Source organism: uncultured Desulfovibrio sp. (assembly GCF_910584445.1).
Lineage (GTDB): Bacteria > Desulfobacterota > Desulfovibrionia > Desulfovibrionales > Desulfovibrionaceae > Desulfovibrio.
In genome coordinates this window covers 19,043-74,627 of record NZ_CAJUBO010000007.1, presented here as the reverse complement: position 1 = coordinate 74,627, position 55,585 = coordinate 19,043, and the positions used below count along the sequence as shown (strand labels likewise).

General features: G+C 63.4%; 55 protein-coding genes, 1 tRNA gene and 2 pseudogenes (1 of these 58 only partly in view). 21 read left to right on the top strand and 37 right to left on the bottom strand.

Translation table 11 applies throughout. The annotated features are described in order from the left end of the window. From QZ294_RS04855 to QZ294_RS04825, 7 genes are all read left to right on the top strand, one after another. Positions 1-595, top strand: the 3' portion of a protein-coding gene (locus tag QZ294_RS04855) for a PP-loop family protein (RefSeq protein ID WP_297047447.1). Its footprint begins 254 nt before the window's first position; the window shows 595 of its 849 coding nt (coding positions 255-849); its start codon lies off the left edge, out of view; the stop codon is at positions 593-595. A gap of 861 nt (positions 596-1,456) precedes the next feature. After that, entirely contained in the window at positions 1,457-1,861 is a 405-nt protein-coding gene (locus tag QZ294_RS04850) for an FmdB family zinc ribbon protein (RefSeq protein WP_297047442.1), read from the top strand. Positions 1,862-1,879: 18 nt separating this feature from the next. After that, positions 1,880-3,184 carry an adenylosuccinate lyase gene (purB, locus tag QZ294_RS04845; RefSeq protein WP_297047440.1) on the top strand — a complete coding sequence of 435 codons (1,305 nt, stop codon included), beginning with the start codon at positions 1,880-1,882 and terminating at the stop codon, positions 3,182-3,184. 10 nt (positions 3,185-3,194) lie between these two features. Beyond that, on the top strand, positions 3,195-3,752 hold the full coding sequence (gene pyrE, locus QZ294_RS04840; RefSeq protein WP_297047438.1) for an orotate phosphoribosyltransferase: 558 nt from the start codon (positions 3,195-3,197) through the stop codon (positions 3,750-3,752). Then, the gene (locus QZ294_RS04835; protein ID WP_297047436.1) at positions 3,742-5,955 is read left to right on the top strand and encodes a L,D-transpeptidase family protein; all 2,214 of its coding nucleotides are present in this window, start codon (positions 3,742-3,744) and stop codon (positions 5,953-5,955) included. The genes pyrE and QZ294_RS04835 overlap by 11 nt, the downstream gene beginning before the upstream one ends. A 3-nt stretch (positions 5,956-5,958) precedes the next feature. Further along, positions 5,959-6,723: a hypothetical protein gene (locus QZ294_RS04830; RefSeq protein WP_297047433.1), complete on the top strand. Its 765-nt coding sequence runs from the start codon at positions 5,959-5,961 to the stop codon at positions 6,721-6,723. A gap of 179 nt (positions 6,724-6,902) precedes the next feature. Beyond that, positions 6,903-7,982 carry a DNA cytosine methyltransferase gene (locus QZ294_RS04825; protein WP_297047431.1) on the top strand — a complete coding sequence of 360 codons (1,080 nt, stop codon included), beginning with the start codon at positions 6,903-6,905 and terminating at the stop codon, positions 7,980-7,982. On the opposite strand, the gene QZ294_RS04820 is transcribed toward QZ294_RS04825, so the two are convergent. Continuing rightward, entirely contained in the window at positions 7,974-8,801 is an 828-nt protein-coding gene (locus QZ294_RS04820; protein WP_297047427.1) for a hypothetical protein, read from the bottom strand. The two genes, QZ294_RS04825 and QZ294_RS04820, sit on opposite strands and share 9 nt — an antisense overlap. Positions 8,802-8,872: 71 nt before the next feature. Here QZ294_RS04820 and QZ294_RS04815 point away from each other — a divergent pair. The 8 genes and pseudogenes from QZ294_RS04815 to trpA form a co-directional block, all read left to right on the top strand. Next, positions 8,873-9,279, top strand: a pseudogene (locus QZ294_RS04815) (transposase); the annotation flags it as partial. 658 nt (positions 9,280-9,937) lie between these two features. Next, positions 9,938-10,096: a hypothetical protein gene (locus QZ294_RS04810; protein WP_297047424.1), complete on the top strand. Its 159-nt coding sequence runs from the start codon at positions 9,938-9,940 to the stop codon at positions 10,094-10,096. A 101-nt stretch (positions 10,097-10,197) separates the two neighbouring features. Continuing rightward, on the top strand, positions 10,198-11,727 hold the full coding sequence (locus QZ294_RS04805) for an anthranilate synthase component I family protein (protein WP_297047422.1): 1,530 nt from the start codon (positions 10,198-10,200) through the stop codon (positions 11,725-11,727). Continuing rightward, complete coding sequence (gene trpD, locus QZ294_RS04800) at positions 11,708-13,309, top strand: anthranilate phosphoribosyltransferase (protein WP_297047419.1); 1,602 nt, start codon at positions 11,708-11,710, stop codon at positions 13,307-13,309. The genes QZ294_RS04805 and trpD overlap by 20 nt, the downstream gene beginning before the upstream one ends. After that, complete coding sequence (locus tag QZ294_RS04795) at positions 13,299-14,144, top strand: indole-3-glycerol-phosphate synthase (RefSeq protein WP_297047417.1); 846 nt, start codon at positions 13,299-13,301, stop codon at positions 14,142-14,144. Before trpD ends, QZ294_RS04795 begins: the two co-directional genes overlap by 11 nt. Continuing rightward, positions 14,134-14,763, top strand: a complete 630-nt coding sequence (locus tag QZ294_RS04790; RefSeq protein WP_297047415.1) for a phosphoribosylanthranilate isomerase — start codon at positions 14,134-14,136, stop codon at positions 14,761-14,763. Before QZ294_RS04795 ends, QZ294_RS04790 begins: the two co-directional genes overlap by 11 nt. Then, positions 14,760-15,953 (top strand): tryptophan synthase subunit beta, encoded by a 1,194-nt coding sequence (trpB, locus tag QZ294_RS04785; RefSeq protein ID WP_297047411.1) that lies wholly within the window; start codon positions 14,760-14,762, stop codon positions 15,951-15,953. Before QZ294_RS04790 ends, trpB begins: the two co-directional genes overlap by 4 nt. Continuing rightward, positions 15,940-16,710: a tryptophan synthase subunit alpha gene (gene trpA, locus QZ294_RS04780; protein ID WP_297047407.1), complete on the top strand. Its 771-nt coding sequence runs from the start codon at positions 15,940-15,942 to the stop codon at positions 16,708-16,710. The genes trpB and trpA overlap by 14 nt, the downstream gene beginning before the upstream one ends. A gap of 442 nt (positions 16,711-17,152) precedes the next feature. On the opposite strand, the gene QZ294_RS04775 is transcribed toward trpA, so the two are convergent. Both QZ294_RS04775 and QZ294_RS04770 read right to left on the bottom strand, forming a co-directional pair. Beyond that, positions 17,153-18,025 (bottom strand): AMIN domain-containing protein, encoded by an 873-nt coding sequence (locus tag QZ294_RS04775; RefSeq protein ID WP_297047405.1) that lies wholly within the window; start codon positions 18,023-18,025, stop codon positions 17,153-17,155. A gap of 69 nt (positions 18,026-18,094) precedes the next feature. Next, the gene (locus QZ294_RS04770) at positions 18,095-18,808 is read right to left on the bottom strand and encodes a tetratricopeptide repeat protein (RefSeq protein WP_297047401.1); all 714 of its coding nucleotides are present in this window, start codon (positions 18,806-18,808) and stop codon (positions 18,095-18,097) included. A 174-nt stretch (positions 18,809-18,982) separates the two neighbouring features. Between QZ294_RS04770 and QZ294_RS04765 the strand changes: the two genes are divergently transcribed. Together QZ294_RS04765 and hypB are read left to right on the top strand one after the other, a co-directional pair. Next, positions 18,983-19,336: a hydrogenase maturation nickel metallochaperone HypA gene (locus QZ294_RS04765; protein WP_297047398.1), complete on the top strand. Its 354-nt coding sequence runs from the start codon at positions 18,983-18,985 to the stop codon at positions 19,334-19,336. A 135-nt stretch (positions 19,337-19,471) separates the two neighbouring features. Then, positions 19,472-20,143, top strand: a complete 672-nt coding sequence (gene hypB, locus QZ294_RS04760; RefSeq protein WP_297047396.1) for a hydrogenase nickel incorporation protein HypB — start codon at positions 19,472-19,474, stop codon at positions 20,141-20,143. A gap of 4 nt (positions 20,144-20,147) precedes the next feature. On the opposite strand, the gene QZ294_RS04755 is transcribed toward hypB, so the two are convergent. After that, a complete protein-coding gene (locus QZ294_RS04755) occupies positions 20,148-21,116 on the bottom strand; it encodes a peptidoglycan glycosyltransferase (RefSeq protein ID WP_297047392.1) in 969 nt (322 codons plus the stop codon). A gap of 232 nt (positions 21,117-21,348) precedes the next feature. On the opposite strand from QZ294_RS04755, the gene QZ294_RS04750 reads away from it, so the two are divergent. Together QZ294_RS04750 and QZ294_RS04745 are read left to right on the top strand one after the other, a co-directional pair. Further along, positions 21,349-22,107, top strand: coding sequence for an SPOR domain-containing protein (locus tag QZ294_RS04750; RefSeq protein WP_297047389.1), 759 nt, complete (start codon positions 21,349-21,351; stop codon positions 22,105-22,107). Positions 22,108-22,187: 80 nt separating this feature from the next. Continuing rightward, positions 22,188-22,263: transfer RNA gene (locus QZ294_RS04745), tRNA-Thr, on the top strand. 471 nt (positions 22,264-22,734) lie between these two features. On the opposite strand, the gene QZ294_RS04740 is transcribed toward QZ294_RS04745, so the two are convergent. From QZ294_RS04740 to QZ294_RS04670, 15 genes are all read right to left on the bottom strand, one after another. Then, on the bottom strand, positions 22,735-24,270 hold the full coding sequence (locus tag QZ294_RS04740; RefSeq protein WP_297047386.1) for an outer membrane homotrimeric porin: 1,536 nt from the start codon (positions 24,268-24,270) through the stop codon (positions 22,735-22,737). A 56-nt stretch (positions 24,271-24,326) separates the two neighbouring features. Then, positions 24,327-25,481 (bottom strand): iron-containing alcohol dehydrogenase, encoded by a 1,155-nt coding sequence (locus QZ294_RS04735; protein WP_297047384.1) that lies wholly within the window; start codon positions 25,479-25,481, stop codon positions 24,327-24,329. A gap of 243 nt (positions 25,482-25,724) precedes the next feature. Further along, a complete protein-coding gene (locus QZ294_RS04730; RefSeq protein ID WP_297047382.1) occupies positions 25,725-26,801 on the bottom strand; it encodes a TRAP transporter large permease in 1,077 nt (358 codons plus the stop codon). A 106-nt stretch (positions 26,802-26,907) separates the two neighbouring features. Beyond that, positions 26,908-27,693: a DNA adenine methylase gene (locus tag QZ294_RS04725; protein ID WP_297047378.1), complete on the bottom strand. Its 786-nt coding sequence runs from the start codon at positions 27,691-27,693 to the stop codon at positions 26,908-26,910. 322 nt (positions 27,694-28,015) lie between these two features. Beyond that, on the bottom strand, positions 28,016-28,213 hold the full coding sequence (locus QZ294_RS04720; RefSeq protein ID WP_297047375.1) for a hypothetical protein: 198 nt from the start codon (positions 28,211-28,213) through the stop codon (positions 28,016-28,018). Between the two features lie 72 nt (positions 28,214-28,285). Next, a complete protein-coding gene (locus QZ294_RS04715) occupies positions 28,286-28,534 on the bottom strand; it encodes a pseudouridine synthase (RefSeq protein ID WP_297047372.1) in 249 nt (82 codons plus the stop codon). Then, positions 28,531-28,902 carry a hypothetical protein gene (locus QZ294_RS04710; RefSeq protein WP_297047370.1) on the bottom strand — a complete coding sequence of 124 codons (372 nt, stop codon included), beginning with the start codon at positions 28,900-28,902 and terminating at the stop codon, positions 28,531-28,533. The genes QZ294_RS04715 and QZ294_RS04710 overlap by 4 nt, the downstream gene beginning before the upstream one ends. Beyond that, positions 28,889-29,152, bottom strand: a complete 264-nt coding sequence (locus tag QZ294_RS04705; RefSeq protein ID WP_297047367.1) for a hypothetical protein — start codon at positions 29,150-29,152, stop codon at positions 28,889-28,891. The genes QZ294_RS04710 and QZ294_RS04705 overlap by 14 nt, the downstream gene beginning before the upstream one ends. 75 nt (positions 29,153-29,227) lie before the next feature. Beyond that, positions 29,228-30,748 (bottom strand): hypothetical protein, encoded by a 1,521-nt coding sequence (locus QZ294_RS04700; protein ID WP_297047364.1) that lies wholly within the window; start codon positions 30,746-30,748, stop codon positions 29,228-29,230. A gap of 12 nt (positions 30,749-30,760) precedes the next feature. Continuing rightward, positions 30,761-31,972 carry a hypothetical protein gene (locus tag QZ294_RS04695; protein ID WP_297047359.1) on the bottom strand — a complete coding sequence of 404 codons (1,212 nt, stop codon included), beginning with the start codon at positions 31,970-31,972 and terminating at the stop codon, positions 30,761-30,763. 10 nt (positions 31,973-31,982) lie between these two features. After that, complete coding sequence (locus QZ294_RS04690; RefSeq protein WP_297047355.1) at positions 31,983-33,935, bottom strand: DUF4815 domain-containing protein; 1,953 nt, start codon at positions 33,933-33,935, stop codon at positions 31,983-31,985. A gap of 9 nt (positions 33,936-33,944) precedes the next feature. Next, a complete protein-coding gene (locus QZ294_RS04685) occupies positions 33,945-34,475 on the bottom strand; it encodes a hypothetical protein (RefSeq protein WP_297047350.1) in 531 nt (176 codons plus the stop codon). Between the two features lie 3 nt (positions 34,476-34,478). Further along, on the bottom strand, positions 34,479-35,981 hold the full coding sequence (locus QZ294_RS04680) for a phage tail protein (RefSeq protein ID WP_297047348.1): 1,503 nt from the start codon (positions 35,979-35,981) through the stop codon (positions 34,479-34,481). A 2-nt stretch (positions 35,982-35,983) separates the two neighbouring features. Next, positions 35,984-37,147, bottom strand: coding sequence for a baseplate J/gp47 family protein (locus QZ294_RS04675; RefSeq protein ID WP_366140555.1), 1,164 nt, complete (start codon positions 37,145-37,147; stop codon positions 35,984-35,986). Next, positions 37,119-37,595, bottom strand: a complete 477-nt coding sequence (locus QZ294_RS04670; RefSeq protein ID WP_297047341.1) for a baseplate assembly protein — start codon at positions 37,593-37,595, stop codon at positions 37,119-37,121. The genes QZ294_RS04675 and QZ294_RS04670 overlap by 29 nt, the downstream gene beginning before the upstream one ends. A gap of 75 nt (positions 37,596-37,670) precedes the next feature. Here QZ294_RS04670 and QZ294_RS04665 point away from each other — a divergent pair, with 75 nt between their 5' ends. Beyond that, on the top strand, positions 37,671-38,036 hold the full coding sequence (locus QZ294_RS04665) for a hypothetical protein (RefSeq protein WP_297047339.1): 366 nt from the start codon (positions 37,671-37,673) through the stop codon (positions 38,034-38,036). Here the strand turns inward: QZ294_RS04665 and QZ294_RS04660 are convergent. The 17 genes from QZ294_RS04660 to QZ294_RS04580 all read right to left on the bottom strand — a co-directional run bounded on the left by QZ294_RS04660 (position 37,935) and on the right by QZ294_RS04580 (position 54,674). Continuing rightward, positions 37,935-38,702 (bottom strand): baseplate assembly protein, encoded by a 768-nt coding sequence (locus tag QZ294_RS04660; RefSeq protein ID WP_297047338.1) that lies wholly within the window; start codon positions 38,700-38,702, stop codon positions 37,935-37,937. The two genes, QZ294_RS04665 and QZ294_RS04660, sit on opposite strands and share 102 nt — an antisense overlap. A gap of 40 nt (positions 38,703-38,742) precedes the next feature. Continuing rightward, positions 38,743-39,561, bottom strand: a complete 819-nt coding sequence (locus QZ294_RS04655; protein WP_297047336.1) for a hypothetical protein — start codon at positions 39,559-39,561, stop codon at positions 38,743-38,745. Further along, a complete protein-coding gene (locus QZ294_RS04650) occupies positions 39,554-40,099 on the bottom strand; it encodes a hypothetical protein (RefSeq protein WP_297047334.1) in 546 nt (181 codons plus the stop codon). Before QZ294_RS04650 ends, QZ294_RS04655 begins: the two co-directional genes overlap by 8 nt. Next, the gene (locus tag QZ294_RS04645; protein WP_297047538.1) at positions 40,096-42,570 is read right to left on the bottom strand and encodes a phage tail tape measure protein; all 2,475 of its coding nucleotides are present in this window, start codon (positions 42,568-42,570) and stop codon (positions 40,096-40,098) included. The genes QZ294_RS04650 and QZ294_RS04645 overlap by 4 nt, the downstream gene beginning before the upstream one ends. A gap of 318 nt (positions 42,571-42,888) precedes the next feature. After that, complete coding sequence (locus QZ294_RS04640) at positions 42,889-43,233, bottom strand: hypothetical protein (protein WP_297047331.1); 345 nt, start codon at positions 43,231-43,233, stop codon at positions 42,889-42,891. Between the two features lie 109 nt (positions 43,234-43,342). After that, positions 43,343-43,807: a hypothetical protein gene (locus QZ294_RS04635; protein ID WP_297047329.1), complete on the bottom strand. Its 465-nt coding sequence runs from the start codon at positions 43,805-43,807 to the stop codon at positions 43,343-43,345. Positions 43,808-43,815: 8 nt separating this feature from the next. Next, positions 43,816-45,513, bottom strand: a complete 1,698-nt coding sequence (locus QZ294_RS04630) for a DUF2586 domain-containing protein (RefSeq protein ID WP_297047325.1) — start codon at positions 45,511-45,513, stop codon at positions 43,816-43,818. A gap of 12 nt (positions 45,514-45,525) precedes the next feature. Next, the gene (locus tag QZ294_RS04625; protein ID WP_297047324.1) at positions 45,526-45,960 is read right to left on the bottom strand and encodes a hypothetical protein; all 435 of its coding nucleotides are present in this window, start codon (positions 45,958-45,960) and stop codon (positions 45,526-45,528) included. Then, the gene (locus QZ294_RS04620) at positions 45,944-46,480 is read right to left on the bottom strand and encodes a translation initiation factor 2 (protein ID WP_297047322.1); all 537 of its coding nucleotides are present in this window, start codon (positions 46,478-46,480) and stop codon (positions 45,944-45,946) included. Before QZ294_RS04620 ends, QZ294_RS04625 begins: the two co-directional genes overlap by 17 nt. 2 nt (positions 46,481-46,482) lie before the next feature. Beyond that, positions 46,483-46,932, bottom strand: coding sequence for a phage virion morphogenesis protein (locus QZ294_RS04615; RefSeq protein ID WP_297047320.1), 450 nt, complete (start codon positions 46,930-46,932; stop codon positions 46,483-46,485). Positions 46,933-47,034: 102 nt separating this feature from the next. Continuing rightward, positions 47,035-47,460: a phage protein Gp36 family protein gene (locus QZ294_RS04610; protein WP_297047318.1), complete on the bottom strand. Its 426-nt coding sequence runs from the start codon at positions 47,458-47,460 to the stop codon at positions 47,035-47,037. 108 nt (positions 47,461-47,568) lie between these two features. Further along, positions 47,569-48,561: a major capsid protein gene (locus tag QZ294_RS04605; RefSeq protein ID WP_297047317.1), complete on the bottom strand. Its 993-nt coding sequence runs from the start codon at positions 48,559-48,561 to the stop codon at positions 47,569-47,571. Between the two features lie 30 nt (positions 48,562-48,591). Then, positions 48,592-49,011: a hypothetical protein gene (locus QZ294_RS04600; RefSeq protein ID WP_297047315.1), complete on the bottom strand. Its 420-nt coding sequence runs from the start codon at positions 49,009-49,011 to the stop codon at positions 48,592-48,594. A gap of 9 nt (positions 49,012-49,020) precedes the next feature. Next, entirely contained in the window at positions 49,021-49,944 is a 924-nt protein-coding gene (locus tag QZ294_RS04595; RefSeq protein ID WP_297047313.1) for a phage protease, read from the bottom strand. Positions 49,945-50,023: 79 nt separating this feature from the next. Continuing rightward, the gene (locus tag QZ294_RS04590) at positions 50,024-51,169 is read right to left on the bottom strand and encodes an ADP-ribosylglycohydrolase family protein (RefSeq protein ID WP_297047311.1); all 1,146 of its coding nucleotides are present in this window, start codon (positions 51,167-51,169) and stop codon (positions 50,024-50,026) included. A 3-nt stretch (positions 51,170-51,172) separates the two neighbouring features. Next, positions 51,173-53,119: a phage minor head protein gene (locus QZ294_RS04585; RefSeq protein ID WP_297047309.1), complete on the bottom strand. Its 1,947-nt coding sequence runs from the start codon at positions 53,117-53,119 to the stop codon at positions 51,173-51,175. Next, a complete protein-coding gene (locus QZ294_RS04580) occupies positions 53,100-54,674 on the bottom strand; it encodes a DUF935 family protein (protein WP_297047307.1) in 1,575 nt (524 codons plus the stop codon). The genes QZ294_RS04585 and QZ294_RS04580 overlap by 20 nt, the downstream gene beginning before the upstream one ends. A 91-nt stretch (positions 54,675-54,765) precedes the next feature. On the opposite strand from QZ294_RS04580, the gene QZ294_RS04575 reads away from it, so the two are divergent. After that, entirely contained in the window at positions 54,766-55,359 is a 594-nt protein-coding gene (locus QZ294_RS04575; protein WP_297047305.1) for a hypothetical protein, read from the top strand. Positions 55,360-55,364: 5 nt separating this feature from the next. On the opposite strand, the pseudogene QZ294_RS04570 reads toward QZ294_RS04575, so the two are convergent. Next, positions 55,365-55,585 (bottom strand): annotated as a pseudogene (locus QZ294_RS04570) (hypothetical protein); the annotation flags it as partial.

Here is a 55,585-nt window from a genome sequence, read left to right as displayed (position 1 = left end):
GGTGGCGGCCAACAGCCGCGAACGCTGCTATGCCTGCAAGTGCGCCCTGCTGGCCGCCCTGCGCCGGACCCTGGACGCCGCCGGAGAGGCGGACCGCGTCCTCTGCGACGGCGGCAATGCCGACGACCTGCATGCCTTCCGTCCGGGCCTGAGGGCCGTGGCCGAGGCCGGGGTGCGTTCCCCGCTGGCCCTTGCCGGGCTGGGCAAGGACGCCATCCGCGCGTTGGCGCGGGCAACCGGTCTGGAGCATCCCGACCAGGCGGCGCGGCCCTGCCTGCTGACGCGTCTGGCCTACGGCATGCGGCCGCGGGCGCGGCTTTTGGCGCGGCTGGCGCGGGCCGAGGCGGCCCTGGCCGCGCTGGACGAGACCGACAGGGACGCCCATGGGCCGGAGGGCGGCTTCGGGGAATTCCGGCTGCGGCTCACGCCGGAACCCCTGTTTCAGGCCATGCGCCTGCCCGCGCGTCTGGAAGGCGCGGTGGAGGAACTGCTTGCGGCGCAGGGCTTTGCCCCGGCCGTCCTGCGCGCCACCGGCACCGTGAGCGGCTTTTTTGACGGCGCTGCCGCCGCTCCCGCCCGGAACGGGCGCGGTTGAAAAGGGGCCGAGAGACTGGTCGCGCATGTCGGGCGTACTGTTCCGCATGATGCCACCGTTATCCGTCAAAAACCGCCTTTTCAGCGCTGGCGGCGTCACTGGGCGATTTTTGTCGGTCATGTACTTAAGTACACTCCCTCCAAAAATCGCCCACTTCCTTGCCAGCGCCGAAAAATTCGTATTTTTTAGGATTTCGGCGGCGACAGCCCCCGCCCTGCGCTCCGCTCCGGGCGGACTTGCGGAAAGGGTGCGCTGCCTTCCGGTTTCGGGAAGAGGAGAAAATACACAGGGCATTCACATTGGCATCCGTTTCTCTCACTGCAACGCAGTGAGAGAAACGCAAACGGGGGTTTGGGGGCCAGTGGCCCCCAACGGGGTGCGGGGCGGCGCCCCGCAAGAGGCGATCGCCCTTTTCCCGCCGTGCCGCGGTTTTTCGCCGCCGCAGGCTGGACTTTCCCGCGCGGATGTCCTATTTAGGAGCACTTCGGCTGTGGTCTTGCCGCGAGGCGAGGCCCGGAATTTCATCTGGAGGACGAAAGACCTATGGCTCACAAAAAAATCGAGCGCAAGAAAGAGCTGGATCGCCGCCGCAAACGTCGCGCCGAGCGCATGAAGCTCCGCGCCCGCGAAGCGCGCAGCGGACTCAAGGCCTGAGGCCCGGTTTTTTCCCGGCGGTGGGCGCGCCGCCGGTTCTGACGGTTTCGCGTCAGTGGTCGAGATCAGGACGGCCGGCGCGCGCTTTTGCGTGCCCGGCGTTCTGTGCGTTTTTTTCAGGCCGCATCCCGGCGCCATGCGCGGCGGGACGGCGTCACCTCAACCGGAGGCGGCTTCCGGCCGCTGGTCGGGCCGATTTTCTTCGCCATGCCGATTTATGAATATCAATGTCCCAAGTGCGGGCGCGTCTTTGAGGAATGGGTCAAGGCGTCCGAAGCGCACCGGGAGGAACCCTGCCCCGACTGCGGCACGCCCTCGCCGCGGATCATCTCGCGGACATCCTTTGTGCTCAAGGGCGAGGGCTGGTATGTGAGCGATTACGGCTACCGCAAGGGCATCACCGAGGACGGCGGCTCCGGCGCTTCCGTGCCGGCCGCGAGCACGCCCACCACGCCCGCGACCCAGGGCGAAAAGGCCCTGGTGGCAAAGGAGCCGGCGGCCCCGGCCCCAACAACGGCGAAACCGGCCAGCTCCGGCGCCACCGCCGAGGCCCCGGCGGCGAAACCCGCGGCAGCGGGCGCGGCTTCCGCCAGTGCCGGCTCAACGGCCTGATCCACCCACGAGGAAGGCATGATAGAACGCTATACCCGGCCGGAAATGGGCCGTATCTGGACTCTGGAAAACCGCTACCGGGCATGGCTGGCCGTGGAGCTTGCCGTCTGCGACGCCTGGGCGGAGCTTGGCCGCGTCCCGGCTGAAGCCGTGGCCGTCATCCGCCGGAAGGCGGACATCGACGTGGAGCGCATCCTCGCCATCGAGGAAGTCACGCGCCACGATGTCATCGCCTTTCTCACCTCCCTTGAGGAAAAGGTGGGTCCCGAGGCGCGGTTCATCCATCTGGGCTGCACCTCGTCCGACATCGTTGACACGGCCAATGCCCTGCTGCTGGGGCAGGCCGGGGCGCTCATCCTGGCGGATCTGGACGCCCTGCTCGACACGCTGGGGGATCTGGCCCGGCGGCACAAGGGCGTGCTCTGCATGGGGCGCACCCATGGCATCCACGCCGAGCCGACGAGTTTCGGCCTCAAGATGGCCGGTTTTTACGCCGAGTTTTCCCGGCACCGCCGCCGCGTCCGCGAAGCGCTGGAGAATGTGCGCGTGGGCAAGCTCTCCGGCGCGGTGGGGACCTATGCCTTTGTCACGCCGGAACTGGAAAAGCTGGCCCTGGACCGTCTGGGGCTGCGGGTGGACCCGCATTCCACCCAGATCGTCCAGCGCGACCGTTATGCCCAGTTCTTCACGGCCCTTGCCGTCATGGGCGGGGGCATCGAGCGCCTTTCGGTGGAGCTGCGCCACCTCCAGCGCACGGAAGTGCTGGAGGCGGAAGAGGGCTTCGGCAAGGGCCAGAAAGGCTCCTCGGCCATGCCGCACAAGAAGAACCCCATTTCCGCCGAGAATCTGTGCGGCCTCGCGCGCCTGTTGCGCGGCAACGCCCTGGCGTCCCTGGAGGATCAGGCCCTGTGGCACGAGCGCGACATCAGCCATTCCTCGGTGGAGCGCGTCATCATGCCCGATTCGACCATCATCGCGGACTACGCGCTGGCGCGGCTCACTCGCCTGCTCGGCGGCCTCGTGACGCATCCCGAGCGGATGCGGGAAAATATGGACCGTTCGTGCGGCCTGTATTTTTCGCAGCGGGTGCTCACGGCGCTGGTGTCCTCGGGCATGCCCCGGCAGGAGGCCTACGAGTCCGTCCAGCGCCTGGCTATGGAGAGCTGGCGCAGCCGCCGCCCCTTCCCGGAGCTGGTGGCCGCCGACCCGGTCATCTCGGCGCGGCTGGGCGCGGAACTGGCGGAGCTGTTCGACCCTACCTTCTACCTGCGCCACGAGGACGCCATTTTCGCGCGCGTCTTCGGCCCGGACGCGGAAAACTAGCGGAGGCCCCATGCTGGAGCGCAAGCGTCGCCTGGCCCGCATCCTGGTGGAAAAATCCTACCGCGAGGGCGACTTCGTCCTCGCCTCGGGCCGCAGGAGCGACTACTATTTCGACTGCCGCGTCACCGCGCTTTCGGCCGAGGGTTCGTGGCTCATCGGCTCGCTGTTCAACGACCTTCTGGCGGACCTTGCCATCCGGGGCGTGGGCGGCATGACCCTTGGCGCCGATCCGCTCGTTTCGGCCACCACGGTCATTTCCTGGGAGCGCGGGCGCCCGCTGCACGGGCTTCTGGTCCGCAAGGAGGCCAAGGGCCACGGCACGGGCCAGTTTGTGGAAGGGCTTGGCAATTTCGCCCCGGGCGACTCCGTAGCCATGCTTGAGGATGTGGTCACCACCGGCGGTTCGCTGCTCAAGGCCTGTGAACGTGTGCGCGACGCCGGATTGAACATCGCGGCTGTCTGCGCCATCCTCGACCGGGAGGAGGGGGGCCGCGAGGCCATAGCGGAAGCGGGCTACGACCTGCTGGCGCTCTTCACCCGCAAGGAGCTGGTGGAACTTGCCCGCTGAACGCGCCATAGGGCCGCTCGCGCGCATCCTGCTGGCATGCGCCCTGCTGGCGCTGCCGCTGCTTGCGCCGCCGTTGGCGCGGGCGGACAACTGGCAGGCGAGCCTGCGTAACGAGGGACTGCCCTCGCGGCTTGTGGGCGTGGACAAGAAACGCAAGGAATTTCATTACTTTGAGAAGAAAAGCCCGTTCAAGCTGCGCTATACCTACCCGTGCGTGACGGGCCAGCTGGCAGGCGACAAGCAGCAGACCAACGACCTGCGGACGCCCGAAGGCGTGTATTTTGTGGAATACAAGATCGCCGGCGGTCTGGACTTCCGGGAATATGGCGGCATCGCCTATACCCTGAACTATCCGAACCCTGTGGACCGGCTGCGCGGCAAGACCGGGCACGGCATCTGGATCCACAGCAAGGGCTTTGACCTTGTGCCCACGCGCGGGTGCGTCGCCATCGGACTCAAGGACATCGCGGAAGTCGGCCCCCTGCTCACGCCGGGCACGCCCGTGGTGCTTGCCGAAGAGTTTGACGCCGCGCGCCCGCCCGCCCCGGACGATGGCACGGCGGCGCGTCTGCGGGGACTCATGCGTGACTGGAGCCGGGCCTGGGCCTCGCGCTCGGCCGCCATGTTCGATTTTTACGATGCCCCGGCCTATTCCCGCGCCACCGAGGATTTTGGCGCCTTCCGCCGCAACAAGGAGCGGCTCTTCAAGATCCTTGGCTTCATCAAAATCTACAATCGCGAGATCCATGCCCTGGAGGGGCCGGGCTACTGGGTCACCTGGTCGGAACAGTATTATACGGCCTCCAACCTGTCCACGGAGGGCATCCGCCGCCTTTACTGGCAGCGCGGCGGCGACGGCAGGTTCCGCATCGTGGGTATGGAATGGACCCCCCGCGATGTGGGCATGCGCGCGGACTTTCAGCAGGGACGCCTGGTGGCCGAGGCGCCGCGCGGCGTGACCTCGGACGCCGGCGGCGCGGACCCGGAAATGCCGGTGCCGCCCCGGCTGGACATGCCGGAAGCCCCGGACCGGGCGGCCGTGGCCGCGACGGCTGTGGCGCGCCCGGAAGCCGCGGGCGCCGAACAGGCGCCCAAGGCGGGACCGGCCATTGCCGCTGTGGCGGCGGTGGCGGAGCGGCTGCTTGCCATCAGCGACCCGCTGGTGCCCCGCAGAACGCCCGCGGCGCCCCCGGCGGAGATCACCTGGGGGAGCGGCAGGAGCATGGACGCGCGTCGGAACGCGCCCGCTGCGGAGGACCCCGCGCCCGCTGCTCCCGCTCCCGAGGTTCCCGCGGAAGGGTCCGGGTCCGCCGGGGCAGCTGCCCCCGAAAGGCCAGCCATGCCGGCCACGCCGGCGAACACCGCCCCCGAGGCCACCCCGGCGGCGGAAGTCCCGGCTGCGGCGCCAGTCCCCGCCGCTGTGGCGGAAACAGCGGCTGACTTCAGCGCCGGGGACAGGGCCGCCCTTGCCCGCGATGTGCGCGCCTGGAACGCGGCCTTTGCCGCTCGCTCGCAGGATATTGCCGATTTTTATGACCGCAGGGAATACAATCGCCTGCCGCTTTCGCTCGGTGTGCCGCGCGGCCGTTCCTACGACAGCGCCATGCGCGCTCTGGAGCGCGAGTTCCGGCAGCCCTGGCTGCGGGTGGTGCAGCGGGCGCCGGTGCTGGAGTTCCACTGGCCGGTGGCCGTGAGCCGCTGCGAGCAGATGGTCGTGGGTCCCGAGGGCGCGGTGCAGGGGCTGCGTACCCTCTGGTGGCGCAAGGACACCGATGGCGAGTTCCGCATCGTTGGCTCCGAGTTCAGGCCCGGCGAGTTCGGGCTGGCCGCCGACTACCTTGAAACGGTCAGCGGCGAGGTGAGCCGCGCCGTGGAAGCATGGCGCAGGGCCTGGGAAGGCGCCCGCCTGGACGACTACATGGCCTGCTACACGCGGGACGCCATCCAGAGCGGGCGCGCGGGCAACAATGCCATCCGCCGCCAGAAGGAAGACCTCTGGCAGCGAGTGCGTCCCACGCTGGTCAATCTTTCGGGCCTGCGGCTTGCCATGGACAGGCGGGGCATCCGCGCGGACATGACCCAGGCGTATGCGGACAGCGCGGGCCGGAGCGACCGTGGCGTCAAGACCCTTCTGCTGCGCTATGACGGCACGGGCTGGCGCATCCAGCGCGAGGACTGGGTGCCCGAGGCTCCGGCGAGGTAGCGCGTGCGATATCGGGAACAACTGAGCATCATCCTCATGCGCGACAATGGCCCGCGCCGCAGTTTTCGTCTGCGGCGGAGCCGTTTTTTCGCCCTCGTCGTCTTTTTTGCGAGCATGCCGGCGCTCTGCGCCCTGCTTGCCTGGCAGTGCTGGCTGCTGTGGGACGAAAACGTCACCCTGCGCGTCAACATGCAGCGCTTCGAGACCGATTGCCAGACAGCGCAGGCCACGGCCGAGCGGCTGGAAAATTTCGAGGAGCTGCTGCGCGAGGAGGGCGTTCCGGGGCGGGAACTTCTGCTGCGCCGTCTGGCGCGCGCCGGCGGCGACGCCCCGGCCGCGGAGGGGGGGCCGGCCGGGGCGGCCGGGGCGGAGACCTCCCCTGGCGCGCCCAATGCGGGCACGCCCTTGGCCGAGGGGCCGGGGCATGAGGAGTTTCCCGCCGTGGACACGGGCCGCGTCAAGGTGACCAACGTCCAGGCGCGCGCTCTCAGGGGCAATGCGCTGCGCATCGGCCTGGACCTGCGGAATCCCGAGAGCCAGAAACTGCTCGCGGGCACGGTTTCCGCCACGCTGGTCACGGCATCCGGCCAGAAACACCAGTTGATCTTTGACCCGGAAGATGTGGGCAATTTCCGCATCAGCCGCTTCAAGCGCGCGGTCATGATCTCCCGCGTGCCTGAGCAGTACAGCCTCGTCAATGCCCAGGTCATCCTGGAAGTCCGGGACACTGGCCTTCTGTACCGCAATATTTTCGCCGTGGAACGCTAGCTGCAATGTTTCAATAGGTTGTTCACCCCTCTTCTCTCCCGGGTCATTGTTGTTTGGCGCTTCCCGCTTTGACGGATAGGAGGAGGGTGCACAACCTATTGGAACATTGCAGTCTTCCTGTTGGATATCGATAGACATTGACCATGTACAACAGAATAAAATATTGGTATGTTGTATAAATGAATACAAAATTGCGAGCAATATCTCTTTTTTCTGGCTGCGGTGGAATGGACTTTGGGGCTGAAAAAGCTGGCATTGATATTATATGGGCAAATGAAATTGATCACGATGCAGCAGAAACGTTAAGGAAAAATTTTAAAAATACAGAAATTGTTGAGGATAATATAAAAAATATTAAATCATTTCCTGAAGCTGATATAGTAATCGGTGGATATCCCTGCCAGTCCTTTTCAATGGGAGGCAATCGCAATCCAAAAAATGATAATCGGACATATCTTTATCTAGAGTTTTTGCGGTGTTTAAACAATACCTCACCAAAATTTTTTGTTGCTGAAAACGTTTCTGGACTGAAGAACATCAATAAGGGTTCATTTTTGCATGAGCAAATACGCGTCTTCAATGATGCTGGAAGGTTTGGATATGATATTTATTATAAAGTTATTGATGCGAAAGACTATGGTGTCCCTCAATCAAGAAAGAGACTATTTATCGTTGGAATAAGAAAAGATTTAAAATTGCAGTTTGCCTTTCCAGCGCCAACCCATGGAAAAGCAGGATCTGGGTTACCAGCATATGAATCGCATGGATTCGCAATTAAAGGGTTGCCTTCATGGCCTAAAGGCGAATTCTATGAACGACCATATGATCCAGAGGGACACATGTCATGGTACTACATGTCTCGAAACCGTAAAGCGCCATGGGGGTCCCCTTCATTTACGATAGTTGCGAACTGGCGGCATGTTACTTTACATCCGGCTTCTCCTATAATGAAGCTTACTTGGTCAAATTTAAGTGATGGATGGAAACAACGTTGGGATTTCACAGATGAATATGATGTTGCATTGGCACAGAATCAAGTTATACCTCTTGATACACCGCGTAGACTTTCATGGAGAGAATGTGCCCTCATCCAAACTTTTCCCACGAATTTTGAGCCTGTTGGGAAGATTGAATCCAAATTCACCCAGATTGGGAATGCTGTTCCTCCGCTACTCGCTGAAAAAATTCTCAAACATCTTGTAAACGGTACTGGGCTACAAGAGCAAAAAGTCCAGCCCCAGCAACTTGCATTAATCTGAACTCCACTTGTCAGGCCAATATTCTTTGGCTCTATCAGAAAGAGTGTGAATGGGAGGCTGCTCTAAATGAAAAATTGGTGATTTATAAATCGCCTCTGATGCTTTTGGATAGTATTTTAGTTGCCCCCCAGAAAGCCCATACCAATCAAAGACGATTTCTTCTGGGGAGCTACTATCATAACCACGTAAACATTTTTCCGAAGAAAATTTCCATACCAAATCAGTTGGTAAGCTTAAGGAAAATGAATGCACTTGGTATGAACGCACGCTATTTTTAATGTTACTACTAACTGTAATATACTTACTCTTCTCAAGATCTAAATTTTCCCCAGGATTATTAACTTCATATTTCCTTTTTGTATCTCTGTGCCAATTTTTTATAGTTGCAATAATACAGTCACCTACTGTTTTAGCCACATCTTGTCTTTTTTCACGAAAAATTTCCTCAGTAAGCTGCAATTCTTTAAGTGGTCCCCATAGTTTTGCAGGCGAATTGCATAGCTCCATGTACACACGCCCATTGTTTTCCAAATCTTCGAGGGCACTAGCACGAGACAACTCTTTTGATTTTAGAGAAATTCCATATGCCTTATTTCTTTGATCTGTTGAACTAACGATAACATCAAAAATTTCCTTATTTTCATTTGCATGACCTGCGAGAAAATCTGCAAAAACTCTCTCAAGATCTCGCCATCCAGGTCTTGATGTATTATCACGTTCTCGCTCTTGGCCGCTTCCATCGCGGAACACACTCATTAACAAACGTAACCGTTCAATTTCGCATACACTAGGCTCACGTGTCAAAAAAGGAATAGACATTAAACTTCCTCCATTAGTTGTGAGCGAGCACAATAGGCTAGCCCAGCTTGGAGGATAAGGCAAGATGACCTTCCTCCGGAGCTGTGGGAGGCAATCAGGACATGAGCCGCACAAAAGGGGACTCACCACAAAGATACATTTGGCTGTGGATGTGCATGGTATGCCACTCAGAGCTATGAGTACAGAAGGTACCAGAGATGATTGCAACGAAGCTTGCGCTGTGATTGACGGATTTGTTGCGGAAGATCTTTTGGCAGATCGAGCTTTCGAGACAGACACTGTGGTTGAAGAAGCTGCACAACGAGGAATGAAAGTTGTAATTACCCCGAAAAAAATTCGTAAAAAGTAATGAGAATACGACAGATATCTGTATAAAGCACACTATATTGTGGAGAATGTCTTTTTCCATCTCAAAAGGTGGCGTGGAACTGCAACTTGTTATGCAAAAAGAAGCGATTCTTTTCTTGCTAAGGGTTGAATCTGCGGTCGGTGCCCTCCTCAAAACCGTCTATGTGGAGTATGCCGCCGGGGGTCTTGATGGCGTCCACGATCCTTCCCCGGGGGTGGTCCAGACCTCGGTGCCGTTGAGGCTGATGCTCGCAACATCGCCAGGGGCACCGATGTGCAGCGTTCCTTCCAGCGAGGTGAGGTCCGGCTCGGGAGTTTCGGGCGTGGAGGTGCCCGGCGTCGGGGTGGTGGCGGGAGCCGCCGCAGCGGCAAGCGCGGCATGCGCGCGCGGGCGGGACGGCCAGAGGGAGAGGAAGCGGCGGGGAACGCGCGGAAAGCGCCCGAAGCGCGGGAATCAGCGCGGCGGCCAAGGGCGGAATTGTCGGGAAAGGGCCGCGCGGACGCGCGGAAACAAAAAATCGTCATGTTCCGTTCCGGGCTTGACTCGACGGGCGGCCGCCAGCGGCGATCATGCCGCCGGACGCTGCCGGATGCCTGCCCCGCAGGCTTCCTGTGCCAGACGAGTTCCGATGCTCGGTGGGAACTCTGCCGGAATTCCTGATATCGGTTGGGAGAACGATACCCGTACGGCAAAAAATGTCAGGCGCGGGGGGGATTCCCTTCCCGCGCTTGACAGGATGCGCGTCCCGCGATTACCGTACACCCGGAACAAACCCTGCGAGGTCGTCATGTCCGTTGCCGTCACCACATCCCTCCGCTTCCGCAGCCTGCGCCCCTTGGCCCCGGCGCGCGGCGGCGTGGTCGCTGACGGTTCCTTCGGCATGGCTTCCTCCTCCCGCGCCTGGTGGCGCCGCGTTCTCCGTGTGAAGGGAGTGGCGCGGGCATAGGCGTTCGCGGATCCTGGCGTTGACGGCGCCGTCTCCCTTCGGGGAGGCGGCGCTTTTTTTCTTCCCTTTTGCGGGCGCGGCACGCGCGCCGGAGATGAAACATGGACACGGACAACGGCATGGTGACGATCCGCCAGCGGGCGCGCTGGCTCCCGGCTGACATGGACACCCCCATCAGCCTCTGGCTGGGCATGGTGGGCGACGGCGAGGGCGTGCTGCTCGAAAGCGCCGAGGTGGACGGCCGCTGGGGCCGGTACAGCGTTCTCGGTTGCGACATGGCCCTGCTCGTCGCCTGCCGCGAGGGGCGCCTGGCGCTGGAGACGCGCGACGCCCGCTTCGCCCCGCTGCGCGACCTGGACGGCGCGCCCTTTGTGGAGGGGCTGCGCGCCCTGCTGGGCCGCGTGCGCCTGCTCCCGCCGGAAGGCGCGAACGACCTGCCGCCCATCACGCGCGCCCTGTACGGCTATTTCGGTTTCGGCATGGCCGGGATTTTCCAGCCGGGGCTGGCCCGGAGCCTGCCCCCGGAGGAGGCGGAATGCGCTCTGGCCCTGCCGGGCACGGTCCTGCTCTTCGACCATCTCTACCATCGGCTGTGCCAGGTCAGCCTGGGCGCATACCGCGAGCCGCGCTCCGCGCGGGAAGCGCCCGGCGCGGCGGCTTCCGCGCCGAAGGACGGCCCCGCGGGCGGCACGGCCGACACCGGCGGAGCCGGCGAATACACGGCCATGGTGACGCGCATCAGGGAACTCTTGCGCCAGGGCGAGGCCATCCAGGTGGTGCCCTCGCACCGCTTTTCCACGCCTTTCGCCGGAGACGCCTTTGCCTGCTACCGGCGGCTGCGCGGACTCAACGCTTCGCCCTACATGTTCTGCATGCGCTTTCCGGGACTGATGCTGTTCGGCTCCTCGCCGGAGGTCATGGTGCGTTGCGAGGGGGGACGGCTCACGCTGTCGCCCATTGCGGGCACGCGGCGGCGCGGCCGCACGGACGCCGAGGACGAGGCGCTGGCCGCCGAACTGCTCGCCGACCCCAAGGAACGCGCCGAGCATGTCATGCTCGTGGACCTGGGCCGCAATGACCTCGGCCGCGTGGCGTTGCCCGGAAGCGTGCGCCTGGAGCGATTCATGGAGGTGGAGCGCTTCTCCCACGTCATGCATCTCACGAGCCGCATCAGCGCCACCCTTGGCGGGCGCCCCGGGCACGGCCGGGGCGCGGATGCCCCGGATGCTCCAGATGCCGTGGACGTGCTCGCCGCCGCCTTTCCGGCGGGCACGGTCTCGGGCGCGCCCAAGCGCCGCGCCATGGAGATCATCCGCGAGCTGGAGGGCGCGCCGCGCGGGCCGTATGCGGGCTGCGTCGGCTGGATCGGCCTTGCCGGGGCGCACCGCGCCGGGGTGGACGCCGCCGCTTCGGAAACGGGGGCACAGGCGGCGCCCGCGGTCGACCTCGACATGGGCATCGCCATCCGCTGCATGTGGCAGCGGGACGGACGCCTGTTCTGGCAGGCCGGGGGCGGCATCGTCCACGATTCCGACCCGGACCTCGAATGGAAGGAAGTGCTCAACAAGTCCGCCGTCATGCGCGCCGCGCTTACGCCCGGGGAGGAAGACCATGTTCCTGCTCATCGATAACCACGATTCCTTTACCTACAACCTCGTGCAGGCGTTTTACGGACTCGGGCGCGAACCGGTGGTGCTCGCCAATGACGATCCCGCCCTGCCGGGCATGGCGGAAGACCCCGCCCTTGCCATGGTCTGCATTTCGCCGGGTCCGGGCCGCCCGGAACGCGCCGGGCTTTGCCCGGAGTTCCTCCGGCGGCTGGAGGCCCGCGCGCCGTCCGTGCCGGTGCTCGGCGTCTGCCTCGGGCACCAGCTGCTCGGCCTGCACGCCGGGGCTGACATCGCGCTTGCGCCCGATGTCATGCACGGCAAGCAGTCGGACATTGTCCATGACGGCAAGGGCCTGTTCGAGGGGCTGCCCAATCCCCTCACCGTCGGGCGCTACCATTCGCTGGTGGTGCGCCTCACCGAAGCGGCGGACCGGCGCGTGGAAGTGACGGCGCGCGGACCGGAGGGCGAGGTCATGGCCCTGCGCTACCGCGACCGGCCGTGGGCCGGGGTGCAGTTCCATCCTGAATCCGTGCTCACGCCCGACGGCATCCGCCTGCTGGCGAATTTTCCGGCGGCGCTGGGGACGGCCGCCGCCGCGCCGCCGGACATGGCCGCCATTCTCGAACGGCTGGCCGCGCGCGAGGACCTGACGGCGGACATGGCCGCCCAGGCCTTCGCCGCCCTCATGGACGGCCGCCTCACCCCGGCCCAGGCCGGGGGCCTGCTCATGGGCCTGCGGATGAAGGGCGAAAGCGCGCTGGAGCTGGCCCACGCCGCGCGCGCGGCCCTGGCCCGCGCCGTGGCCGTGGAGGGCGTGGGCGGGACCTGCATCGACGTGGTGGGCACCGGCGGCGACGGCCGCCATTCCTTCAACTGCTCCACCGCCGCCTCGCTGACGCTGGCGGGCATGGGCTACCGGGTGGTCAAGCACGGCAACCGGGCCGTTTCCTCCACCTGCGGCAGCGCCGATGCCCTGGAGGCTCTGGGCGTGGATCTGGAGGCCGACCCCGCCGCCGTGGCCGAGTCGGTGGCGCGGCGCAATTTCGCCTTTCTCTTCGCGCCCCGCTTCCATCCGGCGTTCAGGAATATCGGTCCCCTTCGCAGGGAACTGGGCGTGCGGACGCTCTTCAATATCCTGGGTCCTCTGATCAACCCCGCGCGGCCCAGCCATCTGCTCATGGGTGTGGCGCGGCCGGAACTGGTGGATCTGGCGGCGGAGACCCTGCGCCAGACGCCGCTTCGGCGCGGGGCCGTGGTCTGCGGCGCGGGCGGCTATGACGAGGTGACGCCCATGGGACCGGCGCGCGTGGCTCTGCTGCGCGACGGCGAGGTCCGCCCCCTGCTCCTGGAGCCGGCGGACTTCGGCCTGGCCCACGCCTGCCGCGCCGCCGATCTTGCCGTGGAGAGCCGCGAGGAGGCCGTGGCCGTTTTGCGCGAGCTGCTCGCCGGACGCGGGCCGGAAGCCATGCTCGACATGGTGGCCCTCAACGTGGGCCTGGCCGTGTATCTGCTGGAGGATGAGCTTGGCCTCGGCGCGGCCATGGGCCGCGCGCGGGAGGCGGTGCGCGCCGGCGCCGGCAGGGAGGTGCTCCGTGCGGCTTGAGCGTTTTCGCGCCGCCAAGGCGGAGGAAGTGGCCGCCCTGCGCCGCGCGGCGGAGCGGGGCGCGCTGCCGCCGCCGTGGGAGGGTTCGCGTCCGGACTTTGCCGCCGCCCTGCTGCGGAGGGCGCCGGGCGCGCCGCTGGCCGTGATCGCGGAATACAAGCGGGCCTCGCCCTCGGCCGGGAGCATCTGCGAAAGTCTGGAGGTGGAGGACGTGGCGCGGCAGTACGCCGGGTCCGGAGCCGCCGCCCTGTCCATCCTCACGGAAGAAACATGGTTTCGCGGGCATATGGACTTTCTGGCGCGCGCGGCGCGGGCGCTGGCAGGCGTTCCCGGAGGGGGCGCGCCCCTGCTGCGCAAGGATTTTCTTCTGGACGCGCTCCAGGTGGAGGCCACGGCGGCCACCCCGGCCTCGGCCCTCCTGCTCATCGTGCGGCTCACGCCGGACGCGCGCGCCCTGCGGGACCTGCGCGAGGCGGCCGAGGCCCGCGGCATGGCGGCCGTGGTGGAGGTGTTCGACAGGGCGGACCTGGCCCTGGCCCGGGAGAGCGGCGCGCGTATCATCCAGGTCAACGCGCGGGATCTCAATACCTTCAGGGTGGACCGCAAGGCGGCGCTGGCCCTGATCCGCGCCTGTCCGCCGGAGCCGGCCGAACTCTGGATCGCCGCCAGCGGCATGGACAGCTTCGCCCACCTCTCCGGGTCCGCGCGGGCGGGCTACCACGCGGCGCTGGTGGGCACGGCGCTCATGGCCGGGGGGCGGCCGGGCGCGGCGCTGGCCCGCATGCTCTCCGGCCGGGAGGGACCGGGCCACGGGGAGGCGGAAGATGCGGATTAAGGTCTGCGGACTCACCCGTCAGGCGGATGTGGACGTGGCGGCGCGGTTGGGCGCGGCCTTCTGCGGCTTTGTCTTCCATCCGGCAAGCCCGCGCTTCGTGACGCCGGAGGCGGCGGCCGCGCTGGACTCCGGCCGCATGGCGCGGGTGGGCGTCTTTGTGGAGCAGGAGGCGGAGGAGATCCTTGCCGTCATGGCCGCGGCGCGGCTGGACTATGCCCAGCTCCACGGCGCCCAGGGGCGGGCCTGCGCGGAGCGCATCGGACCAGGGCGCGTCATCCGCGTCGTCTGGCCGGAGCGCTGTTCCGGCCGTGGGGAACTGGAGGCGCTGCTGGCGGAGCACGCCGGGAGCTGCGCCTGGTTCCTGCTGGAAGCCGGACGCGGTGGCGGCGGCAGCGGGCGCCCGCAGGACTGGGGGCGTCTCGCGGGCTTGCGGGCGCCGCGTCCCTGGCTGCTGGCGGGCGGCCTTGGCCCGCAAAACGCGGCCGCCGCGGTGGCGGCCGTGCGGCCGGACGGCCTGGACTTCAATTCCGGCGTGGAGGACGCGCCGGGCAAAAAAGCTCCGGAACTGCTGGCGGCCGCCGTTGCCGCCGCGTCCGGCATGCTTCGGGAGAAAAAATGAACGACGGATACTTTGGCGAATTCGGGGGCCGTTTCGTGCCGGAGCTGCTCATGCCGCCGCTGCTGGAAGTGGAGGCGGCCATGCGCGACATCCTGCCCGCGCCGGACTTTCAGGAGGAACTGGGCGGCCTGCTCCATGACTACGCGGGCCGGGAAACGCCGCTGACGCACTGCCCCGCGCTCTCCGGGGAGCTGGGCTTCGATCTCTGGCTCAAGCGCGAGGATCTGCTCCATACCGGCGCGCACAAGATCAACAATACGCTGGGGCAGGCCCTGCTGGCCCGGCGCATGGGCAAGCGCGCCCTGATCGCCGAGACCGGCGCCGGGCAGCACGGCGTGGCTACGGCGGCGGCCGCCGCGCGCCTGGGCCTTGACTGCGCGGTCTATATGGGCGCCGAGGATGTGGAGCGGCAATCGGCCAATGTGCGGCGCATGCGCCTGCTCGGCGCCGAGGTGCACGCCGTGGAGAGCGGCAGCCGCACCCTCAAGGACGCCATCAATGCCGCGCTGCGGGAGTGGATCGCCCGCCAGGAGGACACGCATTACTGCTTCGGCACGGCCGCCGGCCCGCACCCCTTCCCCCTGCTCGTGCGCGAGTTCCAGAGCGTCATCGGCCGGGAGACGCGCGCGCAGATGCTCGGACACGCCGGGCGCCTGCCCTCCGCCGTGGTGGCCTGCGTGGGCGGCGGTTCCAACGCCATCGGCATGTTCCATCCCTTTGTGGCGGATGCCGGGGTGCGGCTGGTGGGCGTGGAGGCCGGGGGCAGCGGCGAGCCGGGCTGCCTCAACTGCGCGTCGATCAACCGCGGGCGTCCGGGCGTCCTCCACGGGAGCCGCTCGCTCCTGCTCCAGACAGAGGACGGCCAGATCGAGCCTTCAGGTTCCATTTCCGCCGGTCTGGACTATCCCGGCGTGGGTCCCGAGCATGCCTTTTTGCGGCAGACCGGCCGCGCCCGCTATGACATCATCACCGATGCCGAAGCCCTGGACGCCCTGGGCCGGCTCTGCCGCGCCGAGGGCATCCTGCCCGCGCTGGAATCCTCGCACGCTCTGGCCTGGGTGTTCGCCCACGCCGGGGAATTCGCGCCCGGCGATCAGGTGGTGGTCAATCTTTCCGGCCGCGGCGACAAGGACATGGACATCATCGAGGCGGCGCTCGCCGCCGGGGAGGCGCAGCATGCACACGCTTGAAGCAAAGATCCGGGCCGCCAACGCGGCGGGGCGTCCGGCGCTCATTCCGTTCCTCACGGCCCATTTTCCGGACAGGGCGGCCTTCTGGACCGCTTTTGACGAACTGGACGGCGGCGCGGACATCATCGAGATCGGCGTGCCCTTTTCCGATCCCGTGGCGGATGGCCCGGTGGTGGAGGACGCGTCGCGGCGGGTCCTGGCGGCGGGTTTCCATCTGGGCGATCTGCTGGCGGAACTGGCGGCGCGCCGGGAGCGGCGCGCGGGTTCCGCCGGGCTGGTGCTCATGGGCTATCTCAATCCCTTCCTGAGCCACGGGCTGGAGCGCCTTGCGGAAGAGGCGGCCGCGGCGGGCGTTTCCGGCTGCATCATTCCCGACCTGCCCCATGAGGAGGCGGACCCCGCGCGCGCGGCCCTCGGCGCCCGCGGGATCGCGCTCATCCCGCTGGTGGGTCCGAATACCGGGGAGGAGCGCATGACGCTCTGCGCCGACGGCGCCCAGGGCTATGTCTATGTGGTCTCGGTCATGGGCGTCACAGGCGAACGCGCGGCCCTGGCCCCGCGTGTGGCCGAAACCATGGCCCGCGCGCGCCGCGCCGTGCGCCTGCCGCTGGCCCTGGGCTTCGGACTCGGCCGCCCGGAGCAGCTTGCGGAACTGCCGCCCGAGGCCCGGCCGGACGCGGTGGTGTTCGGCAGCGCCCTGCTGCGCCATCTGGACGCCGGGGGGAGCGCGGCGGACTTTCTGCGCCGCTGGCGGTAGATGTCGCGGCACGCGGCGCGCAGGATCTCCCGCGTGCGTAGGTTTAGTATACTTTTGGGTTGGTGATGTGTCTGTGCTGTGGGGGGGACTGCCGAAATTCTCCGTCAAAAACAGCTGCGCGTTGCGGTCCATTTGCGTAAGCCGCGCTTTGCGCGGCAACGCAAACGCGCCTGCGGCGCGCCCTTCGGATGGCTTCAGCGCTGGCTGCGTCAGAGAAAAATTTTCTTGGTCGAGTACCTGAGTACACTCCCCGCGAAAATTTTTCTCTTCCTTGCCAGCGCTGAAATAGCTTATTTTTTAGGATTCTTTCGGCACCAGCATCCGTCTGTCGCTCCGCTCCAGACGGAATCTGGAATATCCATCACCTTCCCTGATGGGATAAGAAGTTTCCGCAGCTCCATGCCTTTTGAACGGCAAGATCCGCCGGAGTGGCCCGCGCGGCTCACTGGTCCACGCGGACGTCCACCCCGTCGCCGTTTTTGGCCGGGATGACGCGGGCGCTGCGCGGCTTGGCCTTGAGGTCGATGACCACCCGGGTGCGGCCGTCCATGTCGCCCACGCGCACGGCGGTGACCAGCGGATTCTTCGGCACCGCAGGCGCCTTGACCTCCCAGTCGCCTTCAAGGTCGAGCACCACCCGGGCGGGATCGTCCAGGTTCATGCTCTTGTAGCGCAGGGGAGCGTTGCCCGCGAGGCGCACCGTGGCGCCCGTTTCACGGGCGAAGATCACAAAGCGGGTGATGACGCGCCGCCCTGTGGCGGCCTTTTCCCGCTCGGCGGGCTTTTTCGCCGGGGAGGCGGCGCGGGCTGGCGCGGGCTGGCGCTGCGCCTCGCTGGCGGCCTGCTGCGGGGCGTTTCCCGCGGTCGCGCCCGCGGGGGACGCCTTGGGCGGCACGGGGGGCGTCGCGGGCGCCGGGGGAGTGCCGCGCAGGGCCGCCTCGGCCTCTTTCCGCTCCAGGGCCAGGGCATCGGCCGCCGCGCCCGTCGCCTCGCGGTCACGCGCCGGCCGGGAGGTCTCCGGGTCCTGAAGGGCGGCTGCGTTCCGCTGCCCGTCATCCTCAAGGGACGGCGCGGGAGGCACGGCCGGAGCGCTGGCCGCGCCGGCTGCCCCGGCATCCGGCCCTGCATCCGGCCCGCCGGCGTCCTCGCGGAGGACCGGCGCGGGATCGGTCCCGGGGGCTTCGGCCACGATGCTTTGCCCGGCGCGGGCGGCGGGCCGGGGTTCCGGGTCGCGTCCCAGGCGCTGGTTGAGCAGGATGAGCGCCATGCCCAGGATGCAGACCGCGAGAATAAGGAAAAAAATGGTCTTGTTCATGCCGTGAGGCTCCTCGTTCGCCGGCGGCGCGGACGCCGCGAAGCGTTTGCTGTCAATCAGCGGAGGCGGTCACGCCGCCCCCGGTTTTTTCAGCGCGGCCGCCGGACGGCCCGGCTGTCGGCATTCCCGGCGGATATGGGCGAGCATGCGCGGATAGACCGGCTCCCCGCCGTCAAGGCGCATGGCCGTTTCCACATGGGCGACGGCCCTGGCATAGTCGCCGAGCGCGCAGAAGATGCGCGCGAGATTGAAATGCCCATGGTCGTCATCCGGCGCCAGCTCCAGCACGCGCAGCCCGCACCGCAGGGCAAGCTCCGGCAGGTCCTTCTTGCGCAGCGTGACGCCGAAATCGCGGAACATATGCTTGTGGACGGGCACGATGCCGTCAGTGACCGCGGCGATCTGCTCCAGGGCCACCAGGGCCGCCTCGCGTTCGTGCGGGCGCCCCAGGCCCCGCAGGGCCTTGCGAAAACTGCCGCGCAGGTCGTTTTCCACCTGTTTGGCCCTGCGGGCGTTCTCCAGCTCGCGCAGGGTATCGTCATTAAGCTCCGCCGCCGCGCGCGGCGCGGCATCGCCGTTTTCGCGTTCGGCATGCGCGAAATCCGGCAGGGTGATCGGCGCCACGAGGATGGACGGCTCCAGCTGGAAGCCGCTCTGGAGGCGCCCGGCGCTGATGAGCCGCACATGCGCGCGAGGCTCGAGCGCGCCGTCCAGCTCCTGGACGGCATAGTCCCCCCCCGGGGAGAGTTCCCAGACAAAGAAGCGCGGACCGCGGCCGGGCATGCCGCCGGCGCGCGCCCCTCCGTTTTCGGAGCGTTCGGTATACACGCCAAGATATCTGGGCTGTCGCATGGCTGAAATGTACATTATTCGCCCCAAATAGCAAGATTGCCGGGCATGGGCGGCTTTTGGCGGCGGTGGTCTTTACGCGGCGCCGGGAATGGGCTAGCCTCCCGCATGCACGAAATGTCCGTGGCCCTGAGCCTGCTTGAACTGGCCGAGGACGCGGCGCGCGGCCGGGGCTGTTCGCGGCTGGAGCGCGTGCGCGTGGAATACGGCGCCCTGGCGGGCATCATGCCCGAAGCGCTCCGGTTCTGTTTTGAGGCCCTCACGCGCGGCACCGCGCACGAAGGCGCCCGCCTGGAACTCGTCTGCCTGCCGCTGCGGCTGCGCTGCCCGTTTTGCGGCACGGTCTTCGGCGGCGAAGGGCAGGAGGCCCGCTGGGAACCGTGCCCCGGCTGCGGCGAAGTGGCCGGGCATGTGGTGGAGCAGGGCAAGGAGCTTCTCCTGCGCCAGGTGGAAGCCTCCTGAGCCTGCCGCCCGCGTGTCCCGCGCGGGGGGAACGCCGCGCGTCCTTCCGCGCCGGGATCGTTCCGGGACCGCCGCCGCGCCGGGCGCCGCGCGGACACTTTCTTTTCCAACCCCTGCGCGTCCATGGAGGCCGTGATGCAGATCCCCGTTGTCCGCAATGTTCTGGAAGCCAACGACAAGATCGCTGCCGAGGTGCGCCGTGAGTTGTCCTCCAGGGGCATTCTCGCGCTCAATCTCATCAGCTCGCCCGGGGCGGGGAAGACGTCCCTGCTGGAGCGCACCCTGCGCGACCTGGGCGGGGAGTTCCGCATGGCGGTCATCGAGGGCGACCTGCAGACCGACAACGACGCCCGGCGCGTGGCCGCCACCGGCGCCCAGGCTGTCCAGATCAATACCGAGGGCGGCTGCCACCTCAACAGCAATCTGGTGCTCTCGGCCATGGAGCGGCTTGACCTCGCCGGCCTGGACATCCTGTTCATCGAGAATGTGGGCAACCTGGTCTGCCCGGTGGAGTTCGACTGCGGCGAGGACGCCAAGATCGCCATCCTCAGCGTGGCCGAGGGCGATGACAAGCCGGAGAAGTATCCCCTGCTCTTCAATCTCGCCCGGGCCATGCTGCTCAACAAGGTGGATCTGCTGCCCCATGTGGAGTTTGACGTGGCGCGCGCTCGCGCCCATGCCACGCGCCTGAACCGGGACCTGGCCGTGTTTGAGGTCTCGGCCCGCGACGGCAGCGGCCTTTCCGCCTGGTATGACTGGCTGCGCCGGATGCGCGCGGCCAAGAAGGCGGGGGAACCGCTGGACTGAGGGGTCAGTTGCCGGAGCTGCCCTTGTAGGCCGCCACATCCACGAGCAGGGTGCCCGAGTCCGGCCGCAGGGTGAGGGTGAAAAGCTGCACGTCCGCGCGCGGGCCGTCCGCGTCCGCCAGGGCGGGCAGCTCCGCCATGGGCGCAAGCATGATGTTCGCTTCGCCCCGGCCTGTCCGCAGGAAGCGACGCAGGGCCTGCTCCAGCGCATCCTGCCGCTTTTCGGTGGAAAGGTCCTGCATTTCCGTGAAATCCATGTCCAGACCGGGAAACTCCGCCTGCCATGGCGTATAGCCCTGGGCGTAGAGGACGCGCAGCAACTCTTCGACCCCCGCCTGGTCGAGCGGACGGCGCAGTTCCAGATGCTCCAGATATTCGCGCCCCGTGGCTTTCGCCTCTCCGTCGTCCGCATCGGCGGCGCCCGGTATGAGCCGCGCGGCCCACAACTGCCCGGCGAAGCCAAGCCCCTCAAGGATGGCGTCGTTGTCGTCGCGCGGGGCGTCCATGTTCAGGAGCGAGCAGACATCGCTCATGGTCATGCCCGGCCGGAACTGGGCAAGCTCGCAGACCGGGCGGCTGCCCGCCGCGGGGACGAGATCGCGCACCGTGCCGTTCACATGCCGGGCGATGCCGTCCTGCAATTCCAGGATCATGCAGGCCGCATGGTCGCCGCAAAAGGTCATGCGCCGGGCCTCGCCCACGGGCACGGTCCGGAACGACCAGAGCGCAAGCCCGGTATCCACGCGCATGTCCGCCACGCCGCCCGGATTCTCCACCTCATCGCGCTGGCCCGGCGCCATGTCCAGCCGCAGAAAAAAGACCGAAGCCCCGGAACGAAAGCGGATATTGAGCAGATCCTGCCGGGTCTGGTTGCTGATGCAGAGCTGCGGAGCGGCCGCCGTGGCCGTGAGCGCGGGCAGGCACAGCAGGGGCAGGAGCAGGGCGGAGAAAAGGATGCGGAGCGAAACGGGCATGGCAGACTCCTGGAACGCGCGGTCTGCGGCAGTGTACCAGAGGCCGGGGGACGGCTGTCAAGCCGGGCAGGGACGCGGGCAACGGCTCCGCCCGCGCCGTCCCGCCCGGCCGGGAGGGGACGGCGGCGCGTGGGCGCCGGGCGAGGCTTTACGCCCGCGGGCGCGGCTGCTATGCTGCGCCCGTCCCTTTTGACGTCCGCATGCGCCTGTTCCCCAAACACGCGAGACAGAAATGCCCCCAGGCTCCCCCCATGGCGCGGAAGCGCCTCCCTTTCTGCGATTACGGTTTTCGTCCCTGCTGGCGCTGGCCTTTCTGGGGATCGCGGCCATTGCCCTCGCCTATGTGGGCGGTGTCATGAGCGGGCGGGCCTCGGCCGGCGCCGAGCGCCGCCTGGCCGCGGTGGAGTCCGCCCGGACAGTCCCCCCGCCGTCCGCGGAGGCGGAGGAGCGCGGCGCCGGCGCCTTAACGCCGCCGGCCGCGGAGGCGCCGGAACGCGGCATCCTTGCCCCGGAGGAGCTGCGCTTTGCCCGCGCCCTGCGGAATGAGGACGGCGCGCCGGAGGCCCCGGCAGCGGCGCAGCGCGTGCCGGCTTCCACCACGGGTGCCGGTCCGCGGACGGACCCCGGCCGGCTCCCGGGGCAGATGACGCCCGCCGCGCAGGCCGCCGTCCCGGGCGCGGTCCCGCCCGCGACGGACCCCGCGCCTGCCGCACCTGGCCCGGGCGTGGCGCCGGGAGCGGACCCCGCCGCGCCCATGCATGATTATGTCTTTCAGGTGGGCGCCTTCCGGGACGAGGAAAGCGTGGACAATCTGCGCCAGCGCCTGGAGGGCTGGGGATTGCGTACCCGCATGCAGCGGGAGGGCAAGCTTTATGTGGTCCTGGTGCTGCTGCGCGGCGATGCCGCCCGCGCCGAGGAAGTCATGCGCATCGCCGAGGAGCTGCGCCTGGGCGCTCCCATGGTCCGCAGCCGCAAACCCGTGCGGCCCTGAGGTTCCCCGGACCGGGCGCCTCTTGACAGAACGGGGTTTTTTTGCCACAAGGGGCCGGACGGTTTTCCACGAAGTTTCGCGCCAGCTTAGCTCAGTTGGTAGAGCAGCTGATTCGTAATCAGCAGGTCAAGAGTTCAAGTCTCTTAGCTGGCTCCAGAGATTATTCCCCAAGGGCTTGCGAACAGTTCGCAGGTCCTTTTTTTCATGCCCTCCCGGTCTGACGGCTGCGAGAGCAGACGCCCGCGCCGCAATATGGCGGAAAAACCACGCTTTTTCGCCGTTTGTCCCGCTCTGCGGGGAAATGGCGGTAGCCGTCAGCGGGTTCTGCCTGCGTGCGCCAGTCGTTGACGAGCCTGCGAGTCTTACGAATGGCGACAGCAGTTTCCTTGGCTGACTGTTCGCGTAGCCGGTTGCTGTCTCCATCCGGAGCTTCCTGCGTTGCAACGGCTGGAGCAAGGCGGCGGAACCTGGGGTAAATATCCATCTATAGATATTTTCCCCAGCAAAATGCTCTGGATCGGGGTTTTCTGCCAAGAGCAGGCGGCCGTGGCCTTCCGTGCGGAGTTGCCATGGCCGCCTGCGCCATGCGGCGTGACGCCGGTCACGCCTGAGGGTGTGTTTCAGGCATCAGAAGCTGTAGGCGAAGACGAGCTGCGCCTTCCAGGCGTCCTGTTTTTCGAAGGAGCTGTCTTTCCTGCCGGCCTTCTTCCAGGTGTCATTGTCCATGAAGTTGGCGATATAGCCCAGCTCCAGGTTGACGTTGAAGTTTTCGTACATCTTGTAGTTATTGATGAAGTTCACTTCAAGCAGGCCGTCCTCGGTGGTCAGGTAGGGTCCGTCGAACTCGCGGGCGCCGTCCTTCCAGGCATAGGCCGTGTTCATGTACTTGACCATGCTCGGGCTGTTGGTGCCGCCCCACCAGGCCACGCGCAGGGTGTGGGTCAGGTCTTCCACAAAGCTCATGTCCCGTACCTGAAGGCCCACGCCCCAGGTGCCGGCATAGGTGGTGGCGTAGTCCTGCCAGGCCCAGGCCAGGTTGCCGTCGCCCATGAAGGACGTGAAGTTGCCCCAGCCCACGATGGAGGGCAGACGCTCGGAGCCGTTCCTGGGGTTGCCGTCGTCGCCGGAGCCGTACCAGCCGAAGATGCCGGGAACGCCCCAGTCCATCTTGTATTCCACCAGCGCCTTCGCCAGCCAGCCCTGACGCTCGGTGCTCGAGCGCTTGGTGACGGGCGTGGCGCCGTCATACTTGACGGCATCATAGCGGCCCATGGACTCGATGTAGCCGTAGTTGAGGTCAACTTCGATGTTGAGCGGGTCAAATGCGGTGATCTGGAAGGGCAGGCCGGCCCAGAACATGCTGCCATAGGCCTTGCCCGTGCTCTGCCCGTAGGTGTAGCCAGCCGGGAAAAGCGCGGGGTAGGGCCGGAACGTGAAGACGGGGTTGCCGTCATCCCAGTAGGGCATCTTCTCGTTGTTGCCGAAGGTGTTCTTGCCCTGCATGCCGTACATGGCCCACGGCGTGATCTCGAAGCCGTCAAAGGTCAGGGGCAGGATGAGGGAGAACAGGTCCATGTTGTCGAGGTAGTTGTTCTGGCTGTCGCCGTGGCCCGTGCCCGTGTAATTGTCATTGAAGGGGCGCGCCCACAGGGCGGTCAGGGCCACGTTTTCCGTGAACTGGTAGGATGCCGTAACGCCCGCCACCTGCGTTTCCATGATAGCCGTGCCGCCCGCCTTGTTGGGCAGCGAGACCGGGATGATGCCCATGCGTACCTTCATGTCGAAGTCCGGCGGCATCCAGTCGATGAAGGCGCGGCGGATCTTGATCTGATCCGTGGCGTCCGCGCCCAGGGCCGCGCCGCCCTGGGGATTGTTGGCCTTGCCCCAGGAGTTGTTGCCGATCTGGATCTGCAGGCTGCCGGACAGCGCTTCGGAGACCGCGGCCTCGAACTGCAGGCGGATACGCTGCTTGGCCTCGAACTTGTCCCGGGTGTTCTTCGTCTCCCTGTTGCCTTGGCGCGTCTTGTGGACGAGGTCTGGCTCCCATGCCGTGAAGCCGAAGAGCCAGGTGCCCTGGGCCGAGAAATCCACGGCCCGCGCATAGCCTGATGCGCCGAGCAGCAGCCCTGCGGCCAGCAGCAGTGAACAGAGTTTTTTCCTCATTTTCCTCCTCCCCTTTTTAAGTGCCTGGCACACTGGTGAACGCCGAAAACAGCGACTCACAGGCCATAAAGCCGCGCCAGGAGCGGTTTTATGGTTTCCGCCTCCGCGCGGCGCGGACAGAGGGCGGCAAGCGGTTCGCGGGCGATGGACTCAGCCGTGGCGGCAAGGTCGGACTCGTCCAGTGGCGGCAGGGACGGCGGCCGCACCCCGAGCGACGCGCAGAAGCCGCCATAGGCCTCCGAGGTTTTTTCCGCCACGGCCCGCGGGCTTTCCGCACCGTCGAAGCGCGCGCCGAGGATCTCGCCGATGCGCCGGATCTTGGGCGTCTGGCTTTCCGCCAGAAAGTCGAAGGCCGCAGGCAGGCTCCAGGCGCAGGCCAGGCCATGGGGCAGGTGATGCTTTGCGCCCAGCACATGCGCGAAGGAATGGCCGATATGGGCCGAGGCGCAGGCGAGCATCCAGCCGCCGATGGCCGCCAGGGAGAGCATGCGCCGGCGCACCGCCATATCCCTGCCGTCGGCCACGGCCCTTGGCAGGAAGGCCACCACGTCGGTCATGGCCTTTTCGCAGACGATATCGGTGAGTTCGCAGGCAAGGACGGACATGGAGGACTCGCAGACATGCGAGAACACATCGAGTCCGGTAAGGGCGGTGATGGTGGGGGGCAGGCCGAGGGTGAGCGATGCGTCCAGGACGGCGTATTCGGCCATGCCGTTCACCGCCAGGATGGGCACCTTCACGCCGGTGGCGGGGTCGGTGACGATGAGTCCGTTGGAAAGCTCGCTGCCCGTGCCCGCCGTGGTGGGGATCGCCACCAGACCGGGCGAGGGCCGCATGACGCGGCTGCCCGTGGCATAGTCCAGGATATGGCCCGGGTTGTTGCGCAGGATATTGACGCCCTTGCCCACGTCGATGGAGCTGCCGCCGCCCAGGGCGATGACGCAGTCGCAGCCCTCGCTCCGGCACAGTTCCGCGCCCGCGTCGATAATGTCCGCCGCGGGGTCGGGCCGCACCCTGTCATACAGCGTGGCGGTGAACCCCTCTTTGCGGATGGCCTGGATGGCCCTGTCAGCCATGCCGAGGCTGACGATGCCGGAGTCGCACACGAGAAATGCCCTGGCATGGCCGCACTGGCGCATCAGCTCCCCGAGCCTGTCCAGCGCGCCAGGCTCTTCCCAGATCCTGACGTGCTGCATGAAGGAAAAATTCATCACGGCCTCCTGGGCCGAAGCGCGCGCCGCGCGTCCGGCAGGGGGCGCCCCCTGTCACTGGGAGCGCCGCAAAAGGTGGATGGTCCTGGAGTATTTTGCTGAGGAAAATATCTGCAAAACAGATATTTCCCTCAGGTTTCGCTCTCGTCATTTCTGCGGAAAAGCGTGGTTTTCCGCCTTTGCGGCGCGGGCGCCTGCTCCCGCGTCCGCCAGAGGTTTACGCAATCTCATTGCGAAAACGCGCTACATATTCCGCGTCAGCAGCAGACTGATCGACGGGAACAGGCAGACGAGCACCAGCACGAAGCAAAGCACCAGGAGCATGGGCACCACCTCGCGGCTCATGGCGCCCAGGCCGCAGCCGCTCACGCTGCTCGCCACGAAGAGGTTGGGACCGACGGGCGGCGTCACGAAGGCGATTGCCAGGTTGAGGGTCATGATGACGCCGAAGTGGATGGGATCCATGCCCAGGCTCACCATGATGGGCACGAGGATGGGCGTCAGGATGATGGTCGCGGGCGCCGGTTCCATGAAGGTGCCGATAAAGAGCAGGAAGAGGTTGATGATGAGGAGGATGGTCCACATATTGTCCGAAAGGCTGAGCATGACCTGGGCGATCTGCTGCGGGATGGACTCGATGGCGACCACATAGCCGAAAATGCCGGCCATGGCCTGGAGCATGATGACCACCGCGCTTGTGACGCCGCAGTCCACCATGAGCGAGATGAAATTGGAGCGATTGATGCCCTTGTAGACGAAGATGCCGACGATGAGTCCGTACGCGGCGGCGATGGCGGCCGATTCCGTGGGGGTCATGACGCCGCCGTAAATGCCGCCCAGAATGATCACCGGCACCATGAGTCCCCACTTGGCGTTGTTCACGCAGGTGAGCAGCCGCCGCCAGCTGAAGGGGCGCCCGGTGCCGCGCCAGCCCTTTTTGCGGCAGTAGAAATAGCTGTACACCATGAGGGCGCCGCCGGTGAGGACGCCGGGGAGGATGCCGGCCATGAACAGCTTGCCGATGGAGACCTTGGCAAGCACGCCATAGACGATGAAGGGATTGCTCGGCGGGATGAGGACGCCGATGATGCCCGCGCAGGCCACGATGGTGGCGGAAAAGACCTTGCCGTAGCCCCGCTCGACCATGGCCGGGATGGTCAGCATGCCGATGGCCGCCACCGTGGCCGGGCCGGAGCCGCTGATGGCGGCGAAGAACATGCAGGTGAGGATGGTGGCGATGGCGATGCCGCCGTACATGCCGCCCACGATCTCGTCCGCAAGCTCAAAAAGCTGTTTGCTGATGCCGCCCACGCCCATCATGATACCGGCTGTGAGGCCGCACGAGAAATGAGAATGCGCCGCACGAGAAATGAGAACGTGCCAAAGCTGAAATCAGCCCTGGCACGTTTTTTGTTTTATGGGGAAATCAGTCGAAGTTGCGGATGAGCAGTTCCGGGGAAACGAGGTTTTTGCCGTTGCTGCAGGTATAGGGCACATCGGCGGTTTCAAAGCTGAAAGACGAGAACATCTTGCGCACCTCCGGCTTGTCGTTCAGCGAGAGGATAAACCTGCCCTCTATGCGCCCCAGAAGCTCGGCCAGAATGGTAAAGTCCTCCCAGTCAAACAACCCCTTCCCGTAGTAATCCTCGCAGTCCCAATAGGGCGGATCGATATAAAAGAGCGTCGTAGGCTTGTCGTACCTTTTGATGACCTCATGGTACGGCAGACACTCGATATACGTCCGGGCAAGCCGCAGATGTGCCGCCGAAAGCTGCTCCTCTATCCTTAAAAGATCGACCTTGGGGCCGCGTACCGCCGCATAGCCGAAGGTCGGATTATCGTTCATCCTGCCTCCAAAGCACATCTGCTGGAGGTAATAGAACCGCGCCGCCCGCTGAATGTCGGTCAGGGTGTCAGGCCCGGCCCTCTTGAGCCGCTCAAACTCGTCACGGGAAATCAGCACCCACCTGAAGTAGCGGACGAATTCCTCCAGATGATGCTGAATGACCCGATAGAACGTGACGATCTTATGGTTGATGTCGTTAATAACCTCAGCCTTGGATTCGGCCTTGCGGAAAAACACCCAGGCCGCTCCTGCGAACGGCTCGCAATAGCAGACATGATCCGGCAGCATGGCCACGATGCGTTTTGAGAGGCGCGATTTGCCGCCCATCCAGCCAGCCAGTGGAGAGCGGGCAGAGAGATTGGACATGAAGCTTGACTCCGTTGATTATGGCCCGAAAGTCAGCCGCCGTGCTACACAGATTCGTCCCTCGCGGACATATACAGGCGGCTACTCGCGGATGGTGAAGTCGTATTTCCATCCGTGGGCCGTGGCGGGCTTGGAGCCCGTCGGTGGGGGCAGCCTGCCAGTTTGCCCCCACCTCTCCTGCCGCACAAGATATCCCCGCCTGCGCAGTATTTCCCGGACAATACGCGGGCCATGCAAAGACTTTTTGCAAAGTTCCCCTCCCAAAAGAAGGCCATGCCCCGGCAATGGAGCATGGCCTTCTTTTGGACGTTGCTGGCGATTTCTATTCCGTCAGATCGCATTCGAGCCTGTTGGCGCGCCTGGCAGCACCCTTGTTGGTAGTGAGAACCTTGTGGCGGCGGTGACAAAACGGCGTGTACGTCCGGTAAATGGCCCAGGAACGTTTGCCGCTGAAGTCCGTCAGATGGCCGATCACATGGCAGTCATCATCAGGGTAACGCTTTTTACCGTAGGCTTTCATTCTATACCCCCTTTTTAGCGGGGGGCATGGAGAAAAACCCTAATCATCTAAGTCAATAAATGACGTAGGTGATTAGGATTCGCGCAATTCCGGGGGGCATTGCAGCCGCCTGGCCTCACTTTCATAGGACTGGCGGCAGTGGTCGGCATCGCCTAGGCGCGCGGCCACAAAATCAAGCGCCTTGCGCGCCTGCTTCCAGCCGGGGCGCTCCCGGTTACGCCAGAGGCGCGAGGAAAGCGTTTCGTCCGCCCATCCGCCAAGGATGGCGTTGGCAAGCTGGTCAACGGCCACCAGGCTTTGCTTGAGCCAGTGCCGGATCATGCCGCGCCTCCTTCAAGCGCGGCCTTGCGCTGGCCGCCCTCGGCCATGCAGGCCGCCTTGTGGGCCAGCGCCCCGGCGGTGTAGAGCATCAGAAAAGCATCGGAGGACAAGGCAAGCTGGACAAGCTCACCGTTGGCCCGGTAGGCGTTCCATGTCACGGATTCCGGCAGGCCGGGAGCGCCGCTTTTTTGCAGGAGGCAGGCGTTGGCCGTATCCGCGAAATTCTGCTGGTCAAAAGCATCATAGGAGAAGTGAAGCACCTCGCCGTCCACCATGTAGTCAAAGCCCGCCAGGATTGCCGCGCTGGTTTCGGCGTCAATCCGCGCGCGCATGGCCTCTTTATCCTGCCCTGTCTCAATTCTCGGCATATTCCACCCCCTCCGCCAGATAGATTTCCCGCAGGGTTTCAAGCCCGTCCTGGCCGCTTTCAAGGCGCAATTTGAGCAAAAAGCCCACGCTATCGCAGGCGGGCACAGGTTCAAGCTCGCCCTGCGCCCAGCGGGCGAGATACAGCCCGTCCTCGCTGTACGACTGCGGTACGGAATAGAGGGCCAAAGTATCACCCGGCTCAAGACTGGCCGGAAAGGTTTTGCCCTCACAAGAAATGAGAATGTCCATTCATACCCCCAAAATTCAAAAAAATTTCAATGCCCGCCTTCGGCGGGCACAGTAAGCCCGTATCCCGTAAACAGTTCACGCCCTTGCGAGGCGACAACCAAGGTCGATGCTCGCGAGGGACGCCGGATGGTACAAATAGAGGGCGAAAAGGCCCGCACGCGAACCGTCCGTCCAGCGAGCGCCGAGGTAACAGACGCGATCCTGCCCCTGTCCGAAGTCCGGCTGCCACCCCCAGTAGGCGTCCGGGACGCTGCCTCCCGAACCATCCTCGCCTGCCGTGGAGAGCGTTTCAGGATAGAAAATATCCGCGAGGTCAAACCCTTCGCCGCTCTGGTGACGAAAATTCACCGGCCAGGCATGGGTGTAGGTTGTCCCGAACTTGGCACGTTCCGGGGCCACAATGCCGGTATCAATCCACGCCTTTGACCCGTCGTTTTTGTAAATCATAATGTGTTTGTCGGAATCCCGCGTCTTCAGGCCGTCCACCATCTGCCAGACATTGCCCCACAGGCCCACATGGCCGCGCCAGCTTGCCGAGGCCACGGTGGGATCATCCACGCACTTGGCGTCAAACTGCGCCACATTGCTCACCACCCGCCACTGGCCGTCCACCCAGCCGGGGCCGTAAAACGCCTGGCTGTCGCTTGTGCCCGCCTCCAGCAACGCCAGAAGCTGAATCTCGGACACCTGGTAAATGTCCCACATGGCAAAGCCGGTCACGCCGCCGGAATTGCGTCTGGCACACATGGCCTGCATGGTCGGGAAATCAACATTGGTGAACGGCTGCCTGCCCGGACGGCTGCCGAGGATTTTTTGGGCATTGGCCGCGTCCGGCGTGGTGTCGATGGCCTGATAGGTGGCGCAATACCAGTGGTCTATTTCCTGCCCCGCCTTGAGGAATGAGGGAAAGACCTTGAATCCTTCCAGCGAATCCGGGCTGATCCAGCGCGCCCACTTGCCCTCCAGCGGCCCGGAGGCGATTGCCCCCGCCTTGTAGTAAAACTTGCTGTGTTCCTGCATCATTTGGCCGTCCACCAGGACGCGGCGGATGGCCTTGTAGGTCGGATGGTGGTCAAAGTAGCTCCTGGGCGGCGTCACCGGCAGGCCATCCTTGTCCACATGACACCAGCTTCCCGCCCCACCGCCTTCCTCGGCCAGACATATCCCGATGACCGGCGAGAGCGAGCCGGTGGCAAGGTGCTTGAACAGGGCCGCGTGGGCGCTTGTGCTGGCCTCGTGCGCGGCGTCCGCCTCTTGCCGGGCTGTAGCCTCGGCATCATCCGCCGCTTCGCGGGCCTCCGCTTCCGCCTCCTGCGCGGCGGCATGAGCGAGCAGCGTTTGCCCCTGCTCGGCCACGGTGGCGGCGGTCACGCCCTGCGCCTGTTCCGTTGCCGTGGCGCGGGCCTCCAACGCGGCTATGGCATCATCGGCGGCGTTCGCCTGCTCCAGACGCGCGGCAAGGGCCGTGTCCGTGGTCTTGGCGTGGGCGTCAAAGCCATTGGCCTGTGCTATGAGACGCGGCAAATCTTCCCGCAAATCATTTTTTTCATGCGGCAGGGGCAGATTCAGATACGCGGTGCGAGGGTCCATAACCATACTGCTGTCTCCTTATGCCAGGGCCATGAGCCTGATATTCCGGACGCGGGGCCGCGCCGTGCCGGTGCCGGTGAGCGTCAACCGCGCCTTGACCAGATCGGCGTCGGACAAGTCCAGCCCGAAATGATACTCCACAAGGCCATCCCCCTGATTGACCGCGCTCTGCTGCGTCATGGCCTGCCACTCGCCGGAATCCACGCGCAGTTCCGGCGTAACCGTCGCCCCGGTCGGGATGATCGCGTCATAAATGAGGATGGCTTTGACGGCATTGTCTGCGGGGATGGAGCGCGTATAGTAGTCGGCGCTCTGGGCCACCTCGCCGCAGACCAGCATCGTACCGGGATACAGCACAGGGCTTGAGGCCGTGTCTCCCGAAAGCGTGGCCTTGACGCCGATCTGCCCGGAAACGCCGTTCGCCAGGCGCACGGCCTGCCCCTCGGCCACTGTTACCTTGCTCTCGTCCGGCAGGGCCAGCTCGTACTCAATACGGCTCCTGGCCGTGGGGATGTCCGCCAGGCTGAACAGGAGCATGTCCGTAGCCGTATCCGTGGCAACGGCAGCACCCAAATCCACCTGTTGCGGCGCTGCCGTGAACTCGGCCCTGAGCAGGCGGAACGCGAGGTCTCTGTCCTGATGGGGCGTCCATGTCGAAGCGTTGCTGGAGGACAGCAGAACGCCCACGGTATAGGGCTGCGAAACCACCCACGTCTGGGCCAGCGTGTCGAACTTGCCGATTTCGGCCACGGCAAGGGAGGTCTGCCCGTCATCGCACATGATGACCAGGGCATATTCCGTATTGGCCGAAAGCTGCACCGGCGCGTCAAAGAGGATACGGGTGTGGCCGCCGCCGGTAATGACCATCTGGCCGGCCGCCACATGCTTTTCCGCCAGGACAACGCCGGTGGGGAAGCCGTTGCTGACTTCGCGGATCTGCACCCTGGCATCCCCGCCGGAGGCCGTGAACCACAAGTCCACGCCGCAGACCTGCGTATCCGCCTCCAGCGCAAAGGTCTGGGCGAGCGGATCGACCCAGACGGTGGTAATGCTGTTGACCTGCCGCCATGTCTGGATATTGAGCGTTCCCTGGCCCACAAAGACGGCGCTGCCGCGCGAGCCGTTGACTTCTCCACCGGCGAAATCCACGGTCTTGGCTCCGGCGGGCACATTTTCGGGTATCGTGAACTTGCCTTCGATCACGCCCTGTTCATCGGCAACAAGCGTCATACATATCTCCTTATGCCAGTGCCCGCGCTTCCACGGGGATGCCGTCAAATGTTACCTGCCGCAATTCCTCTCCGGGGCCGAAGCCTTCAATCCTGAACGACACCTCAATGGGCCGCAGATATTCCAAATCCTCCGAAGTCTGGGCCAGCAGCTCGTTGCTGGTGGAATATTCCCTGCCCACCACAACGTGGTAGTAGCCGTCCCGCGTGCGGTTGAAATAGCGCGTCTCCGCGCTCGTCCACTGCGTTTGGGTCTCCGTCCAGCGATCAACCGCAGGCTTGAGCGTCACGCGGGCGGGCATGGGGTCAAACGCGCTGTACGGATTGACCCGCATGTCCCCGGTGCGGAGGGTCTGGGCAAGGCAGACCTTGGGGGTAAAAGATCGCGCGATCGGCTGCTGCACATCCGCAGAGAGCATGAAGGCCGTAGCCGCAATGGGCAGGGTCAATTCCCCGTCAATGATGGCCGCCGTCTGCTCGATACCCTGATCGCGCATGTCATCGTTCAAAAGGGGATCGACGAAAAGGCCCACGCGCGCCCCGTTCTCCCGTGTGGTCACATCGGCTTCCAGACGCTGCCGGGCCACCTCCTGCGCCAGATAGTCCACTCGCCGATTGAGCGCCTTGATGTCGCTGAACGGCACGACCCGGACGCCGTCAGACGTCACCGGGCGCTCCGGGCGCCAGGTCTGGGCCACCGTGGCCAGCGCCAGCATGGTGTCCGGCACGGGCGGCGCTTTGGGGCTGGTTTCCGCCGCAATGCCCTGAAGCCAGGTGAATACGCCGTCCGCCGTGATGCACAGACGATCAAGACGCGGCAGCGCCTGCTGGTAGGTCACGAGGATGTCAGACCCCGGAACGGCGTTCGCCACGTCAAAGCCGTCCGCGTCCAGGTTGCCGGGCGTCTGGGCCACGATGGCCCGGATGGTGGCGTGATAGGTGGAACCGGGCGCGGGTTCGGCCCCTCCCGGTGCCCAGTCGATTTTGTCGCCATTTTTGACGTAATCCGTCCCGGCTTCATAGATGGTGTCCCCCTGCCAGACCTTTTCAACGGATCGCACAGACGTATCCGGCAGGGTGTCGGAGCAGCCGGTATAGGAACCATGCACCAGTTCCACGGTCTTTTCGATGGACACGCGCAGGGATTCCACGCTGTGGATGGGGCCATGCGCCACAAGGACGCGCTCCGAGGGGCCGCCCTGGGCCGCATGGACTTCGGTGTCGATACGGCGCAAGTCCGGCGTGGCGGCATAGGCCAGGCGGCGGCTGGTGGGCAGCTCGACACCCACGCCGTTGACCCGGCAACGGCCTTCAGAGACTGTGTAAATCTGGGTGGCTCCATCCTCGGCCCGTTGCACGATCATGCCGGAGGCGATGTAGGAGCCGCCGCCCGTGCTGTCACGGTCATAGCGGGCCAGCAGGGCGTTGAAACTGTCCAGGGCCGGGGGCTGTTCCTTTGCCCGCACCACGCCGTTATCCACCACATGGACGGGGAAGAAATCGCCGGTCGTCCCGTCGCCGTCATAGCTCCAGAAGGTTTCCACCTTGAGCCGCCAGGCTCCGGGTTCTCCTTCTCCGTCCACTCCCTGGGCCGGGTTGCGCAGGCTGGGGTCATCCATCTCGCTGACAACCGTTTCACGCATCCGAATGCCCACGGCAATGGTGCCGGTCGTCGGGATGGTAAAGGTGGCCGGGGCCACGCCGCGCACCGCGCCGTTCAGATAGACCGCGCCGGACTGCGCCTGGACTTCGCCGGTCTTTTCATTGACGGTGATCTGCGCATCCCGGATGATGTCGCCATCGGCAAGGATGGCGTCCGCTATCTGTTTCAGCCGGTGGGCGGCCATTTCCTGCGCGTCATTCAGTTCCCGTCCCTGAAGGACATAACCGTCACGGTAGAGTATCCGCTCAAAGAGCTTCGCGGGGTCAAAGGTCTGGTAGTAGTTTTCGATGTTCCGCGCCATGATGCCCCCCTAAATGGGCTGCACGAACTCCACGCTCTGGCGCATGGAGACAGTGCGGTTGATGGGCCGGGCCAGAATCTGGGCGCAGAACATCATGCCCGTGTCCGCAAGTTCATCGGGCGTGAAATAAAGCTGCCCCGCCGGGCAGGAGTCCAGCGGCTTGCTGTCCACAAACAGCCCGATTTCGCGGATGACCGCGTTGCTGGCGTCCTCGAAGTCGTAATCGGCCCGGATGTAGAGATACGGCGTGGGCGTGTCGCTGAAACTGTAGCGAGCCTTTTCCAGCGTGCCCTCGGCCTCGTTTTCGGAGACGGGTATGACAATGCTGCCCTCATCGTCCGGGATGCAGTAGCGCACCACGGACGGCTTGCGCCGCCCGATTTCGGCGTGGAGTGCCTCCGCGTCCACCAGAGACGGCAAATCCTCTCGCTGCATGGTGTCCCATGCCGGGTTGCCGATGCCCCAGGCCAGATGCAGGGGCCGCTCGGCGATGGCGCGGGCCATCGCCGCCCGGCCCGTGTTGGTGATTGTGGAAAGCATTGCCTACTCCTCCAAAGGTTGAATTGTTGCCTGTCCGGTGTAATCCCACCATTTGCGGTTGCCCCACGGCCCAGACCAGGATTGATGGCGCAAGGTCGTGCCGTGGAGCGTCAAAAATTCCTGGCCCGCCGTGTCCGTATCCTCCGGCTTGAGACGCTCGGCCTGCGCGGCAAGCGCGGCCACCTGTCCGCCCCGGCCCGATACGGGCGCAATCCGGGCTGCCTGCGCCCCGTGCGTGGCGGAAAACCCCGTATGGAGAGGGTAGGCCGTCCAGGGGCCGCTCCACGGGCCTTGCCAGCCGTTTTCGTCCAGACGCTCGCCCCGCAGGCAGAAGCAGGCCGACAAGCCGCCATGCGGGCCGCAAAGGCCGGTCTGGGGGCAGGAGAAGCCCAGGAGCGCCCGCCGGTACTCCAGCAGCGGAATGACGCGGCGCAACGGGCCATGCAGGGACAGGCGGAAGTCGCCAAGGATCGGGGAATCGTCCACCGCCACCGCCCGGCGCACAGCGCCAAGACGGCCATTGAGAGAACCAAGGACGCCATTTTGGCGGTGGCCGGGAACCAGTTGCGAGCGGGCAAAACCCAGGACGCGCAGCCGCCACGCGGGGATGATCCGCGTCCAGCCGCTGGACTCCACCCACGGGCCTTCCCACGGGCCAGACCAGCCATGCGGCGCGAAAACCCGCTCGGCATTCTGCAAACTGATTATTTCGCCGATGACGAAACTGTGGCGGCGGGTAAAGGTATCCGACAGACGCGACTTGCCGAGCAGAAAGGCATTGAGGCGGCGCATGCCGCGTCCGGCCAGCACGGCGGACAACGCCACCCGGCCAGGACTGGTCAGCACTTGCTCACCCTGGTAGCGCGAGCGCAGGCCGAAGCTGATGATCGTCCCGGAATCTCCGGCATCCGGCATGGTCACGCCAGACCAGTAGGACAGCCAGCCGCTGCCGAGCCTGGGGCCGATGGAAAGCGTGATGGGCCGCCGGTCATAGCTGTCATTGTAGAGCCGGAAGAAATAGGAGCGGGCGGGCTTGTACTCATTGACCAGCCAGATCAGTGTCTTGATGTCCGCTACCTGCTCGGCCTGCCCGATGTCGCTTTCCGGCGTCTTGAGGCGCACCATGAACTCCGCCCAGCGGGTAGGCGCAAACTGGCGCATGTTCTCAACGGCCAGGACTTCAAAGCCGTAGAACTTGAGGATTTCCGGCAGCCCCCGAACCTTGCCGCCCAGCAGGTGCCAGCGCCAAGCGTTGACCACGCGGGCGCGGAACTGCTCCGCGCTCTCGCGCGGGTGGCGGGTCAACCCCCGGCTTGTGCCGAAGCCCGGAATCAGCGCGTCCTCGCAATGCTCCGGGAACCACTGCTGGCGGAAATACAGAATGTCGTCCCGCGTCTCGTCCAGGCTTGCCGCCTGCCCCCTGACCAGCGCCGAGAGCGGCCCCGGATTGTGGATAAGGGGCCAGCGCAAGATGTCATGGAAATAGCGCCAGAACTCGGAGGACATGCCTATATCTCCTCGGCCATGCGGGTCGTGAGAGAGAGGCTTTCCAGCCGCGCCACGCCGTCCGCCGGAACGCTGATGACTGCCTGTGCCGGGCTTGTCCAGACCACGCGCTTGACGCCCGGCACGGCAAGGACGGTATGCGTCAAAAGGTCAAGCGTGAGGTCTTGCCCGATTTGCAGGGCGGCCACGTCGGAGAGCGGGCTTGTCTCCGCGAACAGGGCGCGGATACGGGCCTCGGCCTGCGCCACAATGGCGGCGGGATCGCCGCTGGTGTACTCAATCTCTCCGGCGATGGCGCAAGGTACAGGTTCCGGCCCCTTGACCAGCCAGTCGTCATTGATGGGCACGTTGGGCGCGATGGCGGCGCGGACTTTCTCCAGCAGCGCCTCGGTGGGCAGCACGTCCGCGCCGCGCACCACAACGTCCACCGTGCCCTGGCCGCGCGGGTGCTGATCAAGGATGCTGACGCTGGTCACGCCCGGCACGGACAAGGCCCAGGACTTGTAGGCGTGCTTGGTGCAGCCGTTGTTGGCCGCCCACGCAAGGGCGTAGCGCTCCTGAAGCTGGGCGTCCGTCTCTTCGTCCGCTCCCTCGCTTGTCAGCCAGTCGGCCTCGTTGCTGATGCCGGATATGCCCTCCACCGGCGTCACCAGCTCGCAAATCTGGCCCGTGGAGGCGTTGGCCGCCGCGCCGTAGTCCTCCGCCTCCACCGGCACGTCCACATAGGCGGCTTCGGCGGGCAGGACGGCATCGGCCACTGTGCTGTAGCGGTACACCTGGCCGATGCCGTCCGGGAGAGTGCGGACAATGCGCCGGGCCGGGATGGCGACATTGCCCGCAAGGGAGGATGACGGCGCGCGCAGAAAGCGCACATTGCCCTTGGCCTTGGTGGCCGGGCGGCGGGAAAGATTGACGCTTGCGGCGTGGGTATCAAGCCAGTCGCCGGAGGCAGTGGCCGGAACGGCCTGTCGCATCAGGCGCTGCAAGAGCGCGTAGATTTGCCAGTAGCCCCAGCAGTAGAGTTCCAGCAGCCCGCGCACCACGCCCCTGTTGAGATTGAGGCGGCCAGGCAGCCAGCCTTTGGCGGCAAAAATGTCCTGCACCTCCTCCACATGGGCGAAGATGGAGGCCCGGACATCATCTATCGTTTTTGAAAGTCGCGGCAAAGCTGTCGGTTCTTGGCTGGACATCCTGGATCACCATTTCCATCGTCTTTTTATTGATCTGAAGGACGAGATTGAGGGGTGAGTCCTCGGTAATGAAGCGCCAGAAGACTCGCGCCGTGACGCTCGTCTCGTCCCAATGCGTCACCGTACAACGCACCGAGCCGACAACCACACGCGGGTCCAGCTCCACACGCATGATGATCTCCGCCTCAAGGGCGGCTCTGGATGCGGCGGTGGAGTCCTCCGCAATCCAATCATGGACGAGCGAGCCGAATTCAGTGTCGTAAAACAAGCCGCCAAGACGGGTGAAGATGCGCAGCACGATATCCTGCACGCCGGTATCAATCCCCTCGGTCAAAACCAGCTCGCCGTTGGCAGCCACTTTGGCTTGTCCCTGCGCGTTCAGGGCAATGTCTTGTCCCCAAAAGTCGGAGGTGCTAGAATTCATGGGAACAGGATAATCTGCTGGAAAAATATGCGCCCGGAAAGGGGGCGTTCTATGCAAGGAAAAAGGAGGGGAAATATGAATGAGTTAGAAGAGCACATTCCACATCAATGTTGCATTGAAAATTTTTCGGAAAAAACCATAAGCCATGAAGGGACAACAACCACCACGAAAAAAGGGGAAAGAAAAATTTTTTATGGGGATGCGGCTCTTGCGGTTGCTGATGCGGAAGCCCATGCCATTGAACGCGAATCAGTAGCCAAAAGTGAAGGAATAAAAGTAATAGCCAAAGGTGCGGCTATCGGGGTTGGTGCTAGCATTTTTTATGCTTTTGCCTCTTCTCTAAATACGCCCCCCACTTCGGCTTCCCGCGAAGCTATCCCCACTGACGCGAAGGTTCCCGGCAATGACGACATCCCCGGTAATGTTGGCGGAACCGCGTAAGCTGTAACTCCCTTCATGCTCCCGGTGATCCCGTTCATGAACCGTGCCCAAACCTCCGCCGGTTCCCCGTGCGGTTTCGTTGCCTTCCTTGACGATTTCGGGGGCGCGAAGGGTCAGCGTTCCCCCGGCCTCAATGGTGGCGTCTTTTCCCGCCTGGACGACGGCGTTGTCCCCGGCCTTGATCGTCCAGTTCTTGCCGGCTTCGGCGCTGATGTTTTCCGGGGTGAGCGTGACAAGCTGTTTTTCCTTGTCGATGCGCATCTCCACCCCCGGCTGAAGCTGGATGACAAGCTCGTTCAACTCGGCCTTCGGCGCGTTCTGGCCGAGGCCATAGCGGATGTTGGAGATGAACGGATAGTTGGGATCGCCGTCATAGAAGCTCAAATCGCACAGCGTACCCACTGTCGGCGGGCAGACCAGACCACGATCCGGCCCTCCCCATAGCACCGGGAGCGCCACACGCGGCACGACAGGCTCCGAGTCGTCCACGCTCTCATCACATCGCAAGGGCTGCACGTCGGCAAAATACTGGCCGTCAGAGGCGTAGACGCCCACGATTTTGGCCTTGCGCGTCATGCGGTAGTACGAGCGCAGATCAGGCATGGCCAGTTCCACCAGTTTGCGGATGAGACCGATAAAATCTCGTTTGCCTTCCCGTTCATCCATGTCACATCCCCTCGGTCACGCCTTCGTGCGGCAGAAAAGATCATGCCCACCCTGCATCCTTGCCGTAGGTAACAATGGTCGTATTGCCGCCTTCGGCCAGAGAGTGAACGACGTCAAGGGCGCGGGCCGTGATATTCAACCCGCGCCGCGTGTCGGTGATATGCACCAGCCGGCTGTGGGTAAGCCCGGGGAGCAAGACGCTTGTGACCACGCCGACGCCGTCCGACGTCTCCGGCGGCGTATTGGCGATGAGATTTTCGCATGTCGTGATGGCATAAGCCGCGCCCGGTTCGTCCCCGGCGCTCCACGTCAGGCCGGATGCGCCGAGCCAGAGCGCATGGCGGCTCATGTCGTACCCAAAGGCACGGGTCAGCGTATTGGCAAGTTGCTTGATGGCCCGCGCCACAGGCACGTTGGAAAAGACCTGGTATGGCAGCACATCGCCCGGAATTTCCACCGCTCCCACAGGGAGGCCGGTGGCGGACAGGAGTCTTCTGGCCACGGCGGCGGCAGGCTCTCCATAAAAGGAATCCTTGACGAGAGTTGTGGTCAGCGCCTTCTCCAGTCCCACGGCCTGCACGGTAATGGCGTCCGCAGCCTCGGCATCCGCGCCGGGCTGCCCGATTTCCGCCACGCTGCCTTCCCATTCCTGCCAAAAGTTGGCCTCGCCCCGATAGCCAAAGCGCAGCGTAACCTGCTGTCCAAGGGCCAGAGCGGCGCGGGCCACCCCTTCGGGATCGGGGATGACGATCCGCGCGCGACTGACCACGGCGCGGCGGCGCGACACAAGCTCGATACGCGGACTCCTCAGGATTTCCAGCGGCCCCACATTGCAGCGGATATTCAGCCCCTCAATCAAGCTCCACCCCGATCACTTCTTCCGCTTCCCGCGCCGCCTCCTGACCCTTTCTCGCCGCCAGGTCTTTTGCCTGTTGGGCCAGTTCTGCGGGGGTCGGCTGCCTGGCCACGGCCTGCTCCTGCTTCACAATGGGAGGATTGTGTTCGGTAAAGGCCAGGGTGGCCCTGATGTCATCGCTTTTCATGGATTCGGCGGAGTCCAGCTTGGAAAAGACGACCTGCCGGATGCCCCGCGCCAGCAGATGGCGATTGGCAACGGTAAAAATGGTGGGGTTGGCCCTGGCGTCCGTCTTCTTGAAAATTCCGTTCAGCGTGTTCAGCTTGTCATAGCATGTGCCGGCATCGTCCGTGGTGAGGTACAGGGACAGGGAAATGTCGCTGTCTTCCCATCCCTGGGGGGTCTTCTTCTTGCCGGAGGATTTATCGACGGACTGCTCATCAAACCTGACCGCGCATGACACCCGGATATCCGAGAGGATACCGGGCAATTCCTCACCGCCGATACGCACAATGCCGTCTTCAAAGGTCAGGAGCTTCATGCCATGCTTTCCCCATATTCCATTGCCGCCGATTTGAGTTGGTCATAAAAATCGTTGGCGTCTTTCACGTTTGGCAGCGTGATGTTTGCGATGTGCAAGGCGAAAGACTGCTGCGTCTGGCCACTGGCCTGCGATGCCGCATCGCTCTGCCGGGCTTCGGCCACGTCCTTCGGCATGCCGGGGGGTTCGGGGATCTTCGGCGCGATCAGTTCCGGGGCGTCATCTCCGCCAAAGAGGCTCTGCCACACACTGCCAAGACCCTCCTTCAGCGTCTGGAACTTGCCGGAGATGGTTTGCATCAGGCTTGGGAAACCGGCATTGACGCCTTCGCCGAGGGTGGTCATCAGGCGGGAGCCGGAAAGTGTGAGGGTCGAAAGCGGGCCTTCCCTGGCGTCGCTGAACGGCAGGAGGTTGCGAACCCGCTGAAAAACGCCCTTGACCGAGTCCACGAGCGCCCCGGCGGCGGACTTGATACCGTCAACGATGGTGGTCAGCAGCTTGGCCCCGCACTCGAACAGATTGATGCTGTCAAGGTAGGCCATGACCTCGCCCCAGGCCGCGCGGATGGAATCTCCCACGCCCCACAGGTCGCCCACGAGGGCAAACATCTCGCCGAGCCCGTGGAAGACCGAGCGCAGGGCCTCTGCTGCTGAAGGGATGTCCCCGGTGAAGGCAGCGGCAACGGCGCTGAAGAGACCGAGGACATTCGCCACTCCCTGCGCCAGAACGCCGAGAATGGTCGCCAAGGTTTCCAGAGCGCGCGTGAGGTAGCCGCCTATCACTTCCCCGAGGCTGCGCGCGTCCGCTGCCGCGCTTTTGACTTCCGTGCCGAAGACCTTGCCGATGACACGACCAAGGATGTCGAAAATTTCGCGGATTTTGAGAATGGCCGGCGCAAAGACAGTCGTGACCACGCTAAAGTCAAGGGCATCCCAGATGCCGCTGAAAAATTCCCGAATGCGAAAGACGATCTTGCCGACAGTAACCACCAGGTTTTCCAGCCCTGTGGCCTTGATATCCCTTGCCAGCTCTCCGCGAATTTCGGAACTGGAGCCTTTGAGATTGTTGAAAATGGCGATGACGCCGTTCACAACGAGCTTGATATTGCTCCACCAGCGGGACAGGACAGTGGCGATGCCGCCGAAGTCCGCTTTCCACGCCGCGTAAAACGTGCCGGCAACGGCAATGAGCGCCCACACGGGAGCGCCGAGGCCCAGGAGTGACGTCTTGAGCGCCAGCATCACTTTGCTGACAAAGGGCGCGGCCTTGCCGACAGCCCACATGCCGGCGGCAAAGCCTGTAACCGCCACAACGGCGGTTGCCAGAGCGCCGGCAATTTTCAGGATGGCCGAGCCGTCCTTGCTCTGCGCAAAGGCGTCCAGAAGGCGCAAAAGCCCGGTAATGGCGTCCACCACTTTGCGCACGACCGGAAGGAACATCTTGCCCACGCTGATCTGCAAGGACTCCCACGCGCTGCCCATGCTCCTCACGCTGCCGGCGAGGGTATCGTTCTGCTTTGCGGCCATCTCCGCCGCAGTGCCGCTGCCGTTTACCAGGTTGTTGATTTTTTCAAGCAGCTTGCCCGATCCGTCGGCTTGATTGATCAGCTCGGAAAAACCGGCCATCGCCTCTTCGCCGACGATCTTTTTCAATGCCTCGATCTGGTCTGCGGAACCAAGACTCTGCATTTTGGCGGTCAGTTCGCCCAGAACTTTTATCGGGCTGCGGAGGTTGCCTGCCGCATCCTTGGTCGTGACGCCAAGGCGCTGCATGAGTTCCGCAGCCTTTTTACTGGGCGCGGCCAGCTTGCCGAGCATGGCCTTCATGGTCGTGCCGGCCTGCGATCCCTTGATGCCCACATCGCCGAGCAGACCGGCCATCGCCGCCGTTTCCTCCAGAGAGAGGCCGGCTTTCCGTGCGATGGGGGCCACATATTTCATCGTGTCCCCCAGCTTCTCCATGTCCGTATTCGCCTGGGCGCATGTCAGGGCCAGGGTATCGGCCACGCGGGTCATCTCGGACGCCTTGAGGCCGAAAGCGCCGAGGATGTCGGAGGAGATGTCGGCGGCCCGGCCCAAGTCCGTGGCCGTGGCCGCCGCCAGATTGAGGACGCCGGGCAGAGCGTCGAGGTTTTCCTGTACGCTGAACCCGGCCATTGCCAGATACTGCTCGGCCTCTCCCACCTGGACGGCGGTAAACTGCGTGATGGCGCCCAGTTCTCTGGCCTTGTCTTCAAGGGCTTTCAGCTCCGCGCCCGATGCGCGGGAGACCGCTCCCACCTTGGCGATTTGATCCTCAAAGCCTGCCGCCACGGACACACACGCACCAAAGGAGCCAAGCAAGACCCCGGCCCCCACAGCAATCGGCCCCAGGGCCAGGGCAAGTTGTCCCATGCGGGCGTGGAGCGATTTTGTCTCCGCGTCCACGCTGCCCATTGCCTGCCGGATTTTACCGAGGGGGCCGGAGAGCATGTCCACGAGGGAGAGTGTCGCAAATATCTCGAAGACTTCCATGATTCCTTCTCAAATAGCTTGCCCCCGCACGTCCTGTGCGGGATGCAAGCTCGCTTGCAAGCGGCGCGACGCTTGCTGCGCTCCGCTGCGCGGCTGCCCGCATCCTTGCGGGCTACTCCTTCCTGCCCCAGAAACTGCGGCTCATGGCCTCAAAGAATCTCCTCTCCAGCCAGACGGCCTGGTCGAGTTGCGCTTCCCAATCCGCCATCTCCTCGGCTGGCTCGGAATGCAGCCAGAAGCGGATGAGCGCATCGCCCTGACCATAGCCGTCCGGCTCTAGTTTCCCAGGTCAGCGGAAATCCCGACACCCTTGAGGATCGCGGTGGCAAAGCTGGCGGTGATACCGGGATATTCCTCCATGCTCTCCAGGAACCGCTCCTTGTCATCGGGGTGGATGATGTCCAGCAGGAGATTCCGGGCCGCCTGCGTGGAATTTTTGGTGGCCTTGTCCTGCAGGCGCTGCAGCTGGACTTTGGTGGGCTTGGCGAAGCGGAACGTCAGTCTGACGGACTTGCCGTCTTCGGCGCTCTCGCCCGCCCACGGGTCTTCAAAGGCGTGGGTGAAGGACGCATATTTGCGGGTGGAGACTGCGGCGTCTTCGGGCTGTTTCACATCGGACATGCTGAACTCCTCGTTGCGGCAAAAGCCGGTTTATTTGTTCACTCCCTTGTAACCGCAAAAAAAGAAACGCGCCCGGAAAGAGCGCGTTCAGTGCAAGGATTTTTTGCCCCTACATATACCGGCTTTTATGCTCCCGCTTGGCGGGAGTGCCGTTCCACAGGATGGGCGAGAGGATGACGAATTCGCAGGTAATGGGCGAGGCATTGGTATCGCCCTGACTTGCGCCGCCCCCGGAGAACTTCTGGATTTTGCAGTTCTTGAGCGTGTCGGTGACGGTCGGCATATCGTCATTGCCGTAACTCACCACAATCGTGATCGGCGCGTGGTCATAGATGCCGCCGCCGGCACTGGTAAGCTCTTTCTTCAGCTTCTCCCATTCGTCCCGATCCAGCGTCATCGAGCCGCTGGCCTCATAGTTTCCCCGGCCATAGCCGAGAGGCACGGAACCGCGTCCATAGCGCCCCTCGATGCTCTGGCCGTCCTCGTATTTTATCTCGGTGACCGCGGCGATTTCCCCATGCGGCCCGGTGACGGTCATGCTTTCCCAGTCGTATCGGTTCCCATTGACTGCCATGCTGCCTCCTAGTCCTCGTCCGTCATGCGCGGGTCAAACTTGCTCCCCGCGTAGACGTATTTGTTGAAGAGATGGATTTCCCGGATGATGGGAATGCCAATGAGCGTCGCTTCAACCTGGACACCGTTGTTGACGATATCCTGACCAACGGGGATGTCGATTCTGTAGGCGGCAAGCTCTCCGGCTCCGACCATCACGTCCAGAGCGTTTTCCAGGTTGGCCTTGAGATAGGCCAGCCCTCCCTGGCTGTTGACACGCATGGGATCGCCAAGCTCGTCATTGAGGCTCTTCAGGGCAGCCACGCGGGTAAGACGTACCGCCCGGAAGACCGTCCGCAGAGGTTCCTCCCAGCGGTAGTCGCTCGTCTCATCGGCCAGAGTCCGCGAACCGGCCCAGTATGTGCCGTCCATGCCGGCATACTGCCTGGCGGTAATGAAACCGGCATCCTCCAGCGCTGGCTGAATCGCCTCCCAGCCGTCGGGCAGGGCAAGCTGGGACACGGGGCCGTCCTTGACACGACCCGCCGCGCGCTGCACGGGGATGGCCATGACGCGCCCTGCCTGGAGTCCGGCGGCATTGCGCAGGCGGGCCTGCCCTGTCGTATCGACCACTTCGCCCCACTGCGGGCAGACGGTGACGAAACGGGCGGCAATGCCCTGGCGCTCGGAGAGGAGCCATGCGGCGAAATCGCTCATGTCCTCGTGATCATACGGCAGGCGGGTCTCCATCTTGAAGTAGGTGGGTCGCTGCTGCCCCCAAAGTTCCTCCGCCTTGGCCTGGGCCGCAAGCCAGTCCACGCTGTCGCTTTCGCCCACGACGTACACAAACTCCACATCATGGATGGCCAGAGGGCTTTCCAGCGCGTCCAGCACATCCACGATGCTCGGCGCGGGCGGCAGCAGGCGGCAGGTGTAGGTCGTGCCGGCGGCATAAGTGCCGGCAGGGAACGTGAGGACAACGCCAAACCCCGGCAGCCTGTATTTGCCGTCAACGGGGATGGTGCGCGTCCGCTCGAAGCTGTCGCCGCCATCCGTGGAAAGCCGGAACGTGCCCTCGTTGAGAGTTCCGCCCCTGACGATCTGGACGACCAGTTCCGCCCCGGCCAGCACAGCGCCGCCGCTTGCTTCCCCGACTTCAACCATCGGGCTGTCGGCATCGCCTGTCCTGTAGACGGGGCCGACGGGACAGCGCACACTGCAGGCATAGCTCGTGCCGACCTCCAGCTCGGCATCGGAGGCAAAAATCAGCGTGACGCCGGTATCGCCGAGAACATGCTGCGTGGCGCTGGTCACCGGCTCCGCGTAGGTTTTGCCCCCGTCCAGACTGACCTCCAGCTCCGCAGTGCCAAGCGCGCCCGCCGTGGACACGCGCACCAGCACGTCCGCGTTCTGCGCCGGGTAGCCGGACAGCGTCGCGGGAGAGCCATCGCCATGCTGCGAAAGCGCGGAGATATAGCCGCACGGCTGCCCCTTCACGGGCACGGCGACGAGGTAGGGGTCCTGACCACCGGTTACCAGCATGTCGCGCACACGGTCGACCAGCGGCCCAACGCCGAGCAGCGCCTCAAGATCAGTCCGCTGGCCGATCATGTAGCCCTTGCCGACCTGCCCCTTGGAACAGACGCCCGCAACGAGCGCCTTGCCGTCCACGCCGCCGGTAACTATGCCGCTGGTGCCATCAATGAGATAGTGAAAGACATCGCCCATGTGGCATCCTCCTTACGCCAGCCGTCCGCCGCCCATAGGACGGGATCTGACCCTCTCCAGGGCGCCGCGATACTCGGCATCGGTGACCATCTTGCCCGCCTCCCAACCCATACAGCGCATCAGCGCCGCCTGCTGCCAGCTTGCGATGCGGTGGCGGTCTGCCAGTACGGACAGGGTTTCCAGAACAGGCTGCGGCGGCGCGTCATCCGGCTTGCTCGTGGCATCCTTGGCGACATCGCCGGTTTCCTGGGTTGTGGCGCTCCCTTCCTCGGCGGCGACTTCCGCATCCGTTTTGGAGACATCCTGGCCGTTTTCACCGCCGGCAGCGGCTGCCGCCTCCGGCGTGGCCGCACCGGGCGCTGACTGCGTGTTCTCCTCGGCCTGTGCCTGCTGCGGCTCGCCTTGGACGACCTGGGACTCCTTTTTATCTTCAGCCTTCTTGACCATGTTTTGCCTCCATTGAAACATTGATGGTGAATGTGGGAATCAGCGCCTCGACTTCGTCGGCGGTGACGCGCCAGGTAAAGGTCAACTCATACAGCTCATTGATGTAATGGAAGACCTCGATGACCTCATCGCCAACGCGGTTGTCCGGAGCTTTGCCGAAGGTGGCCTTTTCGGCCCGAATCCCCACCCAGTTGCCGCGTTTATCGTTGACCCCCCTGGGCAGCGCGGCCACGAAGGCGTAAGCGAAATCGGCAAGCCACGCATCGTCTTCCGCAAGGATGTTGGCGGCTGCCGAGAACTCCACTTCATACAGCTCACGCTTGCGGACGCGGTTTTTCTCTGTCCGGACAAAGGCCAGCGTGCGGCCAGTCCGCCGATACGTTGCCGGCAGGAACTGCAGCTCGACCCGTGGCCTGTCCAGGGTAAGGTTGTCGCTCGCCACCTGATTGATGACGCGCCCTTCAGGCAGTCCGGCGGCAAGCGCCGCCTTTGTGATGACCTCGGTAGCCAGCGTCTGCATCGTCACGCCTTGAAGGTGCCCGCGAGGAACTCGGCAATGACAGCCATGGCTTCTTCCCTGTCCTCTTTCGAGACGCCGAGATAAGGTCGCGCCGGGATTGAAACATGATGTCCCTTGCCGGCCTTGCCGCCCATCTGGTGTATCCGGGCATAGACGACATTATTGCTGCCGACCATGACCATGCTGGCTGTAGCCGCATAGCCGATTGACTTGCGCAGCTCGGCCGTGTTGGTCAGCGTCTTGCCGCTTTCGGCGGCGGCACGCTTGGAGGGCTGCCACGGCTTTCCGTCCGGCCCCTCCTCGGCGTCAAAGCGTTTGAGGGTACTCGATACGAGCGCCTCGCCGATGCTGGCCATGAGCGCCTTTTTGGTGTCGCCCATTTTGGAGGACGCCTTGCCGACGACCTTGTCGAAGCCGCCCCAATTCAGAGCAACGCCGTTCTTCACCGCCATAAGCTCCTCCGCGCCCGATAGCCGCAATGTTTGCAGATTCGGGCCACGCCCGCTCCCGTCACGACCAATGAGAGCCGGTGTCCGCAGACAGGACAGCACATTTTACAACCCCCTCAGATCGAACAGCGGCGGCCTGGACATGACGGCCACGCTGGGGTCTTCCCGATCGGGGTGGGCTTCTTCCAGCGGCAGCTTCTGGCGGCCTCTCACAATGTCCTCCAGAAGTTCGGTGGCGTATTTCCACTGCTTCTGGATGGGAATCCATTCATTTTCGCTCGTGGCTTCCGTCTTCATCAGGGAGGTAATGGCCCCGATGACACGGTAAGCGCCAATGGCCGCCACGATGTACCGCACAAGCTCCGGCACATGGGGCCAGGGTTGCGGGTACCTGTAGGACAGAGCATCGCCGACCTCCCCGGAAACCTCGTCGATGACCCTGTCCACAAGGCCGGGATTCAGCTTCTCGCATGCCTGCACATACTTGGGCAGGAGGAGGTCGGTGATATGGGAGGCTTGACACAATCGCATGGCATGGCCTTTGCGCGCGATTTAGACTAGTTTTAGACTAGTCCAAATCGGTTACGGCGATGTTGGCCCGTCCGGGCGTGTTTTTTCGCCACAGCGGCGCATACGGCGTTACGCCACCGCCACGCATTTGCAGACGCTCCGGGAAGGCCGCGCGGGCATGGGTTTGGTCTGGCCGATGAGCGTGATCCCCGAATCATCCTCGCGCTTCACGGGCACGATGTGCATGGGCACGGCGGCATTAGTGGCCGATATGGAGTCAATGGCGCAGTACCAGATGATACCGGGCACATCCACGGCAATGGCCATGAGCGTCTTGGCGTCCAGCTTGGGCACCCACTCGCCGGACGGGGCGGGGTAGGTTTCGTCCATGAAGCGGATAACGTAGGAACCGACCTGCACCTCGCCGTTGCCCAGCTTGATGGACAGCGGCGCGTTCTGGGCCGTGGACTTCCAGTTCTCCGCCATGTCCAGGAAAACCGCCGCCACGTCTTCGCCGCAAAGGAATTCCACCTTGCCGCCGAGGCCGGCCATGCGGATTTTCTGCTGCATATCCCGCAGCAGGCGGTAGACGTCGGAGAGCGAGGATGCCCCGGTGAGCTTGGCCGACAGGGTGTGGGAGAGCGGAGCGCCATAGTCCAGACCGTAGTCGGCGCTGCGCCCTCCCTGCAGCTGCACCGGCCACGCCAGCTTGCCGGTGGACAAAACACCGGCGCACATGCCCTCGGTCGTGTTGTGCATGGTCTGCCGGATCTGCTCCACCTTGCGGGTGCGCCAGGCTTCCAGCGACGCCTGGTTCCCCATGACGACGCGCAGGTCGTTCATCTCGGCGGCGGAAACGGGCACCTGCACCTTGATCGGCAGGGGCGCGAAATACTGGGTTTCCACTTCTTCTTCCAGGAGGGGCACGGGAGACCCCTCGCGCCGCACCACAGGCACCGTCTGGACAACGGCCCGAAGATCGGTAATGCCGAGCATGGGCAGCGGATGCGCGGGCCGGCTTTTGAAATAGGAGTCCATGATGGTGGACTCGATGGGCGGCAGCGTCTTGAGACTCTGCGCCACCGCCTGCGGCGCAAAGAGATTGCGAAGCGTTGCGAGCATTGTGATTCCGCCTTGTTAGACTGTTTTGGACTACACGGCGAAAATGCCGCGCTCCATGAGCAGGGCCGCCTGAACATCGGTCAGCGGCTTGTCGTCACCGGTTTTCAGCAGGCGCGCCTTCACGCCGCCATGCACCACGCAGAGCGCCGAGGTCTCGGCGGATTCGCCCGTAGGATCGCAAGGGCTGTCAACCACCGCCGCCGGCGAAACCGTGGCCGCGTCCGTGGAAAGCAGCGGCTCCCAGGCCACGCCCACAACCTTTGTGACGGCGGCCTCGCCTTCGCCCGTGGTTTCGGTGACGTCCACGCGTTTCAGCACTGTCCCCACGGGGATCGCTTTCGTCCTGGCGCTGGCCGAGAGCGGCAGATAGTGCAGCACGACCTGATGGTCGCTGGTGGCGGCACGTTCTCCGCCGATGGTGTGCTTGCCGAGATACCCTTCATTTGCCATGAGACGCTCCTACAGCTTGGCGGTCAGCTCCGCCGGGTTGATGGTCTGGGTGCCCTGCGCGCTGTGAGCGGGAGGGGCGGAGAACATGGCATCGCCCCGTTCGTCCGCCGGTCTGGACTCCTGATCGCGCAGGTATTTCTCCTCCAGGCTGATGGTCTCGGTCTTGCCGTCCGGGGAAGCAAAGTCGATGCTGCCGCCCTGGGCAGCCAGCGCGGCGGCGAATTGCAGCACGCCGGGCTTCTCCGCCGGGGTGATCCTGCCCGCCGCCACAAGGGCGGACACGCGGGCCTCGCGCCGCTCGGCTTCCACAGCACCCTTGTAGGCGGCGAAATCGGCGGCGGCCTTGTCCGCCTTTTCCTGCGCGGCGGTCTTTTCGGCCTCCGCCTTTTCCTTGCCATCCTTGTGGCTCTGTGCCTGCTGCTTCAGTGTGGCGTTTTCGCTTTCCAGGCTCTTGACGCGCTCCTCCAACGCGCCGATTTTCTTCTGCAGATCATCGTCGGGCATACCGTTTCCTCCTTGTGTGGAAAAATCCACGGTTATGGCTTCCTCGCCCTGTGCCAGCTCCACGGCCTTCAAGCCGTCTATGGCCGGCTGCGCCGCGCCCAGAAGCGCCACATGGCGCAAGGTCACCCGATCCGGCATCAGGCTCATGCTGACGTGGCGGTAGTGCCCTTTTGCCACAAGCTCCTTCACCTCGCCCGGAACCTGGGCGAATTGTGCAAGCAATTTCCCGCCTGTGGCCTTGACGCGCTGCGCCCAGCCAAAGGCCGGGGCCGCGTCCGTTTTGGGGTGACCGAAAACGAGCGGGCAATCCCGCTTTTGCGGGTCGTAGGCACTGGCGATGGCCGAGAGATCCGCATCCGTAAACGTTTGCGGCCTCCCCTGGCTGTCGACGAACGTGCCGGCACGGGCAATTTCGATCCAGTTATCCATGCAAAAGCCCCCGTTTCTGGCTACCATGAACCAAAAACGGGGGCCGCGCCTGGACTCCAGGCGGACTATGCAGGGTATTTTAATCGGGCAGCAAATCCCATCTCGGCATCTTGATGGCGATGTCGCGGATATCCTCACGCTTCACGAGGGTGTCCAGCCATTCCTGCGGGATGTCTTTCAGACCGTAGTGCAGGCCGGCCAAAGCGCCGGTGACAGCGCCCGTCGTGTCAGTGTCATCGCCCAGGTTTACCGCCCGCAAGACCGCGTCTTTGTAACTTTTGGTGGTCAAGAATGACCAGAATGCCGCTTCCAGCGTATCCACCACAAAGCCCGTGCTGCTGATCTCGCTCTCCGGCAATACAGCGATATCGCCTTTGAGAATGCGGTCAAACTTGGCCAGAGCGGCTTTATCCAAGAAGGCGTAGCCACTGAATGCCTCTTTCAGCTCCGCATAGGCGGCCTTCTTTCCGCGCCCCTTGCGCAGCAGATTGAGCATCTCCAGATAGATGAAGCAGGCCGTCACAGACCAGGGGTGGGCGTGCGTCATGGAGGAGACGTCTTTCGTTATCTGATACCGCTGCCGTGCGTCGGGTTTGCCGAAGAAATACAAGGCGAGCGGCGCGACTCGCATCAGGCTGCCATTGCCATTGTCCTTCTCTTCCTTGCCCCCGGCCCTGGTCGGCTCTACCCCTTTTTTCATGCGCTCAATAGCGCGATTTGTGGCGTTGCCGATGTCAAAGGTTTCGCCATGCGGGGTGTAGGCCGCCTCGTCGCGCCAGGCAATAAAGCTCTTTGCGAGGTCTTCCATGTAGATTTTTGTCGGCCCCATATTCTCCGCCAAAGCCAGCGTCATGGATGTGTCATCCGACCATGTTCCCGGCGGCTGGTCATAGGTTCCGTAGCCCTCCATCTTGGCGACATGGAATGTCCCGCGTTTTTTGAATTCAACAGGCACACCGAGGGCATCAGCCACAGCAATGCCCAAAAGCAGCGATTGCGGCTTATCATCGGCGGCCTCGTAGTTTTCGCAGCCAGCTCCATGCCAGTACACGTCATCAGGCTTGCGCTCCGGGGCTTCATAGATGGTGCATGTATCTGTGGTAGCCCTGTCGAGGACGTAGCCCTCGCCTGCTGTCGCCCTGAAAATACAGGTACGGCAGGCTACGGGGTTAGGATGTAACGCCGTCCAGGTTTCGTTTTCCCAACGCGGCTTTGCTGCTTCCATGATCTATACCTCGATTTGCTCCACAACTTCCATATCTATAAAAATGCCCTTGTAGCCTTTTTCAACCTTTGTGATTCTGAATTTTGTCCCACGCTGAATAATCGTTTCAAGCTCATGCCCAAAGAAGGATTGACCGCTCATGCCGTCCCACTTCTTTTTATCGCCTCCCCCATAAGCGCTAAACGGCTCGGCATACAGCATTTTTGTCCCTTTGGGGCAATAAATATTGAAAATAACTCCTGAAAAACCATGCCCTTTACAGCTTCCGCATGAAACAAACGCGGTATCAGTAACTGCGTCTTTTTTTAGCAGGTCGAATAATTTGTCCTGCGACATGCTCATCAGCTGTTTTTCTGAAATCCCCAAAAACGCCGCCGCTCCAGCAGGCTGGACGCCGCGCTGCACCCATATATCTTTATCGTAGGTCGACCTGTTGATCAGATTCGTCAAATGCTTGATTGCAGCTCCTGACTTCTCATTGTTCAAGCTTACTTTGCCGATGCCCTTGAAACTGCTCCAAATTTTATCATACCCACGTAGCGGTCGGTTGAAAGACCCTGACCCGGAAGTATATTTATAGGCAGCGCTCTTTTCAACTGCCTTGGCGGTTCTCCAGACTTCGCCGCATTTCTGTCGGAGGACATTATCAGCCTCTTTCGGCGTCTTGGCCCAAATCGCCGCATTTTTGCGTTCCTGTGAGTACGGGTCGTCAACAGCTTTGACAACCTTGTCGGAAACCTTACCCCCTTTTTTGAGAGATAACAAGGATGCCTGATTATTTTTCAGGCTCTGCTGTAGATTGTAGTATTCCTGCCCCTTTTCTGAAAACTCGTCCAGGTCTTTGAGAAATTTCTGAAATTTTGCAACATTCTCGGATGAGATGCCTCCGTGCCCAAGTTTGGCAAGGTAATAGTCTTTTTTTGCCTGAATGCTGGCGGCCTTGCTCGCCCAGTCGGCTGTGGTGACCTCGGACTGCCAGATGCCGCTATAGGTTTTGACGGGAAAGGCATCGATCTTTGTCTTGAGCTTCTTTTTCTCCGCGTTCAGCTTGTTTTTGAGTGCGGTTGCGGCCTTTTTCTCAAGGAGCGCCTGCTGCTCGGCCTTTTTTGCCATCAGGGCTTCTTTTTCGGCCTTGTCCTTGGTTGCCTTGATCTGTTCCTCCAGTGAGGAGATTTCGACCTGGATGGATTTCTGGGTGACGGGGGCTTTTTTGGCCGGAGCAAAATCTTTGAGGCCCGGCAAGTCGGCGATGCCGCCGTTTTTTGCCCATTCTGCAAACGGGTTATTGCGGAAACCAGGGTCGGCCCCTGGGAAATTGACAAAATACTCCATGCCCGTTTTGGGGTCTGTCCAGACGTCGGCTTTGGGCATATCCGTTTCAACGGTCAGCCCCTGCGCCTTGACCTGCCGCTCGGACAACGTGACCACGGAACAGCGGCACCTGAAGCCATTGGGCGGATAATTGGACCCCCAGAACTCGTGATCAGCCGGGTAGACCTTGCCGTGCAGCACGGCATGGGAGGGGCGGACGCGCTTGTCCATGACGGCCAGATATTGCCAGTATGGCCGGGATTTCTTGACGGCCTGCATTTTTTTGTAGCGGCCTGCGGAGTAGGCGGACTGCATGTTGGTGCGGAAGATGTTTTCAACCCTGTGGCCATGCCAGCCCTGGCTTTCTATCGCCTGGAGGATGCGCGCCTTGAATTGCGGCAGCGTCTCGCCATTGGTCAGCGCAGCCTCAATACCATCGCTGACCAGTTGCACGAGGTCTTGCTGATACAGGCCAGTGACGTAGAACGCCCGCGCCTTCGCGCCGTCCGCCAGCCCCTTTGCCTGATCCCATGTCAGCTTCGCGCGCTCCTGCCAGAACTTGATGGCCGCATCGGGCTGGACTGGTTCGGCGATGAGTTCAGGATCATCCAGCGTGATGTCAGGCGTTTTCTTGGCCATCGGCTTCGATTTCCGCTTCTATGGCCGCAGCGCCATGCCCTGCGGCGGCTGTCATGGCGCAGGCCAGGAAGTTCTCCAGTGTGCGCGGCGTCATGGAGGGGGCCAGCAATTCCACGAGCCGATCCTGCAGATCGTCATAGCTCGTTGCCTTACGGACGGCGTCCTCCACCTCGCCGACAAAGGCGTTGCTGGCCCGCAGGGTCTTTGGCAGCATTTTGACAATAGCTGCGTCCAGCGTCTTTTGCGCCGTTTCCGCCATTCTCATTTCTCGTGCTGCTGGCGCGGCAAAATCCGTTGCGGCCCCCTCCGTCTCCGGCAGCGATGGCGCCGCGCCGCGCACCTGAAATTCGCCGGGCTTCAGGCCATAGACCTCCGTGAAATGCTCTTCGGTGAATTCCGCGCCGATTTCGGTCAGCTTCTTGTCCAGATCGGCGCGCGTGTTGAGGTCGTCCGGCTCTTCATACGCGGCCAAAGGAGCCAATACGCCCGGCGTGGCGTTGACCTGGGCATAGAGCCACGCGACTTCATTCCAGGCATCGCAGACCATTGCCTTGTCGGCGTCGGCCAGCCCTTCGGCGACATCGTTATGCGTCTGGGCGGCGGCCTGGCTGTTTTTCCCCTCCATCTCGATCGTAAGCGTCTGCCCCATGAGGATTTTGCTGATGGCCTTGTCCTGGCGTGCCAGAAATTTCTCGTGGATTTCTCCCTGCGTCTGGCCCGCGCTCTCCAGCTTGACGTTTGCCCCATGAGGGATGACCGCCACGGCATCCTGCACCATGCGGGCAAGATTGCGGGCCATCTCGTTTTTATCTTCGGCCTTGGCCTGGCTGGGAGCTTCGCCGACCACCCACGGCATGCCGTGCCGCTCGACAAATCTGGAGTAAAAGGTGAGGCCGCCGCGCTTGAAACTCACGGGCCAGAGGCAACGGCTCAAAAGCCGCAGGCCGTAGGGGTTGTCGTAGGTAGCGTGGTGCGTCACAAAGACGAATTTGCCGGGTGGCAGTGGCTTTGGTTCGGCACAGAACAGGCCGTATTCACCCACGAATACCGGCTGGTTTTTGCTGTCAAAGCGAAACCAGTGAAAGGGCCGGGCGATGATGTCCACGAGATGCCACCAGTCGCCGGAGAATTCCCAGACCAGTTCCAGCGGCGTGTAACCATAAAAAGGCGCGTCCAGTATGGCGCTGATGATGGATCTCTGGTTTGTGCGCTCCAAATCCTGCCGAAAACGCCGGAAAAGTTCCTCGGCCTCCGGGGTCGGCTCCTCGCCCTCCACGGCCCCGGCGCGCAGGCTGAAATGCGGACAGTTGAGGACGCGGTTCTTGCGGGAGAGCATGGCCGTGGTGACCTGGTCATCGGCGGAAAGATCGTGCAAGACCGTGGCCTCATCGCCCCTCTTGCGTAAAACCGGATCAGGGTCTGGCAGGGTTGAAAGCCAGCCCTCCAGCTCCGCATAATAGACGCCGGCGTTCTGGCGCGTGGCCAGCTCCGTTGAAAGTTCCGCCGCCGAAAACGGCCTGAACGTGCCATCCGGCATATAAAGCCCATCGGCCATAGAAATCGCCTCCGTTTTCTGGCAATATGACCGGAAATCGGAAGGAATGCCTGTAAGCCGTGCGAACTATGCGGAAAATATGAGGACGAATATGGAAAGCTTAATGGGCTACGCTTTGTGTGCTGGCATTGTTTATCTGGTATGGAAGTGGCGTAAAAAGAAAAAGGGGAGTTTGAGTGAGAGCAATCCAAAGAGCAATAGCGACTTCAACTATGCTATATCTATTGCCACAGGTGACAGAGCGGAACAGAGAATCTCATCATTACACCGTGAAGCTACAGATTTGAAATCAAAAGGAGATTTTGAGAGAGCAATTCAATGCTTGCGTGAAGCGGAAATTTTGAAAAAAGACACAAAAACTATTTATCCGATAAAACATTCTTTGCGGCTTCCCCTCTTTTTGCAACAGAGTGGAAACTTTGATGAAGCTATGTTTGAGTTTCAGAAATTGATTGATGGTACTGAAAAAAGAGTTCTTGAATGGTTGCCAAAGCGGAGTATTGCTTCAAAGAAAATGCTCATGGAAGCTGATTTATACGAAATATATGGGAGTATGGTTACGGCATGTAAGCGCGAAAAACGGCAGGATTTAGTTGAAAAATATTCACAACTTTATGAAAAGCACAAAAGCTGTCATGCTAAACTGTTAAAACAAGATACGGCAAGGATCACTCAAAAAAAATAGCATACTTACCGCCATCCCGCCAAATCGAACCCCACCATCGGCACACCGACATAGTCCCAGGGTTCGTAGCTGCCGAGTTCCTTCCGCGCATCCAGCATCATGGCGCAGGCGATCACGCTGTCGCCGTGCCTGCCGCCCGTCTTGTCTCTGGTGCGCTGTTCCGGCACACGCGCCACGCCCTTGACCACGCGCAACGAGCGGAAATCGGAGAGGATGCCGGAGTCCC

Excerpts from the sequence above, each read along its gene's own strand:
- QZ294_RS04720 (WP_297047375.1), bottom strand. The coding sequence starts at position 28,213 with ATGAAAGCCTACGGTAAAAAGCGTTACCCTGATGATGACTGCCATGTG.
- QZ294_RS04705 (WP_297047367.1), bottom strand. The coding sequence starts at position 29,152 with ATGGACATTCTCATTTCTTGTGAGGGCAAAACCTTTCCGGCCAGTCTT.
- QZ294_RS04730 (WP_297047382.1), bottom strand. The coding sequence starts at position 26,801 with ATGATGGGCGTGGGCGGCATCAGCAAACAGCTTTTTGAGCTTGCGGAC.
- QZ294_RS04715 (WP_297047372.1), bottom strand. The coding sequence starts at position 28,534 with ATGATCCGGCACTGGCTCAAGCAAAGCCTGGTGGCCGTTGACCAGCTT.
- QZ294_RS04790 (WP_297047415.1), top strand. The coding sequence starts at position 14,134 with ATGCGGATTAAGGTCTGCGGACTCACCCGTCAGGCGGATGTGGACGTG.
- QZ294_RS04825 (WP_297047431.1), top strand. The coding sequence starts at position 6,903 with ATGAATACAAAATTGCGAGCAATATCTCTTTTTTCTGGCTGCGGTGGA.
- trpB (WP_297047411.1), top strand. The coding sequence starts at position 14,760 with ATGAACGACGGATACTTTGGCGAATTCGGGGGCCGTTTCGTGCCGGAG.
- QZ294_RS04710 (WP_297047370.1), bottom strand. The coding sequence starts at position 28,902 with ATGCCGAGAATTGAGACAGGGCAGGATAAAGAGGCCATGCGCGCGCGG.
- QZ294_RS04805 (WP_297047422.1), top strand. The coding sequence starts at position 10,198 with ATGGACACGGACAACGGCATGGTGACGATCCGCCAGCGGGCGCGCTGG.
- QZ294_RS04590 (WP_297047311.1), bottom strand. The coding sequence starts at position 51,169 with ATGGAAGCAGCAAAGCCGCGTTGGGAAAACGAAACCTGGACGGCGTTA.
- QZ294_RS04740 (WP_297047386.1), bottom strand. The coding sequence starts at position 24,270 with ATGAGGAAAAAACTCTGTTCACTGCTGCTGGCCGCAGGGCTGCTGCTC.
- QZ294_RS04700 (WP_297047364.1), bottom strand. The coding sequence starts at position 30,748 with ATGGTTATGGACCCTCGCACCGCGTATCTGAATCTGCCCCTGCCGCAT.
- QZ294_RS04850 (WP_297047442.1), top strand. The coding sequence starts at position 1,457 with ATGCCGATTTATGAATATCAATGTCCCAAGTGCGGGCGCGTCTTTGAG.
- QZ294_RS04615 (WP_297047320.1), bottom strand. The coding sequence starts at position 46,932 with ATGGCGGTGAAGAACGGCGTTGCTCTGAATTGGGGCGGCTTCGACAAG.
- QZ294_RS04690 (WP_297047355.1), bottom strand. The coding sequence starts at position 33,935 with ATGGCGCGGAACATCGAAAACTACTACCAGACCTTTGACCCCGCGAAG.
- QZ294_RS04650 (WP_297047334.1), bottom strand. The coding sequence starts at position 40,099 with ATGAAGCTCCTGACCTTTGAAGACGGCATTGTGCGTATCGGCGGTGAG.
- QZ294_RS04810 (WP_297047424.1), top strand. The coding sequence starts at position 9,938 with ATGTCCGTTGCCGTCACCACATCCCTCCGCTTCCGCAGCCTGCGCCCC.
- QZ294_RS04665 (WP_297047339.1), top strand. The coding sequence starts at position 37,671 with ATGAATGAGTTAGAAGAGCACATTCCACATCAATGTTGCATTGAAAAT.
- hypB (WP_297047396.1), top strand. The coding sequence starts at position 19,472 with ATGCAGATCCCCGTTGTCCGCAATGTTCTGGAAGCCAACGACAAGATC.
- trpD (WP_297047419.1), top strand. The coding sequence starts at position 11,708 with ATGTTCCTGCTCATCGATAACCACGATTCCTTTACCTACAACCTCGTG.
- QZ294_RS04575 (WP_297047305.1), top strand. The coding sequence starts at position 54,766 with ATGGAAAGCTTAATGGGCTACGCTTTGTGTGCTGGCATTGTTTATCTG.
- QZ294_RS04660 (WP_297047338.1), bottom strand. The coding sequence starts at position 38,702 with ATGGATGAACGGGAAGGCAAACGAGATTTTATCGGTCTCATCCGCAAA.
- QZ294_RS04750 (WP_297047389.1), top strand. The coding sequence starts at position 21,349 with ATGCCCCCAGGCTCCCCCCATGGCGCGGAAGCGCCTCCCTTTCTGCGA.
- QZ294_RS04620 (WP_297047322.1), bottom strand. The coding sequence starts at position 46,480 with ATGCAGACGCTGGCTACCGAGGTCATCACAAAGGCGGCGCTTGCCGCC.
- QZ294_RS04595 (WP_297047313.1), bottom strand. The coding sequence starts at position 49,944 with ATGGATAACTGGATCGAAATTGCCCGTGCCGGCACGTTCGTCGACAGC.
- purB (WP_297047440.1), top strand. The coding sequence starts at position 1,880 with ATGATAGAACGCTATACCCGGCCGGAAATGGGCCGTATCTGGACTCTG.
- QZ294_RS04755 (WP_297047392.1), bottom strand. The coding sequence starts at position 21,116 with ATGCCCGTTTCGCTCCGCATCCTTTTCTCCGCCCTGCTCCTGCCCCTG.
- QZ294_RS04775 (WP_297047405.1), bottom strand. The coding sequence starts at position 18,025 with ATGAACAAGACCATTTTTTTCCTTATTCTCGCGGTCTGCATCCTGGGC.
- QZ294_RS04770 (WP_297047401.1), bottom strand. The coding sequence starts at position 18,808 with ATGCCCGGCCGCGGTCCGCGCTTCTTTGTCTGGGAACTCTCCCCGGGG.
- QZ294_RS04695 (WP_297047359.1), bottom strand. The coding sequence starts at position 31,972 with ATGACGCTTGTTGCCGATGAACAGGGCGTGATCGAAGGCAAGTTCACG.
- QZ294_RS04640 (WP_297047331.1), bottom strand. The coding sequence starts at position 43,233 with ATGTCCGATGTGAAACAGCCCGAAGACGCCGCAGTCTCCACCCGCAAA.
- trpA (WP_297047407.1), top strand. The coding sequence starts at position 15,940 with ATGCACACGCTTGAAGCAAAGATCCGGGCCGCCAACGCGGCGGGGCGT.
- QZ294_RS04630 (WP_297047325.1), bottom strand. The coding sequence starts at position 45,513 with ATGGGCGATGTCTTTCACTATCTCATTGATGGCACCAGCGGCATAGTT.
- QZ294_RS04685 (WP_297047350.1), bottom strand. The coding sequence starts at position 34,475 with ATGCTTTCCACAATCACCAACACGGGCCGGGCGGCGATGGCCCGCGCC.
- QZ294_RS04735 (WP_297047384.1), bottom strand. The coding sequence starts at position 25,481 with ATGAATTTTTCCTTCATGCAGCACGTCAGGATCTGGGAAGAGCCTGGC.
- QZ294_RS04600 (WP_297047315.1), bottom strand. The coding sequence starts at position 49,011 with ATGGCAAATGAAGGGTATCTCGGCAAGCACACCATCGGCGGAGAACGT.
- QZ294_RS04820 (WP_297047427.1), bottom strand. The coding sequence starts at position 8,801 with ATGTCTATTCCTTTTTTGACACGTGAGCCTAGTGTATGCGAAATTGAA.
- QZ294_RS04605 (WP_297047317.1), bottom strand. The coding sequence starts at position 48,561 with ATGCTCGCAACGCTTCGCAATCTCTTTGCGCCGCAGGCGGTGGCGCAG.
- pyrE (WP_297047438.1), top strand. The coding sequence starts at position 3,195 with ATGCTGGAGCGCAAGCGTCGCCTGGCCCGCATCCTGGTGGAAAAATCC.
- QZ294_RS04635 (WP_297047329.1), bottom strand. The coding sequence starts at position 43,807 with ATGGCAGTCAATGGGAACCGATACGACTGGGAAAGCATGACCGTCACC.
- QZ294_RS04725 (WP_297047378.1), bottom strand. The coding sequence starts at position 27,693 with ATGTCCAATCTCTCTGCCCGCTCTCCACTGGCTGGCTGGATGGGCGGC.
- QZ294_RS04585 (WP_297047309.1), bottom strand. The coding sequence starts at position 53,119 with ATGGCCAAGAAAACGCCTGACATCACGCTGGATGATCCTGAACTCATC.
- QZ294_RS04625 (WP_297047324.1), bottom strand. The coding sequence starts at position 45,960 with ATGGTCAAGAAGGCTGAAGATAAAAAGGAGTCCCAGGTCGTCCAAGGC.
- QZ294_RS04580 (WP_297047307.1), bottom strand. The coding sequence starts at position 54,674 with ATGGCCGATGGGCTTTATATGCCGGATGGCACGTTCAGGCCGTTTTCG.
- QZ294_RS04765 (WP_297047398.1), top strand. The coding sequence starts at position 18,983 with ATGCACGAAATGTCCGTGGCCCTGAGCCTGCTTGAACTGGCCGAGGAC.
- QZ294_RS04610 (WP_297047318.1), bottom strand. The coding sequence starts at position 47,460 with ATGCGATTGTGTCAAGCCTCCCATATCACCGACCTCCTCCTGCCCAAG.
- QZ294_RS04670 (WP_297047341.1), bottom strand. The coding sequence starts at position 37,595 with ATGAATTCTAGCACCTCCGACTTTTGGGGACAAGACATTGCCCTGAAC.
- QZ294_RS04645 (WP_297047538.1), bottom strand. The coding sequence starts at position 42,570 with ATGCTCTCCGGCCCCCTCGGTAAAATCCGGCAGGCAATGGGCAGCGTG.
- QZ294_RS04680 (WP_297047348.1), bottom strand. The coding sequence starts at position 35,981 with ATGTCCTCCGAGTTCTGGCGCTATTTCCATGACATCTTGCGCTGGCCC.